Origin of the sequence: Agrobacterium sp. SUL3, assembly GCF_001263295.1 — a bacterium.
GTDB classification, from domain to species: domain Bacteria; phylum Pseudomonadota; class Alphaproteobacteria; order Rhizobiales; family Rhizobiaceae; genus Agrobacterium; species Agrobacterium tomkonis.
On sequence record NZ_KQ414502.1, the window covers coordinates 113,173 to 169,831 of the forward strand.

Consider the following 56,659-nt stretch of genomic DNA (forward strand, 5'->3'; position numbering starts at 1 on the left):
AGCCATGATTTTCCAGCGCCTTTGCGTGGCTGGTCAATGTATCGAGGCTGTTATGGTTGTCGCTGACGGCATCGCCCCTATGGCCGGGTTTGACGTCATTGGGGATGTACCAGAGAAATTCGCTCGTGCTGCTCACATTATCCGCCTGAATTTTCGTTTTCTGTCGCCGTGCGAGAATGACAAAGCAGCGGCGGATGGGCCAAGCAGCGGTGTCTCATTTGATGTGCGCCGGAGGAAAAGCTTTCCGCAGGAGGTGAATATATTGCACATATTTTCTATGTAAAAAATGTGAGTAAATGATTCCGTCTGAACAGGAATTTATCGGCGGTTGAGAACGCATTTTCTTCTGTATCGAATTTCTTCAGATCGATTTTTTCTTTGATCCAGAAAGGTGAGCAAGCGAGCATTCGACTGGAATCGTAAAAATCATCATGCTTTGCACGGACCACCCAACCACGGAGCAGGCATGTGTACCACCTTGATTGTTCCCGGACTGAACGGTTCGGATGAAGGGCATTGGCAGCGGCACTGGCTGCTGGATGATCCTGCAGCGCAGCTGGTAGATCAGGATGACTGGCAATGCCCGGTTCTCGGGGATTGGCTTGGCCGTCTTGAAACAGCACTTGCCTCGGTCGATAGCGCCTATGTCGTCGCCCACAGCCTCGGTTGCGTGCTGGTCGCGAATATGGCCTCCCGGCCTGCGGCGGCAAAAATTAGAGGTGCGCTTCTTGTCGCACCGGCCCATCTCGACAGGGTGGAAGCGATGCATCCCTGTATTGTCCGGTTCGGGGTCTTTCCTCTAGCGCCGCTTGCCTTCCCCAGTCTCGTCGTCGGCAGTGTGAACGATCCCTATATGAGCCCGGAAGAACTGGCGCACACGGCCGCCAGCTGGGGAAGCGATCTCGTCAATCTCGGCCCGGCAGGGCACATCAATATCGCGGCCGGTTTCGGAAGGTGGCCAGAGGGATATGACCTGCTGGCGCGCCTGAAAGCGGGAGCGGGCTCCCAATCGCCTACGGCCAGATCGAGGATACGGGGATTGCCGGTGGTTCGTGGTGCGCATCTTCAGGGTGATGCAAGCGCGTTATAATCCATCGGCTCATGAAGGGTTATGTTTCAGCTCAGTCCTTTTTGTCAACGATATACAACCATTAAGAGCTTTATTGCTGTTTTATCTGGCATAAATTTCGAATCTCACCTTTTGATTGTTTCGAGTGGCTGCATTTATTTTCTACAGAAAATATAAAAAACTGTTTCTTCGCTCCGGACGATTTTGTTGCGACCTTTCAATGGTCATCAAATCAGGAAGGGGTAAGGGAATGTCCAGGATCAAGTCTGTAGCGTCGGTTCTCGGCGGATTGTTGTTGTCCACGGTATCGCTGTCTGCTGCCGGAGCATCGGAGGCGCTGGTAACGGCCGATTGGCTGAAGGAAAATCTCGACAATCCGAAGGTCCGGGTGTTTGAGGTCAGCGTCGATACCGGCGTCTATGAGCGCGGACATATTCCCGGTGCGGTGAACCTCAACTGGCATACGGACCTCGTCGACAAGGAACGGCGTGACATTGCCGCGCGGGAAAATTTCCAGTCCCTGCTGCAGAAGGCCGGTGTCGGTGACGATACGACGATCGTTCTTTATGGCGACAACAATAACTGGTTCGCCGCCTGGGGTGCATGGGTTTTTGAAACCTATGGCCTTGGTGACCGGGTGAAGTTGCTGGATGGTGGTCGCAAGCTCTGGGAAGCGCAGGGCCTGCCTTTCGACACATCGGCACCCGCAACGGCTGAAACGAAGCTGAAGCTTGGCGAACCGGACACGTCGGTGCGGGCGCGGTTTGTTGATGTGGTCGCCGTGGCCGAAGGCAAACACAATATCAAGCTGGTCGATATTCGCTCGGCGGACGAATATTCCGGCAAGATTTTCGCACCCGATGGCGTCAAGGAGCTGTCCGTGCGCGCCGGCCATATTCCCGGCGCTGTCAACGTGCCGTGGGGCACCATCGTCAACAAGGATGGAACCTTCAAATCTGCAGACGAGATCAAGGCGATCTATGCGGAAAAGGGCATCGACGGCTCTGCTCCGGTCATCACCTATTGCCGTATCGGCGAGCGCTCCAGCCACACCTGGTTCGCCTTGAAGAAGATACTTGGTTACGACGTCCGCAATTATGACGGCTCCTGGACCGAATATGGCAATGCGGTCGGTGTTCCCATCAGCAATCCGACCGGCACGGTCTGGACGGGCAAATAAGCCGCAGCCTTCCTTTTTGAAGCCGGTGCGCCAGTGCGGCGCATCGGCGTTTTCTCCTGCCATATCCGGTATTTCATGCATCTTACCTTTCGCCGCTCCGCGGCCTTCGCCATTTTATGCACGCTGACTGTCGCTGCTCACCAACTGGGGACGCTTGAAAATGGCAGGCAGCTTGCATTTTCACTGTTGGCCGGTATCGCTTTCGGCATCGTGATGCAGCGCGGGCGGTTCTGCTTCCTCTGCAATTTCCGGGATTTCATCGACGACAGGCGCTCGGATGGCGTTCTTGCAATTCTCGTCGCACTTCTTGCGGGCGTGGTGTTTTATCAGATCATCACCATCGCGTGGATGCCGGTTCCGCAGCCCGGCCGCCTGCCGCCAAACGCGCATATTGGCCCGGTCGGCTGGGTTCTGGCGTTGGCGTCGACGGTTTTTGGTGTAGGCGCTGCACTTTCTGGTTCCTGCCTGTCGGGACATTTCTACCGGCTGGGGGAGGGAGCCTTTGGTTCCGTTGTTGCCATTGCCGGTGCAGCCCTCGGTTTTTTGTTGGCTTTCCTCAGCTGGAATTTTCTTTATACGCTCAGCGTTTTCAACGATCCGCCGATCTGGCTGCCGCACCATCTGGGATATGGCTTGGCGCTGCTGCTTGCCGGCTTCGTTTTGGCCGGGCTAATCTTCATTGTTCTCTTTTTCGACAAGACGGCGCCTGTTCCAATGGGCTTACCGGAAAACCGGCTGCAGCAGGCCCTGCGAAGCGTTTTTGTTGAACGCTGGCCGCCTGTCGTCACCGGGGTTCTGGTTGCAGCTGTCAGCGCCTTCTCCTATTTCCGCGTCGCGCCGCTTGGGGTCACCGCCGAACTCGGCAGCATCGTCAGAACGGCCGGCGCATCCGCGGCGTGGGTGCCGGAAACCCTTGCGGGCCTCGACACGGTGCGCGGCTGCATCAGCGCGGTGAAAACCACGATCCTGTCGCCTAACGGCGTCTTCGTGCTGGGGCTGGTCCTTGCGAGCTTCGCTGCCGCACTTTCGGCGGGAAAATTCCAGCCATCCTGGCCGTCTGCCGGCGGGTTGGTAACCCGTTTTGCCGGAGGTGTGTTGATGGGCTGGGGTGGCATGACCGCGCTTGGCTGCACCATCGGCGTGCTGCTGTCGGGCATTCATGCGGGCGCGGTGTCGGGTTGGGTATTTTTCCTTTTTTGTGGTCTTGGCGCTTTCGCAGGCCTCATTATCAAACGTCGGTTTGCGTGGCCGTGACGCTCATGTGCTGAAATCCTGCCGATTCTGGCCTGCGAAATGGAATTTTCCGCATCCGGGCAACCTTAGTCCGCCTTTGCAGGCTGCCGACCAATTATAGAATAGTAATTTTATGGAAAATATTGACGATTTTGGATCGTCGCCGGAGGATAGTGGACGTTGAGCAAAGGAGGCGCACATGCCGCAGGGATTTCATGCGTTTACTTTCGATCTGTTTGGTCTGACCCGGCGTCGGCCGCACGCAGATGAGCAAGGTACTCTTAATCCGCTGGATCATTCCGGGCGTATCAGGCAGGGAAAAAGCGATCTCGAGCTTGAACGGGAAGAAATCTGCGAAATGAACTTCGCCATGCTCAGCCTGTATCCGGTTTTCTGAGGTTGCAGGCTGGCGGTGTGACGAGGCTCGTGGGGGAGACAAACACTCCCCTCTTCGGAAAAATTGGAACGAAATTTCTTATATAGCCGGGGGAATTGGCTACTCTCTTTTTTGTCCGGTTTCTTGCCGGCCGGGTTGAGCAAGAAAGGGTCTGATAGATAGAACATTATTTCCATAGAATATAAATATTATGGAAAACGATGTCTATTTAATCCCCCGCCGCCGCTGCTAGCTATTGGACAATCAAGCTGTTTTCAGGAGCGATCGATGACACTGCAATATGCGGCCAAGGATCAACAATTCATCAATCTTCGCGATCCGGTCTCGGGTAAGGCGGCGGATGCCGACAGCCTCAAGGCGGCGCTGAGAACGCTCGGTGGCGGCGTCAGCGTCATCACCGCCGGAGAAGGCGAGGCGCGCACGGGTGCGACGGTGACTTCGGCCACCGCCCTGTCGGTCGATCCGCCGAGAATTCTGGTGGCGCTCAACCGATCATCTTCGACATGGCCGGTGGTGCAGCGTTTCGGTCACTTCGCCGTCAACATCATCGGCGCGAACCACCAGTTCATCGCCAACCAGTTTGCGGGCATCGGCGGCCTGAAGGGTGCGGATCGTTATCGCGGCGCGGAGTGGACCAGGCTTGCAAGCGGCGCGCCCATCCTTGAGGACGCCGTTGCCGCTATCGATTGCACCATCGAAGAGGCAATCGAGCGGCACAGCCACGTCATCATCATCGGCAAGGTGGAGGCGATCCGTATCGGCTCCGGACATTCGCTGGTCTATCAGAACGGGCGTTATCATTCGCTGGACTGAGTGACGGCCATTCAAGCGCTTTCAACGGGTTATTTTTTGAGGGAGTTGAGCATGGGATCTGTCACGCCGCTCGGCGAAAGAATTCGTTTCGTTCCTCCACGTCTCGGCGCGGATGGCGATGTGCTGACCGTCGCCCGGGCGATTGCCGGGAAATGTCCCTTCGAAAATAGCGGGCAGATCCAAGCGCGGATCGCCCGTTCCGGCCTTCTTGCCCTCTCCGTTCCGAATGAACTGGGTGGAGCGGATATAACCAACGATATTCTCGCGCAGGCAATTTCGATTATTGCTGCCGCGGATTCGGAGGCGGCGCGTGATCTGGTCGAACATTTCACTGCGCTTGAATTTATCCGGAATGCCGGCGGCGAAGAGCAACGCAAGGCCCTCTTTACCCGTCTCGATCTTGGCGAAACCTTCGCTCTTGCTTCCTCCGATCTCAGCGCGGAGCAGACGGTTTTAACGAACGACGACGATTTCGCCCGGCGGCTTCCCGACGATGTTGTGCGCTCTGTTGCGACCGATGCGGACTGGATTGTCGTTCCGGCAGTTAATGCGGCGGGAAAAAACCTGCTCGTGGTCTTGCGCAATCGACCGGACACATCATGGGATGGCCTGCTGCGCGCCGATCAGGTTACGTTTCTTGCGGAGGGCGCAGGAAATCTCGCCGCCTCCGTCTCCACCCTGTTGAATGCGGCGGTGGCCCTGGGTGAAAAACAGCGTGAACTTTCGACCCTGCTGATTGACCGATTGGCAGACGAAGGCGCGGCGCGTCCCGTCATCGGCGAGGTTTTTCTCGCTATTGAACTGCTGAAGGCGCAAATTTCCAGCCTGGCGGCAAATATCGACGCGGCGCAGGTGGGCTCGGAGAACGTTACCTTTCGCTCCGTCAGAAACAACGCCATCACGCTTGAAATCCTGATGGCACGTCTCGGCCTTATCGATGGCCTGAGCGAATCCGGGCTGATTGCCTCTCTGGAGGATGATCTGCGCCGGCAATAAGCGAAGCCTATTTGCCAGCAGGAATGGAAAGTGCGTCCTGCCCATCCTTTGCGACGAATTGTGCGAGCGTCATGTTATCCAGAATGGTTGCGATGGCGTCACGCACGTCCGTCATCGAAACCCTGACCTGACAGGTCTCGGGATCGTCACAGTCGTCGCAGGCTTCAAAGGCGGTGCGGCTGGCACAGCGAATGGGCGCCAAAGGCCCGTCCAGCGTGCGGATGACCTGGCCGATCATGATTTCGGATGGCATTTTCGATAGGGAATAACCGCCATTCGGTCCCTTCTTGGAGCGCAGAATACCGCTGTTGCGCAGCTCCAGAAGAATGGTGTCCAGAAATTTCTTCGGAATATTGTTGCGCGTGGCAATCTCGGTCACGAAGGCGGTTTCTCCCTGGGGCAACCGCGCCAGATCGACCAGAGCCTTTAATCCGTATTTGCCTTTTTTGGTCAACATCGCCTGATCCGCAAAGAGGGCCGGCACATTCCGCAACGCCGGCCATATTATTCCTAACTTACTAAGTAGTTTTTAGCGAATTCCGGCGCAAGCCGTTTCCTCCGGATATGGCCTTGAAAACCGCCTGTTTTCCGCCTTTTCGACGTCGCATCTCCGGCGCTGCGGATATTTTTTGCCAGAACCGGTTTCCAGAATCGTGACGGAAAACAATATTTTCTCTGATCGCGTCGCAACGTGGAACGAACGTTCTTTATTAGAATATAAAATCAGTAGACAAAGTATGCATCAAAAGACGTGCGAGGTGATGATGTATACTCTCAGTTTGCTGGATAAGAGCCCCGTTTCGGCGGGTGAGGATGCGGCAGGCGCATTCCGCGACACGATCAATCTCGCCAGGCGCGCCGAAGATCTGGGGTACCGTCGGTTCTGGGTGGCTGAGCATCACAATTCGCCGGAGCTTGCCGGTTCCTCGCCCGAGGCGCTGGTGGCGTGGATTCTGGCGAAGACATCCCGCATCCGCGTCGGTTCAGGCGGCGTGATGCTGCAGCATTACAGCCCCTATAAGGTTGCCGAAGTCTTCAACGTGCTATCGGCGCTTGCGCCCGGCCGGGTCGATCTTGGCGTTGGCAAGACGCCGGGCGGTTTGCCGCTGGCAACCTCAGCCCTGCAGCAGGCTTATGACCCTGAGCGAAAGCCGGGTTTCGAGACAGCTTTCGGGGAACTCACCACATTCTTGTCCGGTGTCGCGCCGCAGGATCACGCGCAGGCCGGATTGCAGGCAACGCCGGCGCCGCCGGTTGCAGCGGAGAGATTTCTGCTCGGCGCCAGCCCGGAAAGCGCAAGGCTCGCGGCCTCAAAAGGGTGGAACTTCGTTTTTGCCGGCCACCTCAATGGTGATCCGGAGGTTCTTCGCCGCAGCCTTTCGGCTTTCCGCGAGGAAAGCGGCGGAAACGCCCCGATCCTTGCCCTGTCGGCTTTTGCCGCGAGTGACCCTGACCATGCCGCAAGGCAGGTGGAGGGGCAGCGCATCTACCGGGTGTTTTTGAGCGATGGCAGGGCGTTCAACCTCGGCCGGCGCGAGCAGGCGGAAGAGTTCGCCCGCCAGTCCGGTGACAGCGATTATCGCATCGAGGAGCGCAAGCCCAACGTCCTGCATGGTGCGCCGGAAGATATTCACCGGGCGTTGCGTGCTCTTTCCGAAGAACACGGCATCGAGGAATTCATCATCGAACCGCCGCATGTGGGAGCCGATCAGCGGCTTGCCTCGATTGAACTCTTGGCCACGCATCGCCTTTCCCGGGCGGCGTGATCTTGTCCTCAGGAGAAATGACATGACGAGAAAGAAAATTCGTTTCGGTATCATGCTTCAGGGTCCCGGCGGGCATATGAACGCCTGGCGACACCCCAAAAGCCCGGTCGATGCCAGCGTCAATTTCGACTTCTTCAGGAAGACGGCGCTGAAGGCGGAGGCCGCCGGCATCGCTTTCGCTTTTGTGGCGGACGGGCTTTACATCAACGACAAGTCGATCCCGCATTTCCTCAACCGTTTCGAGCCGTTGACCATCCTTTCGGCGCTTGCCTCAGTTACCTCGAAGATCGGTCTCGCGGGTACTGTTTCGACCTCCTATAGCGACCCTTTCACGATCGCCCGCCAGTTCGCCTCGCTCGACCTGTTGAGCGGCGGCCGCGCCGGATGGAATGCCGTGACGACGCCGCTTGAAGGCACGGCGAAGAATTACAGCCGCAATCATCCGGAACATGCGTTGCGCTATGAGATTGCCGATGAATATCTCGAAGTCATCAAGGGGTTGTGGGATAGCTGGGACGACGACGCCTTCGTGCGCAACCGGGAAAGCGGACAGTTCTTCGAGCGCGACAAACTCCATACGCTCGGTCACAAGGGGCGGTTCTTCCAGGTGGAAGGCCCGCTGAACATCCAGCGTTCGCCACAGGGGCAGCCGGTGGTGTTTCAGGCCGGTTCTTCCGATGCGGGCATCGGCCTTGCGGGCAAACATGCCGATGCCGTCTTCACCAATTCCGCTTCGCTGGAAGAAAACCAGACCTTCCTCAAGCGTGTAAAGCAGAGCGCGGTTGCGCAGGGCAGATCCGCCAGCGACGTGAAGATTTTCCCCGGCATCGGCCCGATCGTCGGTGAGACGCAGGAAGAAGCGGAGGCGAAATATGACGTCATCCGCAACCTCATCACCATCGAGGACGCGCTTGCCTATCTCGGCCGCTTTTTCGACCACCATGATTTCACGGCCTATCCGCTGGATGAGCCTTTCCCCGAACTCGGTGATATCGGCAAGAACAGCTTCCGTTCAACGACCGACCGCATCAAGCGCCGCGCCAAGGAAAAGAACCAGACGCTGCGGGAAGCGGCGCTGGAGGCTGCGACCCCGCGCGAAGGCTTCATCGGCACGCCGGACAAGGTGGCGGATGAGATTATCCGCTGGGTGGAAAATGATGCGGCCGACGGCTTCATTCTGGGCTTCCCGGTGATTGCCGAAGGGCTGGATGATTTCATCCGCCTCGTCATTCCGGTGCTGCAGCGGCGCGGTTATTTCGACCCGCATCTGGAAGGGGCGACGTTGCGAGATCATCTCGGCCTGCCTTTCCGGGAAAGCGTCTATTCCAGCGGTGAAAGCGGCTCGAACAAGGCCATCGCATAAGGCTGCGGCCGGGCGACGAGGCCGCCGCCCGGCGGAGATTACAGGACGCCGCGCGCAAATGGCCGCGCAGGAGACAGAACCATGAATATCCGCATTGACGGCGCGCGTCCGCAGGACGACGCCGAACGGGCAATCCTTGCCTTCATAGAGGAGAGCATCGCCATCCGGCATGATCTCCACCGGCATCCGGAACTGTCGCTCAAGGAAAAACGCACGGCGGCGCTCGTTGCGCGTTATCTGCTGTCTTACGGATATGAGGTGACGGAGGGTGTCGGCGGTTACGGTGTCGTTGCCACCCTGAAACGGGGCCATGGTGAAAAACGTCTTGGCATCCGCGCCGATATTGATGCGCTGCCAATTCGTGAAGAGACAGGCCTTGCCTATGCCAGCGAAACGCCTGGCGTCATGCATGCCTGCGGTCATGATGGCCACACGACGATCCTGCTCGCGGCCGCCCGTTATCTTGCTGAAACTTCAAATTTTTCCGGCATCCTGACGCTGATCTTCCAGCCCGCCGAGGAGATCGGCGCGGGTGCGAGGGCGATGATAAAGGACCGGCTGTTCGAGCGGTTTCCCGTCGATGCGGTCTTCGGCCTGCACAATTGGCCGGGTGTGGAAACCGGACAGTTCGGTTTCGTCGAAGGCCCTGCCATGGCCTCCGTCGACAAGGCGCAGGTGCGGATCGTTGGCAAAGGCGGCCACGGTGCGGTGCCGCATGAGACGGTCGATCCGGTCCTCGCTTCGGCAAGCTTCATCACCGCCCTGCAGAGCATCGTTTCCCGCAACGTCGATCCGCGCGAAATGGCAGTGCTGACCGTCGGTTCCATTCATGGCGGAACCGCCTCCAATGTCATTCCCGAGAGCGTGGAATTGCAGATCACCGCCCGGGCTTTTTCACCCGCCGTGCGCGACAGGCTGGAAGAACGGCTTCCGGCGCTCGCCAAAGCGCAGGCGGAGAGCTTTGGCGCCAAGGCGGAAGTTGCTTATTCCCGTGGTTTTCCGCCTGTCATCAATCACGCCGCGCAGACGGTTTTCGCCCACGATGTCGCCAGACGGCATTTTCCAGCCGGGCAGGTCGCGGAAGGGTTTCAGCCGCGCACGGCGAGCGAAGATTTCGCTTTCATGCTGCAGGAGCGACCCGGCTCCTACCTCTTCGTCGGCAATGGCGACAGCGCGCCGCTGCACAGCCCTCACTATGATTTCAACGATGCGATCATTGCGCCTGCGGCACGCTTCTGGGTGCGTCTGGCTGAAGCATACCTCTCCTGACACGAAATTTAGGACAAGGACATGAGCGACAATTTTTTCTACACATCGGTCAAGGATCCGCTCGCAACTCCGCTTCTGGAGGAGTTGCTGTTCGAATATGACAGCCGCTACGGCACGTTCTTCAATGCGGAAGGGGCAAGGGCGGAGCTGAACAAATATCCCCCGGAAGCCTTTAGTCCGCCATCCGGCAATTTCCTGCTGCTGCTGCGGGACGGAAAGCCGATCGCCGGCGGCGCTTTCATGCGTTACGACGAAGAGACCGCCGAGTTCAAGCGGGTCTGGACCCATTCGGCCCATCGTCGGCAGGGGCTGGCGAAGCTCGTGCTTCGGGAGCTGGAGCAGCAGGCAATCCGGCAGGGTTATGCCCGTGTTTATCTGACCACGGGGTTCCGCCAGCCGGAAGCCGTCGGCCTTTATCTCACCAATGGTTATCGCGCCTTGTTCGATACGGCGGCCGACCCTGAGACGATCAGGTCGCTGCCGTTCGAAAAATTTCTTTCCGATGCGGTTTCCGGTCCGGTACCGGACGGCGCGCCGATAACGGCCGTGCATCCGCAGCCCTCTTCCGCCCATCCGTGAAAGGCTCTTTAGATGACAATAGCCTCTGATTTTCCGCATGTGGCGGTCAGCGAGAAGAAGGGCGAGCCGGTTAAAGGCGGTTACGGCCATTTCCGCATCGTTCCGGCCCGTTACCCCTTGCGCACCGTGGGCACGGTTTTTTCCGTCCTGATCATCGCGGCCGTGCTGCATTCCGTTTTCGGCAATCCACGCTGGGGCTGGGACGTTTTTGCCGAATGGTTCTTCGCCGAACCGGTGCTCGTTGGCCTTGGCCGGACGTTGCTATTGACGGCGCTTGGCGCCCTGTTCGGTTTTGTTCTTGGAACGCTGCTGGCACTTGCCCGTGTGTCACGCTCGCCGCTGCTGGTTGCTGTCTCCTGGACCTATATCTGGATTTTCCGGTCGATCCCGCTGATCGTGCTTCTGCTGATCCTCAACAATCTCGGTTATCTCTATGAAACTGTGACAATCGGCGTGCCCTATACCGGCATCAACTTCTTCAGCTGGAATACGACGCAGCTGATGACGCCCTTTGCCGCCGCTGTGCTGGGCCTCACTCTCAATCAGGCGGCCTTTGCATCGGAAATCGTGCGAGGCGGCATCCTCTCGGTCGATCAGGGACAGCTGGAAGCAGCCGCCGCGCTCGGTCTTCCACGCAGGCGGCAGGCGTCCCGCATCGTTCTGCCGCAGGCCATGCGGTCCATCCTGCCAACGGCCTTCAACGACATCATCGGCCTCGCAAAGGGAACGTCGCAGGTCTACATCCTTGCGCTGCCGGAATTGTTCTACACCATCCAGATCATCTATCGCCGCAATCTGGAAGTGATCCCGCTGCTGATGGTGGCAACCGTCTGGTATCTGGTGATCCTGACGGCGCTATCGATCGTTCAGCATCATATCGAACGGCATTTTTCCCGCGGTGCACTGCGCAATCCGCCGCCTTCGCTTTTCGCCACTGTCTACCGCACGTTCCTGCCACGCCGGGCAGCGGCGGAGCCGGCGGCCGTGGCGGCTGTAGCTGCAAAGCGGGAAGCTTCGGTATCTGCGCATGCGGGAGGCTTCCGCATCGGAAATCGTGGCGGTTCGGTGAATATCCACGGTGTTTCCAAATCTTTCGGCACGCTCAAGGTGCTGGATGATGTCTCCCTTTCCATTCCGGCAGGCAGCGTCACCACCATTCTTGGCCAATCCGGTTCGGGCAAGTCCACCCTGCTGCGCTCCATCAACCATCTGGAGCGCGTCGATGACGGCTTTATCGCCATAGATGGCGAGTTGGTCGGTTATCGCCAGCAGGGCGATACGCTTTATGAGCTGAAGGAGCGGGAAATCCTCAAGCGCCGCGTCGAAGTGGGCATGGTGTTCCAGAGCTTCAACCTGTTCCCGCATCTCACTGCACTTGAAAACATCATCGAAGCGCCGGTTGCGGTTCGCGGCATCTCGAAAGAACAGGCCGAGGCCGAGGCGCGCGATCTTCTGGCCCGTGTCGGCCTTGCCGAGAAGGCCAATTCCTACCCACGCCAGCTTTCCGGCGGCCAGCAGCAACGCGTGGCGATTGCCCGGGCACTTGCCCTGCGGCCAAAGGTCCTGCTGTTCGACGAGCCGACATCGGCGCTCGACCCAGAACTGGTCAATGAAGTGCTTGACGTCATCAAGGAGCTCTCCCGCTCCGGCGTCACCCTCATCATCGTCACCCATGAAATCGGTTTTGCCCGCGAAGTCTCCGACAGGGTCGTCTTCATGGAACAGGGCCGCATCGTTGAAACGGGCACACCGGAAAAGGTGTTCAACAACCCTGAACATCCGCGCACGGCCGAATTCCTCGCAAAAGTTCTCTAATCATAACAAAGGAAACACTCACATGGCCTTTTCATCGAAATTATTGTCCCTGCTCGCCGGCGGTCTTTTCACCGCCACCACCGCGCTCATTCCGGCCGCACATGCGCAGGAGGTCGATCTGTCGCCCGAACAGAAGGGCCGGGTGCGCGCCGAAAAGGTTGAGGAGGCAATCAAGCTTCTGCCGGCCGGCCATAAATTCATTGCCGATGGGAAGTTGACGCTCGCGACCGTGCCATTCCGCCTGCCACTGGTCGATTATGCGAGCGACGCTAAAACGCCTGTTGGCGTGGAGCCGGATATTGCCCAGCTGGTTGCCGACAGCCTTGGACTTGAACTTCAGCTTGTTCCGATTGCCTGGGCCGACTGGCCGCTCGGTCTTGCTTCCGGCAAATACGATGCCGTCGCATCCAACATCACGGTGACGGAAGCGCGCAAGGAGAAGTTCGATTTCTCCAGCTATCGCAACGATCTGCTCGGCTTTTATGTGGGCAACAACAGCAAGGTCACATCAATCGGCAAGCCGGAGGATGTCGCCGGGCTGAAGGTGATCGTCGGCGCGGCCACCAATCAGGAGCAGATCCTGCTGAAATGGATCAAGGACAACAAGGCAAAGGGACTGGCCGACACCGAAGTGCAATATTATGACGATCAGGCCGTGCTTGACGTCGCCCTGCAATCCGGTCGCGCAGATGCCTATCTCGGCCCCAATGCCACCTCTGCCTTCCAGGCGGCAAGCCAGAAAAAGACGAAACTCGTCGGCACCTTCTCGGGCGGCTGGCCGGAAGCGGCGGAAATCGCCGTCGCTTCGAAAAAGGATGCCGGCATCGCCGAGGCCATCACCGCTGCGCTGAATGCCCAGATCAAGAACGGCAATTACGGCAAGGTTCTCGCTCGCTGGAATCTCGGCTCGGAAGCCATCACCGAATCCCGCACCAATCCGCCCGGCCTGCCCAAGAGCTGAGCGTGAAAAACCGAGTTCCCAAAAGCTGAGTCGAAGGTGGGACATCACTCAGCCGGTGGCGCGGGCATCCTCCCGCCCGCGCTACCTCCGTCCCGCAATCCTTTATCGGGAAATCATGATGACCTTCACCTCTCGTTTCGCCACGGCCGCGCTCGCCGCCTTTCTTTCCATCTCCGGTTTCGCCCCGGCTTTCGCAACCGATGTCTTCGATCTGTCACCGGATCAGCCCGGTCGTATCAGGGCTGAAAAAGATCCCGGCGCCATTGCCGCCGTACCGAAAGATTTCAAATTCGTCACGCCGGGTAAACTCACCGTCGCCGTTTCTCCCGGCGGGCCGCCATTGGCCACTTATGCGACGGATGCGAAGACCGTTGTGGGCGCAGACCCGGACTACGCGCTTGCCGTGGCCGATAGTCTCGGCCTTGAACTGGAACTTGTGGCCGTGGCATGGGCCGACTGGCCGCTCGGCCTTGCCTCGGGCAAATATGATGCCGTCATCTCCAATGTCGGCGTTACCGAACAGCGCAAGGAAAAATTCGATTTCTCCACTTACCGCCAGGGCCTGCATGGCTTCTTCGTCAAGTCCGACAGCGGTATAACCTCCATCACCGAGCCGAAGGATGCGGCAGGTTTGAGGATCATCGTCGGTGCCGGCACCAATCAGGAGCGCATTCTGCTGAAATGGAGCGACGAGAATGTCGCTGCCGGCTTGAAGCCGATCGAGCTGCAATATTACGATGACGAAGCCACGCGGCTCGTTGCCCTTTCAGCCGGTCGGGCGGATGTGATCGTCCAGCCGCATGCGCAGCTGGTTTTCATCGCCGCACGCGACAAGACTATCAAGCGCGTCGGAACCCTGTCCGCCGGCTGGCCGGAACGCTCCGACGTCGCCATCACCACCCGCAAGGGTTCGGGACTGGCGGACGCATTGACGCTTGCCACCAATGATCTGATCAAGAGCGGCGCTTACGCAAAAATTCTTGATCGCTGGCAGCTTGCGGAAGAGGCCCTGCCGGAATCGCGCACCAACCCACCCGGCCTGCCAAAAAGCTGACTGGTAGAAAAAATGCGGCGGACGGCAATATCCGCAGGTTCGCCTGCGGATATTGTGTTACGCGTCAATCGCGCAGCGCAGAAAACTCAGAAATCCGCGACCTTGCCCCATGACGAACCCAGGAAACGGCTGGGGTGATAGGGAGCGGGATCAACGATCGGGTTTGAACCCGTCACAATATCCGCGATCAGATGGCCGGCACCCGGCCCGATGCCGAAACCATGACCGCTAAAGCCGGCAGCGAGAATGAAACCGGGCAATTCGCTGGTTTCGCCGATGGCGGGCACACCATCCGGCGTGCTGTCGATAAAACCGGCCCAAGCGGCGGAAATCCGGGTTTTGCGAAGTGCAGGCAGAAGTTCCAGCGCTCGTCTATGGGTCTCGCGGATGGCGGCGGCATTGGGTTTCGGATCGAGAATGCGAACCCGCTCCATCGGCGTCGGCGCATCCAGCCGCCAGCGTTTCAGCGTCTCATGGCCGCCGCGAATGCCTTCCAGCCCGCCCGGCCTGAGGCTGCGCCAGCGCTTGAGGAACATCGGAATGAATTCGCGGGCAAAACGCATCTGCTGCGCCGTTGGGTCAATGCGCCCCAGCCCGCTGATGGCGAGCGTGTAACCGCCATCGTACCGCTTCGTTGCCGAGACGGCGGCGGTGTGTAACGCATCCGGCAGACCTTCCGCACCGGGCGTGACCGAGAGGATGGAGGAGCGGACCGAGGCCTGCGGAAAACGAATGCCAAGCTGGCGGCAGAAGGAAGACGCCCAGGCGCCGCCGGACATGATGGCCGTTTTGGTACGGATCGTACCTTTTTCGGTGACGACGGCGCTGACCCGGCCGCCTTCGGTCTCAAGCCCGCGTGCGGCGCAATTCTGATGCACCGTGCCGCCGAGTTTGATGATGGCGCGCGCCACGGCGGGTGCCGCCATGGAAGGATCGGCCGTGCCGTCGGTGGGTGAGAAGACGCCGCCCTTCCAAAATTTGCCCGTGGCGCGCCCGCGCTCGCTTGCCTCATCGGCGCTCAGCATATGGGTCGTCACGCCGGCGGTGAGGGCGAAGTCGCGCCAGCGCGCCCAGCCGGCAAGTTCCGCCTCGTTGTCGCTCAGGTAAAACAATCCGCAGCGGCGAAAGCCGGTGTCTTCGCCGCTTTCATTGGCAAACTGCTCCCAGAGCGCAAGACTCTGGGTCGAAATCGGCAATTCGCGCGCATCGCGGTTCTGCTGCCGGCACCAGCCCCAGTTGCGGCTGGATTGCTCCGCGCCAACAAGGCCCTTTTCCACCAGCGCAACTTTCAGGCCGCGCCGGGCAAGGTAATAAGCGGCGAACACCCCAACGATCCCACCGCCGATAATGACGGCGTCTGCGGCTTTCGGCAGCTCCGGCGATGTCGTGATCTGTTGCAGCGGGGCGGGCATGGGTCGGACTCCTTATATTCGTCCTAATTTACCTTGGCTGGCGTGTAAACGCTGCCAGACTGAGCAGTTTGCCGGAATCTCCTGCTGTTCGTGGCCATGTCTGCAACTCTTTATGCTGCATCAAAAAAACATGCTTACATCGACACGGCACGTGCATGTGATAAGATTTCCACCGCAGCGTCAGAATTTTATGCCGCGCACTCGAAAAAACAAAAAAGGGGTTCCGCACGTGATGAAACTTGACCGGATCGATATCAAGATCCTCTACGAACTGCAGAAAAACGGTCGCATCACCAATGTGGAACTGGCGGAGCTTGTCAATCTTTCGCCCAGCCCCTGCCTGATGCGCGTCAAGAAGCTTCAGTCCGAAGGTTACATCGAAGGCTATTCGGCGCAGATCAACATCAACAAGCTCGGCCAGACGCTGACGGTCTTTACCGAGATCACGCTCAAGAACCACCGCCAGATCGATTTCGCCCGCTTTCTCGGCGTTGTCGAAAAGATCGACCAGGTGGTGGAATGTCATCTCGTTTCAGGCGGTTACGACTACCTGCTGAAATTCGTCACCTCGGGCATCGTTGAATATCAGTCGATCATGGAGCGGTTGACGGATATGGATGTCGGCATCGACAAATATTTCAGCTTCGTTGTGCTGAAATCGCCGATCACCAAATCGCATATGCCGCTGACCAGCCTGTTTCCGCTCTGAGGTGAGAGGGAGTGCATCAGACGTCCGCAAAACCTATGGGTTTGACAGGGTGTTGCACTTACACTCCGTCACCCCGGACTTGATCCGGGGTCCAGCGCGATCAAGCCCTTGATCGCAAAAGACTCTTCTCACGGCGCAGACGCGCCGTGGCTGGATGCCGGATCATCCTCGGACTTGTTCCGGGGACCGGCATGACGGAGGACAGCTTCTCAATCCTCTTTGGCACTCACCCAGGTTTTTGCAACGCCTTACTATTTTCCAGCGGCTCACCGCTTGGAAAACGCCCGCACCAGCTCCGCATCCTGCTGAAGATTGTCGAGCCATGTCGGATCGAGTTTCGGCACTGAGGAGAAGAGCAGTTTCGAATAGGGATGGGTGGGCGATTTGATCGCTTCCGTTTCCAGATGCTCCACCTTCTGGCCGCCATACATCACGACGATTTCGTCGCAGATTGTCTCAACCACCGAAAGATCATGGCTGATGAAGATGTAGGAGAGGTTCAGTTCCCGTTGCAATTCTCCGAGCAGATCAATGATCGCGGCTGCGACGACCGTATCGAGCGCCGAGGTGATTTCATCGCAGATGATGAGCGATGGTTCGGCCGCAAGCGCACGGGCGAAATTGACACGCTGCTTCTGCCCGCCGGAAAGGCCGGAGGGATGGCGGTGGCGCGCCGAGCGCGGCAGCTTCACCATATCGAGCAGCTCATCGATCCGCGCATCCCGGGCCTTGCCTTTCATGCCGTGATAAAAGGTCAGCGGCCGGCCGAGAATATCTTCGATGGGTTTTGCCGGATTGAGCGCGGTATCGGCATATTGAAACACGATCTGCATTCGGCGCAGCTGGTCGCTGGTGCGCCGGCGTGCATCGGCATCGAGTTCGCGGCCTTCGAAGATGACATGACCGCTTGCTGCTGGCAGGATGCCGGCAATGGCGCGCGCCAGGGTGGATTTTCCGCAACCGGATTCGCCGATGATGCCAAGATTACGGCCGGGATAGACCGCAAGGCTTACGGAATCCACCGCACGCACCAGCGGCATGCGGTCCTCGCCTTTCGTGCCATAACCGGCGATCAGCTGGTCGATATCGAGGAGCGGTGTCGCCTCATTTTTCGTGAGCGGCGTCACGACGCGCACCTTGTCGTTAAAGGCGGTCAACAATTCGCGGGTATAGGGGTGTTGGGCATTCTCAAGAATATCCTTGGTCGTGCCGGTTTCCTGAACCTCGCCGCCTTTCAGCACCACGATCCGGTCGGCGATCTGCGCGACGACGGCAAGGTCGTGCGAAACATAGACGCCGCCAATGCCGCCCTTGCGCATCGCCGATTTGAAGGCACGCAGAACCTCGATCTGGGTCGTCACGTCAAGTGCGGTCGTCGGTTCGTCGAAAATCACCAGTTGAGGATTGCCGATCAGCGCCATGGCGGCGGAGAGGCGCTGCAGCTGGCCGCCGGAAACCTGATGCGGGTAACGTTCGCCGATGGTTTCCGGATTGGGCAGTGACAATGCCTTGAAAAGCTCGACCGCTTTTTTACGCGCCTCCTGAGGCGGCATAAGGTGGTGGATGCGGGTGACTTCGATGACCTGATCGATGATTTTCTGCGCTGGGTTGAATGCGGCGGCCGCACTCTGTGGCACATAGGATATTTTCGTGCCGCGCACCTTGGCGCGCTCGGCTTCGGACAGTTGCACCATGTCCCGGCCTGCCACCGTGACGCTGCCGTCGGAAATGCGGCAGCCCGGTCGTGCATACCCCATCAGGGTCAGTGCGATGGTGGTCTTGCCGGAGCCGCTTTCGCCGATCAGCGCGACGATTTCGCCCTCGGCGATATCGATGTCTACACCCTTGATGATGTCGATGCGGCGGCCGGAATCGGTGGTGGCTTCGACCTTCAGTCCGCGGATTTCAACGAGATTGTTCATTATTCGCTCCTGTCGCGGATTTTCTGCGGCAGATTGTCGATTAGCAGGTTGACGCTGATTGTCAGGCTGGCAATGGCCAGCGACGGAAAGATGACGGCCGGCGCGGCAAAGGGCAGGCCGCCGATGTTTTCACGCACCAGCGCCCCCCAGTCGGCGTTCGGCGGTTGCAGGCCGAGACCGAGGAAGGACAGGCCAGATAGAAGCAGCACGATGAATACGAAACGCACGCCGAGATCGGCAAGTACGGGACGGACGATGTTCGGCAGGATTTCGGAGCTGATGAGATAGAGCAGGCTCTCGCCGCGCACGCGCGCGACGGTGACGAAATCCATGGTGTTGACATTGACGGCAAGCGCCCGGGCGAAACGATAGGCGCCGGGCGTATAGATGACCGACAGCGTGACGATGAGCACCGGAATGGACGAGCCAACGGCGGCGACGACCACGAGGCCGAAAAGCTTGCTCGGAATTGAGTTCACCGCATCGAGGAAACGGCTGAGTGCCGCATCGAACCAGCCGCCGACGACGGCGGCGCACATGCCGAGCACGACGCCGCAGGTGCAGGCGATGGTGACGGCGGCGAGCGAGATGCCGACCGTGAAACGCGCGCCCATGAGGATGCGGGAGAACACGTCGCGGCCGAGATAATCGGAACCGAGCCAGAGGTCCGACGTCATCGGCCCGAAGTAATCGAGATCAACGATTTCACCCACCGGATGGGGAATGAGATAGGGCGCGAAGATCGCGACCATGGCCCAGAGGAAGATGACGAGAAAGCCGAAAACGCCGACAGCGTTGATCTTGTAACCCAAACGCGAGGTCCCCGAAGTTGTTTTGATATTGTCGACCATCAGCGCAGCCTCGGATTGGACATGATGGCGATGATGTCAGCCGTCGTGATGAGGAGGAGATAACCGACGCAGAAGATCATCGCGCAGGTCTGGATCAACGGCAGATCGCGGGTAGCGACGCCATCGACCATCAGCTTGGCGATGCCAGGATAGTTGAAGATCGTCTCGACGATGATGACGCCACCGACAAGGTACGAAAGCGATAGCGCCACCGCATTGACGATGGGGCCGAGCGCATTGGGAAGCGCGTGGCGCAGCACGATACGCATGCGCGGTGCACCCTTCAGGAGCGCCATTTCGACATAGGGCGTATCCAGCGTCTCGATGACGGCGGCGCGGCTCATACGGATCATCTGCGCAGAGACGACGAAGGTAAGGGTGATGACGGGCATGGCGTAAACGCGCAGCACATCGAATAGCGTGTGAACCTCGCTGACCAGCGACAGCGCCGGCAGCCATTTCAGATAAACCGCAAAAAGCAGGACGGCGAGCGTGGCGATCATGAATTCCGGCACCGAGATGACGCCGATGGTCAGCACCGTGACGACGCGATCATAAAGTGTTCCGCGCAGCATGGCGGAACTGATGCCGAGGGTGAGCGCCAGCGGCACGGCGATGAGTGTGGTGATGCCGGCCAGCTTCATGGAGTTGATGAAGCGCGGGCCGATGAGATCGGCAATCGCCATGTTGTTGGCATAGGAGGTGCCGAGTTCGCCGTGCAGCAGGCCGAAAACCCAGCGAACGAAGCGCAGCAGGGCGGGATCGTCGAGATGCATGGCTGTGCGCAGGCCGGCCACGGCCTCCGGCGTTGCCGCCTGACCGAGAAGGATCGTCGCCGTGTCGCCGGGCAGCAGGCTGGTGGCGGAAAAGACGATAAATGACACGATCAGCAGCGTCGTCAGCATGACGACCAGCCGCCGGGCGACAAGGGACAATATCCGGCTGTTCATTCACATGCTCCTGCGACCTGCCTGATTGTGGAAGGCTCTCCGCACCGGCGGAAAACTTGGCCGGGCGCTGTTTTTGCGCCCGGCCCCATGGTCTATCAGGCTTCGAGCCAGACGTATTCCGCAAAGGCGTAACCCATCATGCCACCGAGCGGATTGGCCTCCAGGCCCTTTAGCTTGGAACTGATGGCGTCCACATTGGTAAGATAGGCGGGAATGATGGTGCCGGCTTCGTCGGCGATCATCGTCTGCATCTCGAAGTAGATCTGTTTGCGCTTCTCCATATCGAGCAGGCCACGTGCTTCCAGCATCAGTTTGTCGAACTTCTCCGACTTGTACTGGCTCTCGTTCCAGGGAGCGTCAGACGCATAAAGCAGCGAGAACAGGATGTCCGGCGTCGGGCGTGGGTTGATATTGCCGAAATGGATCGGCGCTTTCAGCCAGTAATTGCTCCAGTAGCCGTCGGCGGGAACGCGCTGCACATCCAGCTTGAGGCCGATTTCGGCAGCGGAGGCCTGAATGATCATCGCCATATCGATGGCCGAATTTGCCGCATCCGAGGTGATGACCGGGATGGACTGGCCGAGGAGGCCGGCTTTCTCGAAGTGGAACTTGGCCTTCTCGGGATCGAAGGCCTTCGGCTTCAGGTCCGGATTATGATAGGGGCTCATGGGCGGAACCGGCTGGTCGTTGCCGACTTCGCCAAGACCGCGCAAGGCCGCCTTGACGATCTGCTCACGGTTGACGATCGACTTCATGCCGGCAATGAAATCGGCCTTGTTGCCCGGGGCCTGATCGAGGCGCATGTTGAGATTGGTGTAGTTGCCGGAAGTTCCCTTCGACAGGACGACACCCTCCTGCTTGTCGAGCAGGCGAAGCGCGCGCGGATTGATGGCGGCCGCGAGCTGGATGTCACCGGAGAGAAGCGCATTGACGCGGGCATTATCGTCCGAGATTGCGAAGAACTCGAAGCTGTCGACGTGCGGGCCGCCGGATTTCCAGTAATTGCTGTTCTTGGACATGATCGAGCGCACACCCGGCTCGAATGTTTCAAGCTTGAAGGCGCCGGTGCCGTTGCCCTTGGAGAAGTCGGTCGCGCCGTCGGCGACGATCATGAAGTGGTGCATGGCAAGGATCGTCGGCAGGTCGGCATTGGCGCTGGCGAGCGTGATCTCCACCGTGCTCTTGTCGAGTGCCTTGAAGCCGGTCATCTGGGCGGCGATCTTGGCGACCTTGGAGCCGACAGCCGGATCGAGATGGCGCTTCAGCGAATAGACCACGTCATCGGCGGTCAGCGCCTTGCCGTCGTGGAAGGTGACGCCGGAACGCAGCTTGACCGTCCAGGTCTTGGCGTCCTTGGATTCGATGGATTCGGCAAGTTCCATCTGCGGCGTGCCGGAAGCATCGAGGAAGCTCAGCCGGTTATAAAGCGCGCAGCAGCGGACGTAGTCCGTGGAAAGCGAGGCTTTTGCGGGGTCGAGCGTATCGGCTGTGGAGGAGGACCAGCCGGCCGCCTTCAGCGTACCGCCGGAAACCGGGGTGGCCGCCAGCGCCTGCGAGGCGCGGCCAAGGATCGCCGAACCGGCGGAAAGGGCGACGCCGCCGGCCAGCATCATGTGAAGCAGCTCACGCCGCGTCGCGCCGCGACGGATCGCCTGTTCAACGGCGGCATCGTCGGAGCGGGTCCAGTTTGTAATCCTGTCACTCATGGTCTTCCCCTTTTGTATGATTTGTTGAAATGCGTCTGCAGAAAATTCCGGCGGGCCGCGTCCCAGTTCGCGCCACGCCCTTGGTGGAGGGCGGTTCAGCCGCCCGCCTGCCTCGCGGCTTCGGCAAGACCGGCCATCGAGGTGAAGTGATAATCCGGCTCGGTAAAGTTTTCCGGCTCAATCGTACCGCCATATCCCTTCTGGTCGTGGCGGCGCTCAATCCAGCAATTCGTCATGCCAAGCTTCCGGGAAATGCCGATATCGTGGTACTGGCTTTGCGCGACATGCAGGATGTCGTCTTTCGATGCGCCCTCGCTCTCAACAAAGGCAAACACCTTCTCGAAGAAGGCCGGATCCGGCTTTTCGGTGCCGGTATCATCCGCCGTGAAAGCGGCATGGAATGGATTGCCGAGTTCCTTAGAGAAGTAATCGAAGGCCCAGCGCTGGGCATTGGTCATGGCGATGAGGCGGTGTGTCTTTGCAAGCTGCGCCATGGCGGCACGGCTGTCTTCGAAACCCTTCCAGTTTTTGGCGGCGTCGCGAAGGCGCTCGCCAAGAGCACGCTCTGCCGGCAGACCGAGTTCCGGAGCGATGATGAGATATACGCGGACGAGATCGTCGGGAAACAGGTCGGTTGCGTCTGAGTAACGGGCCGCGCGGTAAAGGCCGAGCGCCTTTTCACCGTCGACCTCGACACCGTTTTCAGCACCGATCTGCGTCAGGGTCGATTTCAGACCCCCTTCGAAATCGATGAGAGTTCCCACCACATCGAAGCTCATATATTTGAAGTCGTTCAATTTTTTGGGCAATGTCGGTCTCCGCTCTGCCACCTCCTCCTCTTGGGGGAGGCTGCGGCATTTTATTTTGTTCCCGGACGAGATCCTTGTCCCGTTCCCATTTTTCAAAACGCTGGTTTTCATGGCGCTTTGTGCTTTTTCTAAGGATAGTTTGTCACTTCCAGCACGCCGGATTCGCCGAAATGGATCGGCTCTTCGGCAGAATATTGCGAATATGCGGTGTGTTGCGACATTTAGAGAAGGTGCCGCGATACAGCCGGGTTGCGCCTCAGGCCATTGCCGCCCGCACCGCCGGGTCCTCGAGCGTCTGGTCGAGGGTTTTCAGCGTCCGCTCGATAATGGCGTCGATTTCGCCGTCGGTGCAGCAGAGCGGCGGTGCGTAGCCGAGGATGCCGTTTGCGAAGGCTCTGACGATGAGGCCGTTTTCCCACGCGCGGTCGAAAACCTTGCGGGCCGGGGTGGCGGCTGCCGGAAGCGGTGTTTTCTTTTCCTTGTCGGTCACAAGCTCGATCGCTGCAAGCATGCCGCGGCCGCGGACATCGCCCACCAGCGGATGGCTTCTCAGGCCCTCCAGTCCGGCCATCAGTCGCGCACCGGCGCGGCGACCATTCTCCAGCAGCCCGCCTTCGTAAAGCTTCAGCACTTCCAGGCCAACGGCAGCGCTGACAGGGTGGGCGGAATAGGTATATCCGTGTCCGATGGCCGCTTCGCCTGCGAAGTCGGCAATTGTATCATAAACATGATCAGCCATGAAGACGGCACCCATCGGCACATAGCCGGAAGTGAGGCCCTTTGCGGCGGTGATGAAGTCCGGCACGATGTCCTCGTCGGCGCAGGCAAATAGCGGGCCGGTGCGGCCAAAGCCGGTAATCACTTCGTCGGCGACGAAAAGGATGCCATAGGAGCGGCAGAGGTCGCGCATCGCCTTGATCCAGCCCGGTGGTGGCACCAGAACGCCGCCCGAGCCCTGGATAGGTTCGGCATAAAACGCCGCGACCCGATCCGGGCCGATGGCCTCGATCTTGTCCTTCAGGATTTGCAGTGAGGAGGCGATGATGGCGGCCGGGTCGTTTCCAACCGGGTTGCGATAGGCATAATGCGACGGGATTTTATGCTGCCAGTCGTAAGGCACGCCGAAACCGGCATGAAAGGCGGGCAGGGCGGTGAGGCCCGACCCGGCGGTGGTGGAGCCGTGATAACCCTGTTCGATGGAAATGAACTGGTCGCGCTGAGGCTCACCCTTTGCATGCCAGTAATAACGGATGAAGCGAATGGTGCTGTCCACCGCATCGGAACCGCCAAGCGTGAAATAGACGTGATTGAGATCACCGGGCGCCCGGTCGGCAAGCTCGGAGGCCAGCCGGATGGCCGGTTCGCTGCCAATGTCGAAATAGGCGGTGGCATAGGGCAATTCCCGCATCTGCTTTGCCGCCGCCTCAACGATGCTGTCATGACCGTAACCGGCGTTGACACACCAGAGCCCGGCAAAACCGTCGATCAACTGGTGGCCGGTCATATCGGTGACGGTGGCGCCTTTCGCCGATTTCAGCACCCGCACGCCAAGCTTTTCATGGCCGCGGAAGGAAGAGACGGGGTGCACCAGATGGGCGCGGTCCAGCTCGATCAGGGAATTGCTTAACATGGGTTTCTCCAGATTCAGCCCAGCGCCTGGCTGGTCAATGCGAAGGTTTTCAGTTTTTTGTCAGTCGGAATTTCGGCCTTTGGCCGGCGCATGGCGATGCCGCCACCGACAAGGGCAAGCCCCTGTTCGGCAAGCCAGGGGCCAAGGCCCGTATCGACCGTGGTGTCTAAGCGCAGGAATGCGCCGGAGCGCTCCGACAGCATGAAAGCGATCAAATCTCGTGCGATTTCAGTGCTTTCCGCCACAACCGGGCCGATGACTTCACCGCGGCCGAAGGCGCGTAGGCCGGCAAAACCCGTGATGACGCCCTGTTCTTTTACGACCGCGAAACGCGCCCTGTCGGCAAGTTCCGTAAAGAGGGCGGTGCGGTCCGCGCCGAAAGCTTGCGCATCAAGGGCGGCAAGCTCGGTCGGCGCAATTGTTTCCGCCCATTCCACACTGGCGGGCTTGGCTGAGGCTGCCGGAATTCCCTGATGCTGGCGCACTTCACCGCAGGCAACGAACCCCAGCTTTTCGTAAAGCGGAAGGCCATCGGCGGTAGCGGTCAGGCGGCATTCGCGATTTTCGGCGGCTTCGAGGGCGGCGTTCATCAACTGGCGTCCTAGACCGCGACCACGCATGGTCTCATCCACGATCACCATATTGACGGAGGCGCAGGTTTTGCCGAGAAGCGTTGCCATTGCAGTGCCGACAACGCGGCCATTTTCCAATGCGACGAAACCCTTGCTGAGTGCCAGGACCAGTGCCCAGTCTTCCCGGCGGTGCGGCCAGCCGGCCTGGCGGGAAAGTTCGACGGCGGCATCGAGGTGTTCAGGCTCGAAATTCTGGATAGCGATCAGGCTGGCTTGCATGGCCCAACTCCGTTTATTCTGCTCATTCATTGATAGACCGGGGGTAGAAGAACATTGTCCCGACGAATGGCAAGGTTCGATATGTTTCACTGTTGCTTTCACCCACCGCCGCATCTTATGCCGCTTGTTGTTCACCTCGGGAGAAAAGACGGGGCTGGTGAAAACGGGCAGGACGTTGGAACGCAACTCTCTGCCAAACTGGCGGCTGCATACGCAACAATCTGCTTCCGCGAATGGCAATTGCGGTGCGCCGACCGGGCAAAGGCCATTATGATCTTATTATCGAGGCCACCACCGATCCCCAAGCAAGGATGACGATGACATGACCATCTTCCGCCCCAAATATATCACTTTCGATTGCCACGGTACTTTGATCAACTTCCAGATGGCAGAAGCTGCCCGCGATCTTTATGGCGATCGTCTGGGAGAGACTGAGATGCAGGAGTTCATCAAGAACTTCTCGGCCTATCGTCTTGACGAGGTCATGGATGACTGGAAGCCTTACGCCGAGGTTGTTCACAATGCCCTGTCGCGCACCTGCAAGCGCAACGGCGTTTCCTTCAAGGACGAGGATGCCGTAATGACCTACGAGCGGGTTCCCACCTGGGGTCCGCATGCCGACGTTCCAGCCGGTCTGGCAAAGGTCGCCAAGGAAATTCCGTTGGTCATTCTGTCCAACGCCATGAATTCGCAGATCATGTCGAATGTCGCAAAGCTTGGCGCACCGTTTCATGCCGTCTATACGGCCGAACAGGCGCAGTCCTACAAGCCGCATTTCAAGGCCTTCGAATATTTGTTCGACATGCTCGGCTGCGGCCCGGAAGATATTCTGCATGTTTCTTCGTCGTTCCGCTACGATCTGATGTCTGCCCACGATCTCGGCATCAAGAACAAGGTCTGGGTGAACCGCGGCCATGAACCGGCAAACCCCTATTACGGTTACGTGGAAATCGCCAATATCGGTGGTCTTGCGGGCGTCGTCGGACTTTAAGAAAAGGATCGGACCATGAAGCTCGTCTCCTACTGGCACGACACCGCCCCCCTGTTCGCGGGGGCGGCGGAAGGTCCTGTGGAAGGCCACTATGATGTGGCCGTCATCGGCGGCGGCTTCACCGGTCTCGGTGCGGCGCGCCAGCTCGCCAAGGCTGGCGCACGCGTGATTGTCCTTGAAGGGCAGCGTGTCGGCTGGGGCGCTTCCGGCCGCAATGGCGGCCACCTCAACAACGGCCTTGCCCATTCTTATCTCTCCGCCAAAGCCGAACTCGGCAAGGAGCGGGCGATCGCACTTTACAAGGCGCTGGACGCCTCAATCGACACGCTGGAAAGTCTGATTGCCGAGGAAGGCATCGACTGTAATTTCCGCCGGGCCGGCAAGCTGAAAATGGCCTCTAAGCCGCAGCATTTCGAGGGGCTGGCGAAAAACTTCGAGGCGGTCCATGCCGAGGTCGACCCCGATACGGCGCTTCTGTCTGTCGACGATCTCAAGGCGGAGATCGGCTCGCCCTTTTATGGCGCCATGCTTTCGAAGAAGAGCGCGATGATGCATATGGGCCGTTATGTGGCCGGCCTTGCCGAGGCCGCCCGTCGCCATGGTGCGGTGATCTTTGAAAATGCGGCGGTGACGAAGCACATCCAGAACGGCAAAACCCACGAGCTGGAAACCACGCGCGGCAAGGTGACGGCCGACAATGTTCTTGTGGCGACCGGCGCTTACACGCCCTCCGGCTTTAGCTATTTCCGTCGCCGCATCATCGCCGTCGGTAGCTTCATCATCGCCACGCGGCCGCTGACGGATGCGGAAGTTCGGGCCTCGGTTCCGGGCAATCGCACTTACGTCAATTCCATGAATATCGGCAATTATTTCCGGCTCGCGCCGGACAATCGGCTGATCTTTGGTGGCCGTGCCCGCTTTTCCGCAACCTCCGACCAGCGTTCGGACGCCAAGAGCGGAGCAATTCTGACGGAAGCCCTACATCGCATATTCCCGCAGCTCTCCCATGTGCCGATCGATTATTGCTGGGGCGGCCTGGTGGACATGACCAAGGATCGTTATCCGCGTGCCGGTTTTCATGATGGTGTCTGGTACGCCATGGGTTATTCCGGCCACGGCGCGCAGCTTTCCACCCATCTCGGCATGATCATGGCCGACGCCATTCTGGGACGGCCGGACAATAACCCGCTGAAAGGGCTGGACTGGCCGGCGGTGCCGGGCCATTTCGGCAAGCCGTGGTTTTTGCCGCTGGTGGGGTTTTATTACAAGATGCTGGACAAGATTCAGTAAGGGGGCTGTTTGTTCTTCCGTCATGCCGGACTTGATCCGGCATCCAGCCACCGCGCGTCTGCGCGGTGAAAGAGTCTTCTGCGATCAAGTCCTTGATCGCATTGGACCCCGGATCTAGTCCGGGGTGACGGAGTGTAAATGCTACGGCTTTTTCAGTTCCATGCTCACAAAAAGAAGGGCCGCAGAGCGGCCCTTTAGGCGGGGAGAAAGACTGAAGGCTCAGGCAAGCCCACCGATGTGGAACGTCTTCATTTCCAGATATTCCTCGATACCGACCTGCGCGCCTTCGCGGCCGAGGCCGGATTGTTTGACGCCGCCGAAGGGGGCGACTTCGGTGGAGATCGCACCGGTGTTGAGGCCGACCATGCCGAATTCCAGTGCTTCGCCCACACGCCAGGCGCGTTTGAGGCTTTCGGTGTAGAAATAGGCGGCAAGGCCGAAGGGTGTGCCATTGGCAATGGCGAGCACTTCCTCTTCGGTCTCGAAACGGAAAAGCGGCGCCACCGGGCCGAAGGTCTCTTCATTCGCCAGCCGCATGGCCGTGGTAGCGCCGGTCAGCACCACGGGTGCGGTATATTGCGGACCATCAGGCAGATCGTGCGGTTTGGTGATGATCGTCGCACCCTTGGAGACAGCGTCGTCGATATGCGCGCGGATTTTGGTGATGGCCGGCCCGTTGATCATCGGGCCGATGGCAACGCCCGGCTCCGTTCCGGGGCCGACCCGCATGGCATCGACACGGTCAGCCAGTTTTTTCGCAAAGGCGTCGTAAACGCCCGACTGCACGAGAATACGATTGGCGCAGACGCATGTCTGGCCGCCATTGCGGAATTTCGAAATCAGCGCGCCTTCGATTGCGAGATCGAGATCGGCATCGTCGAACACGATGAAGGGTGCGTTGCCGCCGAGTTCCAGCGACAGCCGCTTGATGCTGTCGGCAGCGCCGCGCATCAAAAGTGAGCCGACGCGGGTGGAGCCGGTGAAGGAAATCTTGCGCACGGTCTCATTGGCCATGATTTCGTTGCCGATGTCAGTCGGCATGCCAGTGACGATGTTGATGACGCCTGAGGGAATGCCGGCCCGTTCGGCAAGAACGCCAAGCGCCAGGGCCGAATAGGGCGTGAATTCCGAAGGCTTGATGACCACGGTGCAGCCGGCCGCAAGTGCCGGCGCGACCTTGCGGGTGATCATCGCATTCGGGAAATTCCACGGCGTGATGATGCCGCAGACGCCGACCGGCTCTTTCAGCACCACGATGCGCCGATCCGGCGTCGGCGAGGGGATGGTGCCGCCGCTGATGCGTCGGGCTTCTTCCGCAAACCATTTGACGAAGGATGCGCCGTAGCGAATTTCACCCTTCGCCTCGTCCAGCGGCTTGCCCTGTTCGGTGGTGAGGATCAGGCCAAGATCGTCGACATTTTCGATCATCAGCGCGAACCACTTTTCGAGAAGGGCAGCGCGCTCCGCATGGGTTTTCTTCTTCCATGGACCAAAGGCGGCGTTGGCGGCTTCGATCGCCGCGCGGGTCTCCGCGCCGTCCATGTCAGGCACGGTGCCGATCACCGCCTGCGTTGCCGGGTCGATCACGTCGACCACCTTGCCCGATGCCGCAACCTTCCATGCCTCGCCGATCAAACCTGTCTGGCGAAAAAGGTCCTTGTCCTTCAATCCCTGCATCATCTCTCTCCGAAATCAGTCGAGTGCCGCGAGAACCGCAGCCGTTATGGCATCCGTCTTATCCTTGCCCGGCACTGTGCCAACGCCCCGGCCAGTCGCCGTTTCCAGCGCCGTCATGATCTTTGCTGCCGCATCGCTTTCGCCGAGATGCTCCAGCATCATCGCGCCGGACCAGATGGCGGCGATGGGATTGGCGATGCCAAGATGGGCGATGTCAGGAGCCGAACCGTGCACCGGCTCGAACATGGACGGCGCGCTGCGATCAGGGTTGATATTGGCGGAGGCGGCAAAACCGAGGCCGCCCTGAATGGCGGCACCCAGATCGGTCAGAATATCGCCGAAGAGATTGGAGGCGACCACGACATCGAGGCTTTCCGGGGCCATGACCATGCGCGCCGCCATGGCGTCGATGTGATAGCTGGAAACCTCGACGTCAGGATATTCGGCGGCGAGCTTTTGCGTTACCTCGTCCCAGAACACCATCGAATATTTCTGGGCGTTCGACTTGGTGACGGAGGCAAGCTTGCCGCGACGTTTCTGTGCCTGTTCGAAACCGAAGCGCAGGATGCGCTCCACGCCCTTGCGGGTAAAGATCGAGGTCTCGACGGCCACCTCGTCATCGGTGCCCTGATGCACGCGCCCACCTGCGCCGGAATACTCACCCTCGGTATTTTCGCGGATGCAGAGAATGTCGAAGCCATCCTTTTTCAGCGGTCCCTGCACGCCGGGCAGAAGCCGGTGCGGGCGAATATTGGCATATTGCACGAACGCCTTGCGGATCGGCAGCAGCAGGCCGTGTAGCGAAACCGAGTCCGGCACCTGCGCCGGCCAGCCGACTGCGCCGAGCAGAATGGCGTCAAAGCCGCGCAGCGTTTCGATGCCGTCCTTCGGCATCATCGCCCCGGTTTCCTTGTAGAAGGCGCAGGACCAGGGGAATTCGGTGCCTTCAAGCGCAAAACCGGAGTTTTTGGCGGCGGCGTTGAGAACCTGCCATGCGGCGTCCGTCACGCTTTTGCCGATGCCGTCTCCGGGAATGAGTGCGATGCGATGCGTTTTCAAGACTTTTCCCCTGTTACAGTCCAATGAGGACGCTTTTGCTTTTGCGGTTCGCGAGATAGGCCTCCCGCCCGAGGTCCTTGCCGATGCCGGAGCGTTTGTAACCGCCGGTTGGCAATATGTGGTCACGCGAACGGCCATAGCGATTGACCCAGATCGTCCCCGCCTGGATGGCGCGCGACAGGCGCATCACACGCGAGATATCGCGGCTGAAGAGACCCGCCGCCAGACCGTAGGTCGGATGGTCGGAAAGCACCAGAGCCTCTTCTTCCGTCCGGAAGGTCTGCAGCGTCAGCACCGGGCCGAAGATTTCCTCGGTGACGGCGGGCGAGGTCTGGTCGACATTAGTGATCAGCGTCGGCTGGTAGAAATAGCCGGGGCCGTCCATATTCGCACCGCCGGTCAGGCATTCTCCGCCATGGGCGACGGCCGCCTGAACGATGCCGTCGATGCGCTTGCGCTGCACTTCGGAGATGATCGGGGAATATTGGGTGGTTTCGTCCCAGGTCGGGCCGGGCTTGACCGTCTTCATGCGGGCGATGATAGCAGTGGAAAGGGCGTCTGCCGCACTTTCTTCGACGATGATGCGTGAGCCGGCCACACAGGCCTGCCCGGCATTGGAAAGAATATTGCCGGCGATTGCGGCTGCCGCCTTTTCGATATCCGCATCGGCAAAGACCAGCTGCGGGCTTTTGCCGCCGAGTTCCAGTGTCATGGGCTTGATGCCCGTGCGGGCGATATTGGCCATGATGGCAGCGCCCGCAGCGGTGGAGCCGGTGAAACTGACCTTGGAGATTTCAGGGTGTCCAGTAATGGCATTGCCCGTCACCGGCCCATCACCCAGCACGATATTGATAAGGCCGGCGGGCAGCCCTGCCTTGATCGCCAGTTGCGCCATGAAAATGCTGGAGAAAGGCGTCATTTCCGATGGTTTCAGCACCACGGCATTACCGGCCGCCAGCGCCGGGCCGAGCTTCCAGCCGGCCATGGAGACGGGGAAATTCCACGGCGTAATCGCGCCGACAACGCCATAGGGCTCGGTCATGATCATGCCGAGGCTTGTGTCGTCGGTCGGCACCAGATCGCCGCCTTCCTTGTCCGCGAATTCGGCGAAGAAGCGGATTTGCTCGGCAGTGACGGCGATATCGCCGGCAATCAGCTGGCCCACCGGCCGCGTCGAGGACAGCGCCTCGATTTTCGCCAAGGTCTCGGCTTCCGCTTCGATCAGGTCGGCCCAGCGCTGCAAAACCTTGGTGCGCTCGCGCGGGCGCACACCGCCCCAGTTGCTGCTTTTCAGTGCGGCCTTGGCGGTTTGCACCGCCTCATCCACCAGCGTCGCATCCGCCTTCGGGCAGCCGGCATATTCCATGCCGTCCGATGGGCGGTGCATGTCGATGCCGTCTTTAGCCGGGATCAGCCGGTCGCCGATGAAATGGCCGATTGGCAAAGACAGGCTGTCTGGATCGAAGCTGAGCGTCATGGGAAATCCTCTGTGGATATGCCCTTAAAGCTAATCCCTGCCGCCAAGCGAAATCGACCGACTGTGGCGCGGGCGATGAATGAAAATCCCGTTTTGTCACCGGCAGACAGCGCAATCTTTTGCGGCGCGCTGTCTGTCGCGTGTCTCTGACCGCTACGATGCGCGATCTCGAAAAAACGGCGGATTTTACCTCATCCGTTCACGGTGACATAGATCTTGCGAACGGTTTCGATGGTCTTCCAGACGCCGACGAAACCGGGCTTCATGACGAAACTGTCGCCTGCCGTGTAACGCTGCGGTTCGCCGCCATCAGGGGTGATTTCGATGACGCCGGCCAGAATATGGCAAAACTCGAAGGTCTCACCTTTGATCGAACGGCTTTCGCCCGGGGTCGCTTCCCATATGCCGGTCTTTACGGTTCCATCGCGGGCTTCGTCCAGCGCCCAAGTCTTGAATGAAGGGTCGCCGGCGATCAGGCGTTCCGGGAGGGCCTTGGAGGCCTTCGGCTCAAAATCGGGATTGGTGTCGATAGGCTTGAGAAGCGGCATGGATTTTCCTTTCTGAAATAGGCGGATGATCAATATCCGCGGCTGCGGTCGACAAGGCCGAGCGGCTCGAGGCCGGATTCGTATCGTTTGATATTGTCGACGACGGTGCGGGCGGCGGAATGGGGCTGGGTGACGCTGGCAATATGCGGCGTCAGGAGGATTTTCGGATGGGTCCAGAAACGATGGTCCCCAGGCAGTGGCTCGGGATCGGTGACGTCTATCACCGCGCCGGAAAGCCTGCCGCTGTCGAGTGCATCGAGGAGTGCGCCATGGTGGAGCTGTCTGCCGCGCCCGGCATGGACGAAAGCCGCGCCATCCGGCAGCAGGCCAAGGCGCTCGGCATTTAGAAGCCCGGTGGTCTCGTCCGTCAGTGGCAACAGGCAGACGAGGATATCGCTGGTGGAAAGAATGGCTTTCAGCCCATCATCGCCGTTGTGGCAGGTGACGCCATCGATCTGGCGCGGCGAACGGCTCCAGCCGGCAAGCGGAAAGCCGAAAGGTTTCAGCCGTTCCAGTGCCGCAACGCCCAGCATGCCGAGGCCGAGAACGCCGACCCGGCATTCCTCCGCCTGCCGCTGGCCCGGCAGGGCTTTCCATAGGTTTTGGCGCTGCTGTTCCAGATAGGCCGGCAGGTTGCGGTGAAGGGCAAGCACGCCGAGGCAGACATATTCCTGCATCATGCGGATGATGCCTTCATCCACCATGCGCACGACCTTCACCGTTTCCGGGATTGCATCGATGTGAAACTGGTCGACACCTGCGCCGATCGAAAACAGGATTTCGAGATTGCGGTAACGCGCGATATCCTCTGGCACCGTCCATGTGATGAGGTAACGCACCGCATCGGGATCGACAGTGGCGGTATCAATTGAAAACGGCAGGCCCGGCAGTTCGGTGGCGAGAGCCTGCCGGAAGATTTCGCCGCGCTTTGCGTCGGAATTGAAGAGAAACGTCATCTGAAATCCGTCATTCGGTTAAGCGGCGCAGCGGCGGCCGAGTGTTTCCAGCATCGACTGGCAGGCGGCAAGTTCGCCCGCGGTTATGAATTCGTCCGGCTTGTGGGCGCGGCCGATATCGCCCGGGCCGCAAATAATGGCATCTATTCCCGCCGCCTGGAAAAGTCCGGCCTCCGTACCGTAGCTGACGGCTGCGAGGTTGGGGGTGCCGGTCAGTTGTTCCAGAAGCAAAGCAAGCGGCGCTTCGGCTGGAAGCGATAATGCGGGGTAAGCGCTCATCGGTGTCCATTCGATATCGACGCCCGTTGCGGCAAGCGCTTCGACGGCGCTTTGTACCGGCTCCAGCAGGGCGAGTGGTAAGACGCCCGAAATTGCCCGCGCTTCCAGTTCGATGGCGCAATGATCGGGGATGATGTTGATCGCCTGCCCGCCCTTGACTGTGCCGATCTGCAGCGAGGAGTAGGGCGGCTCGAAGGTTGCTTCGAACGGTCCCCGCGTCAGCGTATCGGCGGTTTCGACTGCTTTCGCCATGATGCCGGTCATCAGGTGAATGGCGTTTATCCCCTGATCCGGACGTGAGGAATGGCCGGACCGGCCGCGCAGGGTGATGCGCGCTGCGGCCTTGCCCTTATGGGCGCGAACGGCGCGCATATTGCTGGGTTCGCCGATGATGGCACCCGCCGGCGGGGCACAAAGCTGCGGCAAGCTGGCTATGAGATGGGGGACACCACGGCAGCCCGCCTCCTCGTCATAGGAAAAGGCAATATGTACCGGCCGTTCAAGCGCCATGCGCGAAAATGCCGGTGCTGCAGCGAGCACAGTGGCGAGAAACCCTTTCATGTCGGTGGTTCCGCGCCCGTAAAGCCGGTCGTTTTCGGTTCTCAACCGAAACGGATCGGAAGACCATTCCGGTTCTCCGGCCGGCACCACATCCATGTGGCCGGAGAGGATATAACCGGCGCGATCGGCCGGGCCGAACGTGGCGAAGAGATTGGCGCGGTCGCCCTCCGGACCCGGCAACAGCGAGACTTTCGCGCCCTGGCTTTCCAGGTAGTCGGCGATCCATCCGGCAATATCGCCATTGGCGGTGCCGACGACGGACGGGAAGGCGACGAGACGCTCAAGGATTTCGATTGCGTTCATGATCGTCCCCACTGGTCGTCCCCACTGGCCGGTCGTTTATGCTGGCCGGATTATTCCTCGCAGAAGCTTAGAGTGGCCGGCGGCGTTTATCTGCTGAAATGCCGATGATTTCGGTAGATTGTTGTGTCCTTCCAGTGCTTTCAGAAAATTCCTGCCGGCAGGGCCGGTTATCTTCGGATGTCATGGGCTGGGCTGCCGGGACCGAAGGTTCCGCGCCGGAGGGAATGAGAGCCGTTTGTTATGGAGCTGCTCAAAGTCGATAGTTTCGAGTTGCGGACCGTGGATATCGCGGATGTGGAGGCGGATCACCTGCATGCCCTCTCCATGGCCGTCGGATGGCGGTATCATGCCAATGAATGGTGTTTCCTGCGCCAATGCGGTGTCGGCCTTGCGGCGCTGGACGAGATCAACCGGGTTGTCGCGACCGCCATGCTTTTTCCCTATGATCGGGCTTTTGCGACGCTTGGCATGGTCATCGTTTCCCCACGCCTTCAGGGGCAGGGCGTAGCACCCTGGCTGGTCCGGCAGCTTGTGGCGAAATATCCTGCCGCCGCCTTGCGGTTGAATGCCACGGAGGGGTCGCGGCGGCTTTTTGCGGGGCTCGGTTTTGCCGGAGATACGGAAAGGGTGCATCTTCTGCGCGGCAAGCCCCGTTGCACCACTGAAACGCCGCAGCTTGGCAAGAAACAGAGGATCGAGCCGGTTTCGGAAGATCATCTGTCCGCCGTGGAAGATCTGGACCGGGAGGCTTTCGGCGTTTCACGCCGGGGCGTGCTGCGGCGTCTCCTGCGGGAAAACACCGGCTACGGCCTGTTCGAGGCGGATCGTCTGGCCGCCTTCGCGCTGCGGCGGGCGGCAGGGCGGGGCCACATCATCGGCCCGGTGGTTGCAGAGGGGGAAGCCGAGGCAGTCGCGTTGGTCAGGCGGCATTTTGCCGATCTCGACGACCAGCTTGTCCGGCTCGATGCCGTGCGCGATGACGGTTTTTTCACCGATTTTCTGGCGCAATCCGGGCTGGTGGTGATTGAAACACTGACGACGATGTCAAAAAATGCACCGCAGCCGGCAGGCACCGGCTCTGCTGGTATCTTTGCTCTGGCAGGCCCATCCCTTTGCTGAAGCGCGCCGCATCCCATCGAATTCATGTCATGCATTTTGGGTTCCTGTCGTGTGCATGTGTTTGTCGCAGGACAGTTTTCACACCCTTGGGAGACATTCTTTGGCGATTGACGCCTTGCCTCTTGCCCCTTATGTGAGAAGACGACGGTTCCTGCAGCCGAAAGGCGAAGGGATTAATAGGGAACATGGTGCGGGTGATGATTGTCGCCCAATGCCGTGGCTGCCCCCGCAACTGTAAGCGGATTGCCGCTCATCCCCGTGACGCCTTAAAGGCGTCATGCCACTGCATTCTCCGGAATGCGGGAAGGCAGATGAACGGCGCAAATCCGTGAGCCAGGAGACCTGCCGTCAAAATATGAACCATCGTTACGGGCGGGGAAGCCCGGAGGAGGAAATTGTAATGTTATTTCATAACATTTGGTTTGCGTCCCGTCGTTGTTCTCCGTACAAGACGTTCCGCTGTTGCTGCGCGTTCTAACGCCTGCTGCTCTGGAACAAGCGATTTAATTTCGACTGGAGAACATATGTTTAATCCTGGACGCCTGCCGGCCTATGCCGGCCTTCTGGCCGCTGTGCTTGCGGTTTTGCCTGCCGCTTCCGCTCATGCTGCCGAAACGGTCTATCCCCTGACGATCAACAGCTGCGGTCAGGACATCACCTTCAAACAGGCGCCCGCCCGCACGGTATCCGTTGGCCAGAGCACGACCGAGGTCCTTTATCTGCTGGGCGTTGCCGACAGGGTGGTGGGTACGGCGCTGTGGATCGGCCCGGTTTTGAAGGGCTATGAGGAAGCCAACGCCAAGGTGGAGCGGCTGGCCGATAATGATCCGAGTTTTGAGGCCGTTGTCGGCAAGAGGCCCGATCTCGTAACGACGCAGTTCCAGTGGCAGATCGGCCCCGAAGGTGTTGTCGGAACACCGGCGCAATTCGCCGAACTCGGTATTCCCGTTTACACCTCGCCTGCCGATTGCGTCGGCAAGGATAATTCCGGCGGCGGTGACGGCGTGCGCAAGACTGGCTTCACCATGGAGCTGATCTATCAGGAAATCCGCGATCTCGCGAAAATCTTCAACGTGCAGGATCGCGGCGAAGAGGTTGTCGCCGATCTGAAGAAACGTGAGGAGGCAGCCCGCGCCAAGATCGCTTCGGCGAATGGCAAGATTTCCGCCGTCTTCTGGTTCTCCAGCGCCGAACTGGATATCGACCCTTACGTGGCGGGCCGCCATGGCGCGCCCGGTTACATCATGTCGGCGCTCGGGCTGAAGAATGTCATCGAAAGCGATGAGGAATGGCCGACCGTTGGCTGGGAAACCATCGCCAAGGCCAATCCGTCCGTCATCGTCGCTGGCAAGATGGATCGCCGCCGTTTCCCGGCCGATGACGTTGCCGTCAAGCACAAGTTCCTCGCGGACGACCCCGTGGCCAGCATCATGCCCGCCGTCAAGCAAGGCCATGTCTTCGACATGGATGCGCAGGCGATGAACCCGACCATCCGCACGATCGAAGGCATTGAAACGCTGGCCGAGGCGATTTCGGCCGCCGGTCTCGCCAAGTGAACGGTTTTTCCGTCAATCTCGGCAGGGCGGGGCTGGCTTTTGCCGCGCTTGCCCTGCTGCTCGTCGCGCTGATGGCCGGAGCGGCCATCGGTGAGACCGCCATTCCCTTCGACGTGGTGGCGAAAACCATCGCCAACCGTGTCTTTCATGCCGGTTACCCGCTGGAGCCGCTGGATGAGGGCATCGTCTGGAGTTACCGTCTGAGCCGCGCCGTTGTCGCCGCCTGTTGCGGCGCTTCGCTGGCGCTTGCCGGTGCGGTGCTGCAATCGCTTTTGCGCAACCCGCTGGCCGACCCCTATATTCTCGGTATTTCCGCAGGCGCCTCCACCGGAGCGGTGGCGGTCGCGCTTCTGGGTATCGGGGCAGGGTTTCTGACCATGCCGGTGGGGGCGCTGATCGGGGCTTTTGTTGCGTTCTCGCTGGTCAGCCTTCTGGCGGTGCGCGCCGGCCATGGCAACAGCGCCATCATTCTGGCCGGCGTGGCCGGTTCGCAGCTGTTCAACGCCATGACCTCGTTCATCGTCACCAAATCCGCCAATGCCGAACAGGCGCGCGGCATCATGTTCTGGCTTCTCGGCAATCTTTCCGGCGTGCGCTGGCCCGATGTCTGGATGGCTTTGCCGGTCAGCATCGCTGGTCTTGCGGTGTGCCTCTGGTATTCCCGGGCGCTGGATGCCTTCGCTTTCGGCGGTCAGGCCGCCGCCTCGCTCGGAATTCCGGTGCGCCGGACCTATGCGGTGTTGATCTCGGTTTCGGCGATCATGACGGCGGTGATGGTGTCGTTGGTTGGCTCCATCGGCTTTGTCGGTCTCGTCATTCCGCATGCGGCGCGCATCTTCGTCGGCGTTCGCCATGGCATGTTGCTGCCGGTGACGGCGTTGACCGGCGCTGTTTTCATGATCGTCGCCGATATTCTCTCGCGCATCGTCATTCCCGGTCAGGTGCTGCCGATCGGGGTCATCACCGCGCTCGTCGGCGCGCCTGCCTTCGCCTTCATTCTCGGGCAGAAAAGGGGGCGGTCATGAGATTGTCCGCTCACGACCTGCATTTCCATGCCGGCAATGTCGATATCGTGCGGGGTGTTTCCATCGATGTCGGTTCCGGGGAGTTTCTGGGCATTATCGGCCCGAATGGTTCCGGCAAAAGCACGCTGCTTTCCATGCTGGCCGGTATCCGCAAGCCGCGCCGTGGCCACGTCACGCTTGGTGACGACGCGCTTGCCTCCTTCGGACGGCGTGATCTCGCCCGCCGATTGGCCTTTGTGGAGCAGCAGGCCGAAACCACCGAGCGTATTACGGCTCGACAGGCCGTCGAACTTGGACGCACCCCCTATCTCGGTCCGCTCTCCGCCTGGTCGGCCAATGACGACGCCATCGTTAATGCCGCGCTCGACAATGTCGACATGGCGGACAAGGCGGAACGATACTGGCATCACCTTTCCGGCGGTGAACGCCAGCGCCTGCATATCGCCCGCGCCCTGGCGCAGGAACCGCATATTCTGTTGCTCGACGAACCGACCAATCATCTTGATATCGGCCATCAGATCGGTCTGCTCGATCTGGTCCGCAGGCAGGGGCTGACGGTCGTGGCGGCGCTGCATGATCTCAATCACGCCGCCATGTTCTGCGACCGCGTCGCCATCATGCATCGGGGGCAGGTGATTGCGGCAGGTGCACCGCGCGAGGTGCTGACATCGGCGACGATCGCTGATGTTTTCGGGGTGCAGTCCGTCGTCACCACGGATGAAGGCGGCTTTTCCCATATTCGTTTTCTGCCGGCCCATGGGATGGCCGATCAGGCAAAGAAAGTATTAGCTCGATGATGAGATTAAAAAAGCTTCGGCTTGGCGTGCAGCGGCGTAATGCTCTGGCCGGAATTGTATTGGCGCTGGCCACGGGCCTTCCCTTCCACGCCATGGCCGAAACCTTTGAGGTAAAAATGCTGAACCGGGGCGAAAAAGGTCCGATGGTGTTTGAGCCCGATTTTCCGGAGATCGCACCCGGTGACCGTGTGCGCTTCGTGCCGACCCACAAGAGTCACAATGCCGCGACCATCGACGGTATGGTTCCTGAAGGCGCCGAAGGCTTCAAGAGCCGCATCAACGACGAGTTCGAGACTGGTTTTGACAGGCCGGGCTTTTATGGCATCAAATGCTCGCCGCATTACGGCATGGGCATGGTCATGCTGATCAAGGTGGGTGAGGCGACCTTGCCGCAGAGCTACAGGGAAATCGGTGTGCCCGGCCGAGCGAAACCCCGGCTGGACGATCTCTTAGAGCAGGCCGAAAAATGAGACGGCTCTGGCCGTCCTCAGCCTTTCGCGGACATATCCGGCTTCACCGCGCAGACCGCATAACGGTGCTGAAGGCCGCGCAGGATGCCCTTCAGCAGGCTGAAATTTTTCGACTGGGCGCGATGGATGGCCTTTAGCTCCTGATCGACCGCGACGGGCTCGAAGCCCGTGGCGCGCAACAGCGCCGCGACATCGTCGGCCCGCGCTCCGTCGGAAAAATAGACCCGTGAAAGAATGCTGTTGAACGTATTGCCCGGATCCGCCGGCTTGTGCGGCTGGTCCGGCTTCACGAGGCCGGCGCGTTCGAGGCCCGCAGCCAGTTTCTTGACGAGTTTTTCGCGCCAGCCGACATTGACGAAATCGCCGTCGACGATCAGCAGCCGTCCACCCGGTTTCAGTACGCGGAACCATTCGGCGAAGCTCGCCTGTGGGTCCACCAGTGTCCAGACGAGATGACGCGTGATGATGACATCGGCGCTTTCATCCGGCTCCATGGTATTTTCGGCATCGCCGACAAAAAAGCGGATGTTGCGCGTGCGGCTTTTTGCTTTTTCCCGGGCGAGCGCCAGCATGGTTTCCGACCAGTCCATGCCCGTGACCTGAAAACCGAGATCGTCCATCAGGTGCGAAATGACGCCGGTTCCGCTGGCGAGATCAAGCGCCTTGCGGCCTTCTCCCGGTCCCAGATGCTTCAAAAGCAGGGCATGCCAGGCTTCGCGCTCATCTTCGGAAAAAATCTCATGTCCGGGGGAAAGGTCGAAGGTCGCGGCGCGGCCGGACCAGTAGGCTTTGATTTCATCTCTCAGGCTGTCGTTTTTGCCATATTGAATAGTGTCGATCATTTGGTCTTCAACCCGTGCGCCGGTCAGTTGAGAATGGCTCTAAAACATAAATGTTGACTAGTACAGTCAGAAAATAATACAGCCCCGCCAGTCAACACTGGAGAGCAATATCCGATGCGCATCTCAGCCAAATCTGCGGCACTTGCCCTTGGCCTTCTCGTATCCGCCGCCTGGCCGGCATTGGCCGAAAAGGTCACCGTCAAGGATGTGACCGGCCGGGATGTCGAAGTTAATGTTCCCGTTTCGCACGTCATCCTCGGCGAAGGACGGCAGATCTATTTCCTCGCGGCGCTCGACAAGGAAAACCCTTTCCAGCACGTGGTCGGCTGGCGCGACGATCTGGCCAAGGCCGATCCGGAAACCTATGACGCCTATCTTGCCAAATATCCTGAGATCGCCAAGCTGCCGACCTTTGGCGGCATGAAGGACGGCACTTTCGACGTCGAGCAGGCGGTTGCGCTGAAGCCGGACGTGATCCTGATGAATATCGACGCCAAGACGGCGACCGAAGAGGCAGGCTACATCGAGAAGCTCGCCAAGGTCGGTATTCCGCTTGTTTATGTCGACTTCCGCGAGAAGCCGATGGAAAATACCGAGCCGAGCATGCGCCTGATGGGCAAGCTGACGGGCAAGGAAAAGATCGCCGAGGACTTCATCAAGTTCCGTGCTGACTCCATCGCCAAGGTCACCGACACGCTTGAAAAGGCCAATCCGAAGAAGCCCGTCGTTTTCATCGAGCGCGCCGGCGGTTATTCCGACGATTGCTGCATGTCCTTCGGTAACGAGAATTTCGGCAAGATGGTCGAGCTTGCCGGCGGCATCAACATGGCCAAGGACATCATTCCCGGCACCTTCGGCACCGTCAATCCGGAGCAGATCATCGCCTCCAATCCGGAGCAGATCATCATCACCGGCGGCAACTGGAACGGTTACGTTCCCGGCGGCAACTGGGTCGGCGTCGGTTATGGCGCGGATGTGAAGGAAGCCCATCGCAAGCTGGAAAACCTCACCAAGCGCCCGGCCTTTACCGGTGTGCAGGCTGTGAAGGACGGCAATGTCCACGCCATCTGGCACCAGTTCTACAACAATCCCTACCAGTTCGTCGCCATTCAGGAAATTGCCAAGTGGCTGCATCCTGATCTCTTCAAGGATCTGGATCCGGAGGCGACCTTCAAGGAATTGCATGCCCGCTTCCTGCCGCTTGACTACAAGCCCGGCTACTTCGTGTCTCTGAAGGACGCGAAATAAGACAGGGACGGTGAAGAGGAGCGCCGTCCGTTCGATGGATGAGACCGCAGTGATGCGGTTTCATCATTTTCTTTTGGAACACAATGAGGACTTCTCATGCGGCTCAATGCTCTGAGGCATCTTGCGGTGCTGGCCTTCTCTCTTCTTGCCATGACAGCCTATGCAGGCGAGATCACCGATGTCACCGGCCGCAAGGTCGAGTTGGACCTGCCGGCCAAGCGTGTCATCGTTGGCGAAGCCCGCCAGATCCATGTCATCGCGACGCTGAAGGGCGACAAGACCTTCGAAAACATCGTCGGCTGGCGTGACGATCTGCTCAAGAAAGACCCTGACAGCTACACGGCCTATGTCGAGCGTTTTCCGCAGATCGAAAAACTGCCGCGCTTCGGTTATCTGCCGCAGGGCGACTTCAGCCTGGAAACGGCGATCACCCTTTCCCCTGATGTCATCACCCTCAATCTGGAAACAGAAAAAACCGCCAAGGAAAGTGGTTTCGAAGAGAAGGCTGCTGCTGCCGGCATCAAGATCGTCTATCTCGATTTCCGCATCGATCCCGACAGGAACAGCGAAGCCTCGATCGAAATCCTTGGAAAATTGTTCGGTGCCGATGAGCGCGCCAAGGAATTCACCGCCTATCGCCGTGCTGAAATTGCCCGCGTGACCGACCGGCTCGCCAGCGCCAAGGACCTGAAGCGTCCGAATATCTTCATCGAGCGTTCGCCGGGTATTTCCGGCGAAAACAATTGCTGCCGCACCTTTGGGCCTGCCAATTTCGGCGCGATGGTTGATCTGGCCGGTGGTCACAATATTGCCGACGGCATCATCAAGACGACCTTTGGCGATCTCAATCCCGAGCAGCTGGTCGTCGCTGATCCGGATCATGTCATCGTCACCGGCTCGAACTGGGCGGCGGAATCCGACATCAACCAGTTCGTTCCCCTCGGGCTGGGCGCAGACGTGGCGCTTTCGCGCGAGCGGCTGGCCAATCTGATGACGCGTACGCCGTTTCCGGAACTGAAGGCGGTCAAGCAAGGCAATGTCCATGCCGTCTGGCACCAGTTTTATGGCGCGCCTTACGAGTTTTTGCCGATCCAGCAATTTGCCAAGTGGTTCCATCCGGACCTCTTCGCCGATCTCGATCCGGAAAAAAACGCTGAGGAATTTTACCGAAAGTTCCTCCCCGTTACCTATAAGCCGGGCTATTTCGCCTCGCTCGAAAAAGGTTTGAACCAATGAGTTCGCTGAATGAAAGCGCCGTTGGCGTCAGCGGGCGCGATCAATATCGCGCCCTTGCCGCGCGCAGGATCGTTATTCTTCTCGGGCTTTTCATCGCCCTTTGTTTCAGCATGGCTGCGGATATGGCGCTCGGCCCGGCGCGCTATACAATCTCCCAAGTGCTGGCGACCATTGCCGATCCGGCGGCTGCTGCAAACCAGCTGCGGGTCGTGATCTGGGACATCCGTATGCCGATAGCGCTGATGGCTGTCACTGTCGGTGCATCGCTGTCGGTTGCGGGCGCGCAGATGCAGACCATCCTGTCCAACCCGCTTGCCAGCCCCTTCACGCTCGGCATTTCGGCCGCTGCAAGTTTTGGTGCGGCGCTGGCGCTTGTCGGCGGCGTGGCGATCTTTCCGGGTGCTGTGCATTATATGGTGCCGATCAATGCCTTCATCATGGCCATGGTTGCGGCGCTCTTCATTCATTTCGCCTCGACGCTGCGCGGTGTGACGGTCGAAACCATCGTGCTCCTCGGCATCGCTCTGGTCTTCACCTTCAACGCGGCGCTGTCGCTGCTGGAATATCTGGCGTCCGAACAGGCGCTCGCCGCCGTCGTTTTCTGGACCATGGGAAGCCTGACGAAGGCAACCTGGGAAAAAGTCTATGTGACCGCGGCCATTCTCGTCATCACCGTGCCGATGTTCATGCGCAACGCCTGGGCGCTGACGGCGCTCAGGCTGGGCGATGACAAGGCAGCCAGCATGGGCATCAATGTGCGCCGGCTGCGGCTGCAGACGATGCTGACGGTCAGCCTGCTGGCGGCCATCCCGGTTTCTTTCGTCGGCACCATCGGTTTTGTCGGGCTTGTCGGTCCGCATATCGCCCGCATGCTGGTAGGTGAAGATCAGCGCTTCTTCCTGCCCGGCTCGATCATCTGCGGCGCGCTGCTTCTGTCGACAACCTCGGTCATCAGCAAGGTCCTCATCCCCGGCGCCATTTTGCCGATCGGGGTCATCACGGCGCTCGTCGGCGTACCGTTCTTTTTCGTGCTCATTTTCGGCAACAGGAGACGCGCATGGTAGCGCTCGCACTGAAGGATGTCGGTGCCGCCTATGGCCGCACTACGGTTCTGTCCAAGGTCGGCATCGATACGCTGGAAAGCGGCAGCGTGACGGCGGTGATTGGACCCAACGCCGCTGGCAAATCCACGCTTTTCAAGCGTATCGCCAGCCTGATTTCCGGTCCCGGTCTGGTCGAGCTCTCCGATACGGCGCGCGGTAACCGCGCCATTTGTTACATGCCGCAGGATACCGGCGCCAACGCCGTGCTGACGGTCTACGAATCCGTGCTTCTATCCGCCAAGCAGGGCGGTCATAGCTGGCGCGTTCAGGATGATGAGCTGTTTGAGATCGATGCCATTCTCAAGGCGCTGAAAATCCACGATCTTGCCTTCCGCGGCCTCGGCGAGTTGTCCGGCGGCCAGCGGCAGCTGGTGTCGCTGGCACAGGCGCTGGCGCGCAAGCCGGAAGTCTTGCTGATGGACGAGCCGACATCGGCGCTCGATCTTCACCGGCAGATCGAGGTTCTAGGTTTCGTGACCGAGCTTGCCCAGAAAACCGGCATGATCGTGTTGATCGCCCTGCACGACCTCAACCATGCACTGCGTTATTGCGAGAATACGATGGTAATCGCGCGCGGTGAAATGGTGGTGAGCGGCAGTACCGAGGCGGTGATAACCTCGGACATGCTCCGCGATATCTATCGCATTGATGCCCGTATCGAGCCCTGTTCGCAGGGGCGGCCGATGGTTATCGTCGACGGAGCTATCTAACGCCAGCAGAAGCAGGCCGCATCTGCTGGCGGCCGCACAAATTCTTGATGATAATTGTCATGAAATATCTGTTCGACTGACGGTTTGAGTGCTAGAGATTTTTACCGGAAATCTGCGCTGCCAAACAGCGGCGTGCAGTTTCGTTGATCCTTGAAATTTCTCTCGGTTGAGACATGGGCATACGGGAAGATGACAAGCGTTATAACGCTTACGTCGCGCATAGGGTCGACCTGATCAAATACGCCACCCTCATTTTGGGGTCGCGGGCGGATGCGGAAGACGTTGTTCAGGAGGCATTCCTGAAATTCGTTCCGGAGGCCTCCGGCAACCCCTCCAACCTCAAATCCTATCTCTTCCGCATCGTTCGCAACCTTGCTCTCGATAACCGTCGGCGCAGTCGCCAGGACCTGCGGGAGCGGCCGGATGACACCCCGTTCTGGGGTGTGCCGCAGGATCACGGCACGCCGGAGGAACATGCGCTGTTCTGCGATGAAGTCCGGCAGATGCAGACTATTTTGGCCTCCCTGCCGGTTCAGGCACGTGTGGCGTTGGAAATGCATAGATTCGGTGGTTACAATATGGAAGAGATCGCGCGTCACCTCGGGGTGTCCGTGGCCAGCGCTCACCGTCTGATCAAGGGCAGCATTGCCGCGATTACCAAAGAAATGAAGTAAAATTGCCCTGCTTGCCGCATCCCGTGAAAAAAATCTCTCTCTCAAACGTCTTTATAACAACGCGGAAGACGAGGCGGCTCCTCCGCCTGCCCAAAGGAACTGGCCGGGTTCAATGACCATTGATCCAGACAATAAAATAGAATTGCCGAACGGGAAGGCGGAAGAAGCGGCCGAATGGCTGCTTCGCCTTCAGGCAGGCACAGTGGAACCGCGGTTGAAGGCTGAATTCGACCGATGGCTGGCATCGTCTCCGGCAAACCGTCTTGCCTGGGAGCGGACCTGCAAGACGTGGCGCAACCTCGGTCTGCTAGAGCCGGAATTCAAGAGCCTCTGGGAAGATGCGCCGCATCTGCCGGAAAAGGCCGCGAAACCGGTATCGCGGCGGCGTTGGTCCGGGCGGCATTATGCCGGTGCGGCGATGGCGACGGCGGCTCTCTGTCTTGCGGTGCTGTTCGTCCCGGCGTCTCTCGTCCGTATCAAGGCCGATTATCAGACCAGTACCGCTGAAAGCCGCACGATAACTCTCGATGATGGCAGCAGGGTACAGCTTGCGGCGGCGAGTGCGCTTTCCACGGATTTCACCAATGGTCGCCGCACTGTGAAAGTGCTGAAGGGCGAAGCTTTCTTCGATGTCGTGCCGGACACCACGCGCCCCTTCATCGTGGAGGCGAAAAACGTCACCGTTCAGGTGCTGGGCACGGCTTTCGACGTCGACCTGACGGATGGTGTAACGCAAGTCGCACTTGCCCACGGTTCCGTGGAAGCCTCCTTCCGCAACGCACCGCCCACGCGGCTCGTGCCGGGCGAGATGCTGATTGTCGACGCTTCGGGCACGATCCGCAAAGAAAATGTGTCCGTCGAGGATATTGGCGGCTGGCGCAATGGCGAGCTTTACGTGGTGGATGCGACGATCGGTTCTGTGGTGGAACAGATCCAGCGTTACCATCCGGCATGGCTGACGATGGCCGACAAGACGCTGGCCGAGCAGCGGGTGACGGGCTTTTACGATTTACGCGAACCGGACCGCGCGCTGGAAGCATTGGTGGAGCCTTATAAGGGCAAAGTTCACGCGATTGGCGATAGTGCCCGCATCATCACCCGCTTCTGAAACGCTCTGAAGCAAAAAATCATGTTTATTTTCAGTAATTTATAAAATTTATTCCGAAAGCCTGAAAAAAATTGCCGAGGCAATCGTCTTTTTGTTGAGTAATCCGGTCAAGATATATCCGGAGTGAAAGACAGGAAGACAAAGCTAGTATGCGCCTCCAGATACGTACGACCGGTTCAGAGAAAAAAACGGGACAGCGGGCGCGCAGGGCCGCCCTGCTGGCGACGACAGTGGTCGCCGTGTCAATTTCGGTGCCGGCTTTTGCACAGACCGCGGCGAATACCGCAAATGGTCAGCGCGCCGGTGGTGAACAGGGCGCAACGCGGCCATTCAATATTCCCGCCCAGTCGCTATCGTCCGTCGTCGGCGCTTTCGGGCGGCAATCCGGTCTTCAGGTCACGCTTGCCACGCCATCCGCCGGCAATGTGCGCACCAATGCCGTCACGGGCAGTTTCACGGTAAGGGAGGCCCTGTCACGGCTGCTGGCCGGCACGGGCGTCAATTTCCGCATCGCTGGAAATGGCCGAACGGTCGTCATCGGCACGGGGCAGACGGCCGCCGATCTTTCCGGGGTCGAAGGCACGACTGTTCTGGAAGCAATCACCGTCACCGGTAAAACCGGGCGTAATTCCATTGCCGGCACCGGTTATCAGGGAACGCCGGACTGGGTTTATGAAACCCCTGCCAGCGTCAGCGTTGTCAGCCGCGAGGCGATCCAATCCGCCGGCGTGCGGAATACGCGCGATGTCTTCAACCGGGTATCCGGTGTTTATGCCGGGGAAGGCAATGGCAGTTTCCCGACAGTTTCGCCCAATGTGCGCGGTTTGCAGGAGAGCGGCCGCGTGGTCGTCTCCATCGATGGTGCGCGGCAGAATGCGCAGCGTGGTTTCAGCACCGGCGGCGCCTCGATTTATTCCGCCAATAACGGCCAAGCCTATGTGGATACGGCCTTTATCCGTGCGGTCGAGGTCGAAAAAATGACGAATGCCACCTCCGGCAATGCCGGTTCTCTGGGCGGCAAGGTTGAGTTCCGCACCATCCGCGCCGCCGATATTATCCCCGAAGGTGCGAACAAAGGCGGGGAGGTCAACATTTCCCGCGGCACAAATGGTTACGATTTTCAGGGTTCGGTTCTGGCTGCTGTTCGAGAGCCGGATGGTCCTCTTTCTTTCGTTGCAGGTTACAGCCGCACGATCATGGACGAATACAAGATCGGAACGAAAGGCGAGGCCCAAAGCACCGCGCTGACGATGAAAGACCTGCTCGGCCGGGATGGCTGGTCGACCTTCTTCAAGGGCGAAGGCGATTTCGGGGATGTGCAGACTTCATTGTCATGGATGCATCAGCAGAATGATTTTGTGCAGGGTGCATCCAACTTTATCGACCGGGAAAGCGTACGCAACGACAGCATCGTGGCCAAGCTGGACTGGGATCCCGAAAGCGAACTCATCGACTTCAAGTCGTCACTGTGGCTGAACGATAACATGACGCATGAACTGCGTGCGGCGCGTCCCGGATATGCGGTTGAAACGAATCTCGATATGGGCCTGCGCAGTTTCGGCGGCAGCGTGGAGAATACCAGTCGTTTCGATACCAAAGCGGGTGCCCTTAGCTTTACTTATGGAGCTGAAGCTTTCCGGGATGTCGCTACATCAGTTGCCACCAGTTCCAACATCTCGCTCAATCCGACATGGGAGAGCAGCTATACGGCCTTCAGCCCGGCTGGGCGACGCGACGTGGCCAGTCTGTTCTTTAACGGAGAGCTTGAGCCTGCCGATTGGGTCACGATTCGCGGCGGCGTTCGGTATGACTGGTCGCGTCTGAAAGGGACGACCACCTATTATAACCAAATCGTGGTTGCAAAGGGGGTAAACCGTGTAGTGGGGACCGGAGACAATTATCTCGCCTACGCTTCACAATACGTACCGGTGACCTACGATCGAATTTATACGAGCTGCACCACAGGTGCCTATGCCGGTCGCGTCTTCACGCCGGCCCAGCGGGCAAATTTCTGTAACACTTTGAACAATGTCTGGCCCAATACCAGAGGCGAAATCATCAATGGTCGGTGGCACGATGCCGGCACCACCTATTTTGGTACGACCTATGATACCGAATATCCCTCTTACGATGTCGAAATAGACCGCACCGATAGCGCTTGGCTGCCTTCCGCGACGATAGAATTCAAGCCGACCGACTGGTTCCGGCCTTATCTCAGCTATTCCCAGAGTTTCCGTCCGCCCACTATTCTCGAAGCCTTCTTCGCCGGTGCGCGACCGGGGGATTCGGTGGGTTATGAATACGCCCCCAATCAATCCCTGCGGGCGGAAAAGGCAACGACCTATGAAATTGGCGCGAATATTAGTTTGGATGGCGTGTTGCTGGACCATGATTCAGTGCGCATCAAAATGGCCGCCTTTCGCCGCGAGGTGAAAGATTACATCGCGCTCGGTTATCTCGCCACAGATCAGGTTGCGGACCGCACCTATACCAGCTTCGTCAATCTCGACGGCACGACCTATATGCGCGGGCTTGAACTTGAAGGCAATTATGACGCGCGAAGTTTCTGGCTTGGTGGTTCGGCAACGTTGCTGAAGACAGACTGGCCGGACAAAACGCAGGTTTTTTCCAACGGCACCACAACAACGAGCGGCGAGATCGTCGCCTGGCCCGGCGATGTGGCCCCAAAGGTGAAACTCACGCTCGATGGCGGTATGCGTTTCTTTGAGGAAAAATTCTCTCTGGGCGCGCGGTTGAACCACGTCACGCCGACACAATCGCGCACGCTCGATACGGAGGGCAATCTGCGTGAGGTGACCGATCCCTACACGACGGTAGATCTCTATGGATCCTACGCTTTCAATGACAAGGCGACGCTTCGTTTCGCCGTCAACAACCTGATGGACCGTAAATATATTCCGGCAACAAGCGCTTACACCGCGCCTGGCCGTACCTTTATCGCGACGATGAACGTGAAATTCTGAGGCGCGGAAGAGATTCTCCGGGCCGGGTTGCAGCCCGTCCCGGAGATGAAACGCCTTCGTCACAGGACGAAGGTATCGATATTGGCCAGCAAAGGAGTACACCTATGGCTACCACAATTCAACTGACGCAGTCTTCCTCCGACCTGATCGGCTATCTCAACGGTTGGACGAGCGGTTTCGGTTCGACCTATGGTGCGTTCTACGACGCTCAGACCAGCTCTCTCGCCACGACCACCATCGATCCCAACACGACCTATGAGGCGTGGGGCGACGGCAGCAACGGCGGCAAGGGCATCGTCATGAGCGGCGCTCTGCAGTACTCCCAGGGCAACCTGACGGGTTCGGTTGACAGCATCGTTCTGGGCACCGGCTACAGCCAGTCCACCAGCGGCATCGCCGTCAGCCAGCAGGAACTGCTGATCGATCCCGACAGCGCCTATTCGCTCGCCGGCGCGCGCGATCTGCTCGATCTCGCGGTGTACCAGCTTGCCCGTTTCGGCTCGCTGGCCGGCTTTTATGACTACTTCGCGGCTACCGGCACGGTGATCGAGGACACGGCGTCCTCCAACACCCTGACCGGTTTTGCGGGTGCGGATACATTCGTATTCTCTGGCGGCAGTGATGTAGTTCAGGCCGGCCCCACCGGCACATACGGTTATCAGGATGGTGCGGACAAATTGGACGTCTCCGCTTGGGGTGCCGGCAGCATTGACGACGTCATCATCAGCAACAATGCAAATGGACACGCTGTCATTGAAAATATCTTTGGTGGCGACACCATCACACTCGTTGGTGTAGATTCCAGCGTACTCGACGCATCGGACTTCATTTTCGCCAGCGCATCGGCGCTTGCCGCGTAAAGGAAAAACAGGCTGTGGGCTTTCAAAACCACCAGCAGACACCGCCGCAGTCCCTCACTGCGGCGGTTGTTTCGCCCCTTAAAAGCACGTTTCTCGGCGTCGCGCTCGTCAGCGGTGTCGTCAACATACTGGCGCTCACCTCGCCGCTCTTCATGCTGCAGGTCTATGACCGCGTACTGGCCAGCGGCAGCCTGCCGACACTGGTCGGGCTCGCCCTTCTCGCGCTCGGTCTCTATGGTTTCCAGTGCCTGCTTGATATCATCCGCGCCCGCGTTCTGATCCGCATCGGCGAAGATTTCGACATGCGACACTCCGGCAGGGTGCATGATGCGGTGGTGCGCCTGCCGCTCGTCAACCGCATGCCGGGCGATGGGCTACAGCCGCTGCGCGATCTCGACAATGTCCGCGGCTTCCTCTCCGGCACGGGGCCGACGGCCTTTTTCGATCTGCCGTGGATGCCGCTTTATCTCGGCATATGTTTTCTGTTTCATTTCTGGATCGGCGTGACGGCCCTTGCCGGCGCCATTTTGCTCATATCGCTGACGATCCTGACCAACATCTTTTCGCAGAAGCCGATCCGCGACACGATGGTCGAAAACATGGCCCGCAATCGGCAGTTGGAGGCCTCGCGCCGCAATGCCGAGGTCGTGCAGGCCATGGGGCTTGGCGGCAGGCTCGGCAAACGCTGGCAAAACTCCAACGAGGCCTATCTCGCCGCCAATCGCAAGGCGGGCGATGTGGCCGGCGGTCTTGGCAATATCGCGAAATCCCTGCGGGTCGTGCTGCAATCGGCCATTCTTGCGGTCGGCGCATGGCTTGTCATCAACCAGGAGGCTTCGGGCGGCGTGATGATTGCCAGCTCGATCATGATGGGCCGGGCATTGGCGCCCGTCGATCTTGCCATTTCCAACTGGAAGTCCTTCGTGGCCGCTCGGCAGAGTTGGGCGCGACTGAGGGAGCTATTCGCGCAGATGCCGGCCAATGCCACGGCCATGGCATTGCCGAAACCTGAAAAGGAATTGCGGGTAGAGAACGCCACCATTGTCCCGCCGGGCGAGAGAAAGCCGACTGTCACCGGCCTTGGCTTTGTCATCACTGCCGGAAATGCGCTCGGGGTGATTGGCCCCTCCGGCTCCGGCAAATCTACCCTGTCGCGTATTCTCACCGGCGCCTGGATGCCGGCGGCTGGCAAGGTACGGCTGGATGGCGCGAGCTTCGATCAATGGGATCGCGAGGCCCTTGGCCGTCATATCGGCTATCTGCCGCAGGGCGTGGAGCTGTTCGACGGCACGATCGGTGAGAATATTTCCCGTTTCGAGGACAATCCCGATCCCGAGGCCATCATCGCCGCGGCAAAAGCTGCCGGAGCGCACGAACTGATCCTGCGTTTCGAAAAGGGCTATGACAGCGATATCGGCGAGGCGGGCTCTGCCCTTTCGGCCGGGCAGCGCCAGCGCATCGGGCTTGCCCGCGCGCTTTACGGCGATCCCTTCATCGTGGTGCTGGACGAACCGAACGCCAATCTTGATGCGGAAGGTGAAGCCGCCGTGATCAAGGCGATTGCGTCGGTCAAGGCGCGCAAGGGCATCGCCGTCGTCGTCGCCCACCGGCCGAGCGCCATCGGCGTTGTCGATCTCATTCTGATGATGGAAGAGGGGCGTATGAAGGCCTTCGGCCCGCGCGACGAGGTACTCTCAAAAGTGCTGCGCGTTCCCCAGGGGCAGGCTCAAAAAGGGCAGGCTCCCAAGGGATACACCGCATCCGCCCAGACGGTCTCGCCGTTGCGTGTCGTGGCCAATACCCAAGCCCAGCCAGTTGCGCTGGAAGATGCCCGGGAAGAGAACAGCCAGGAAGGAGATGCGGATGTCAAACACTGAGCAGCGCGCCCATGTATCCCGCTCCATCCGCACACATTTGCTTGCCGGCCTTGCCGCAGGCGTTGCGTTGCTGGCCGGTGTCGGTGGCTGGGCTGCGACGACCAATCTTGCCGGTGCTGTGGTCGCCTCCGGTCATCTCGTGGTGGATTCCTACAGCAAGAAAGTGCAGCACCCGAGCGGCGGCGTCGTCGGCGAAATTCTGGTGAATGAGGGCGACAGGGTGAAGGCCGGAGATGTCATCATGCGCCTCGACGCGACCCAGACCCGCGCCAATCTCGCCATAGTGACAAAGCGTCTGGATGAGCTGAATGCGCGCATGGCGAGGCTGGAAGCCGAGCGGGACGATATGCCGGAACTCGTCTTCCCGCAGGCTCTGCTGTCACGCAAGGATGATCCCGATGTCGCTTCCTCCATGCGCAGCGAAACCAGGCTGTTCGAGTTCCGCAAGTCCTATCGCGAGGGTCGAAAAGCGCAGCTGTCCGAACGAATTACCCAGTTCGAGCATGAAATCGAAGGCTTGAAGGCGCAGGAAGTCGCCTATGATAACGGTCTTGCGGTTTTACAGGCTGAAATCACCTCGCAGAAATCCCTGCGGGAACAGGGCGTCGTGTCCGTGCAGCGGCTGAACAGCCTGCAGACGCAGGCCGCGACATTTGGCGGCGAGCGCGGCGAAAAAATTGCTTATCAGGCGCAGACTGCCGGCCGGATCACCGAAACGAAGCTGCAAATCCTGCAGATCGATCAGGAATTGCGTACCGAAGTCGGGCGGGAGCTGCGCGAGATACAGGCCCAGATGGGTGAATTTGTCGAGCGCAAGGTCGCCGCCGAAGATGAGTTGAAACGCATCGATATCATCGCGCCGCAATCCGGCATGGTGCATGAAATGGCGGTTCATACCGTCGGCGGCGTGGTGACGCCGGCCGACCCGATCATGCTCATCGTGCCCGATGGGGACGAGCTGGCGCTGGAGGTGCAGATCGTACCGAAGGATATCGACCAGTTGCAGGTGGGGCAAAAGGCCATGCTGCGCATGACCGCCTTCAACCAGCGCGTCACGCCGGAACTGGAGGGCCATATCAGTCGCATCGCGGCGGATATCACCACCGATCAGCGCACCGGTCTCTCCTATTATCTGGCGCGGATTTCCGTGCCGGTCACAGAGCGGGAAAAGCTGAACAATGCGCCACTGGTGCCGGGCATGCCGGCAGAGGCTTTTATCCAGACCAGCGAGCGCACGGCGCTGTCCTATATCGCTAAGCCGTTGACGGACCAGATCAGCCGCGCCTTCCGGGAAGAGTAGGAATCTGCGCTCGGTTTCCGGGCTCTATCCACCTTCGCCAAAACGGAAGGCTGCAAATCCCTTCGTCGTTGTCGGGATCGCCCAGACGCCGCCCGAAAACGGTGCTTTCGCGAGCCGGTCTTCGGACATGTTGTGGCGGTGTGATGTCAGGAAAAGGATGCTGAAATCAGGTCCTCCGAAGCACGGCATGGTGGGGTGCGGGACGGGCGCTGCGAGCACCTCCGCATGCCCGCCGTCGGGTGTGAAAACGTTCAACAGGCCCGCGGAAACGCCCGCGCTGTAATAGGCGCCGCTGCTGTCGAGGCAGCCGCCATCGGGTCTTCCTGTCTCTTCCGTCATATGGGCCACCGGCACGCCCTCATCGAACGTGCCGTTCCTGCTGTCGAATTTTCGCCGGCGTATCCACTTCTGGACGGAATCGCTCTGCCACACGATGGAACCGTCCTGGGAAAAGGCGAGGCCGTTGGGGCATGTCAGGCCGGTCTGCATGCGCTCGGCGCTTTTTTCGGTGATCCGCCAAAGTTCACCATGGGGCTCCATGTCCGCGAGTGGCACATTGTGCATGGTTCCCACCCAGAAAGCGCCGTCGGGGCCAACCCGTCCGTCATTCAGCCGGCAAGGAATGCCGCCCGGCGCCGGAATGGAGTGGAGGAGACGCGTTTTGCCGCTGTCCGGATCGAGGATGACAATATCCATGCCGCAGGCGACGATGAGGTCGCCGTTCTGACACAGCCCGAGACTCGATACCGTGTGGGGGAACGACCATTCGCGATAAAGGCCGGGCTCAAGCGCTGCGGATCGCACCGTTCTACCGAGTATATCGCACCAGAAAAGCACCTGTCGCCGCTCGTCCCAGACAGGGGATTCCGCAAGTGTGCTCATCGTGTCGCACAGAAGTCTCGCCTGCGACATGGCAAGCGCTTTTTCGGGATTTGCCGTGTTCATGATGCTCGAACCGTTGAAAATGATGGCGCGGAATTATTCGAAATAGTCCTGGTGGTTCTCGAAAACCTGCGAAAGAATGCCTAGGACGCGTCGCAGGTGCTTGCGCAAACCATCGGTCGCGCGGGCTTCGTCCCCGACCTTGATCGCATCGTACACCGCCTCATGTTCGGAGAGCAGCCGCGCCATATGCGCCTCGTCGGTGATGGCGAGTGCGCGCAGGCGGTCCAGCCCCGCCTTTTCGCGGATCAACAGCGTTTCCAGCCTCTCCAGACCCGTTGCGGCGGCAAGCGCACTGTGAAACTGGTCGTCATGCACACGGAAAGCCTTTCTGTCCCCGCGGTGCATGGCTGCGCGCTGGCCGGTAAGGGCGTGTTCGATCTCCAGCTCGGATTCCGCTGTTAGGCCGATCTGGCACAGCCTGCAAACGGCAGCGACTTCCAGTGCCTCGCGGATGAATTGCGCGCTGCGAATGTGTTTTTCCGACAATCTGGAGACATAGGTGCCACGGCTTGGCAGGGTGACGATCAGGCCGTCATCCCGCAGGCGGCTCAGCGCTTCGCGCACCGGCGTGCGGCTGGAATTGAAGGACTGCCCGATTTCGTTTTCCGAAACCGCCTGGCCGGGAAAAAGCTCCCGGGAAAGGATGGCCGATTTCAGCGCGGAATAGATCTGGTCCACAACCGGACGGTTAAGGTCCAGTCGCTCCATCGTCGGCACGGTGCCGCCTGTTACGGGAATTTTCGGCATATACCCTCCAGCGTTTTCATAACCGGTATACCGGAACACAAGTCTGTTGACAACCGGCATACCGGTATGCAAATGATTGTGCATGGGAAGGAGGCTCCCGAAATGCAAAATATCAAGACCTGCGTCATCGTTGGCGCCGGAATGGTGGCGAAGACGCATGTGCTCGCCTGTGCGGCAAGTCCGGAAAAAATTCGCCTGAAGGGTTTAGTTGATGGCGGTTCGGGCCGCGCCACGGCGCTCGCGGCCGAAGCGTCGAAACACGCTGGATATGAGGTTGCCGTTTATTCCTCGGTCGAGGAGGCAGTGCGCGATGCGGATGTCGATTTCGCCATCATCGCGACACCGCCGAATGCCCGCATCGATATCGTCGGACAGCTCGCGAAAGCGGGCAAACACATCCTGATGGAAAAACCCATCGCCCGCAACACGCAGGAAGCCGAAGGCCTTGTCGCCCTCTGTCGTGACGCCGGCGTCACGCTTGGCATCATCTTCCAACATCGCATGCGGGCGGCATCGCAAAAAGCCCGTGAGCTTGTGGACGACGGGACGCTCGGAGCGCTGGGTCTCTGCGAAATTTCCGTGCCGTGGTGGCGCGCGCAATCCTATTATGATGAGCCCGGCCGCGGCACCCTGGCGCGCGACGGCGGCGGTGTTCTGATCTCCCAGGCAATCCACACCATCGATCTGGCGCTCAGCCTTGCCGGGCCGGTTTCGCGTGTTCAGGCCATGGCGGCGACGACACGGTTTCATCGCATGGAAACGGAAGATTATGTCGCGGCCGGTCTGCGGTTCACGAACGGCGCCGTCGGCTCGCTCGTGGCAAGCACTGCAAGTTTTCCCGGAACTCCTGAATCGATTGTCCTGCATTTCGACAATGCCAGCCTGCGGCTCGTCTCGGGCCTCCTGCATGTCGACTGGCGCGATGGCCGGCAGGAGACCTTCGGCGGCACGGCCTCCGGCACGGGTGGCGGCGCCGACCCCATGGCTTTCACGCATGAATGGCATCAGGGCGTCTTCGAAGATTTCGCAGATGCCATCTCCTCAGGGCGCGCGCCGGTCGTCACCGGTGAAGCGGCTCTTTTGTCTCACAGATTGATCGACGCGATCATCAACTCAGCCGATACCGGCAAGGAAGTGGAACTGCAGGATGAGTAAAGCAATCAAGTTCGTCGCTCTTGGTATTGAGCACCGGCATATTTTCGGCATGGCCCAGAACCTGCTGGATGCCGGCGCCGAATTTGCCGGCTGGTGGACAGAGGGCGAACCCGACGTCGTGGAAGGCTTCGTGAAGCGCTTCCCGAATGTGCCGCGCGCCGCTTCGAAGGAAGCCCTGCTTGCGGACGGCACCATTGATCTCGTCGTCATCGCCGATATTCCGTCCAAGCGCGCCGATCTTGCCATCGCCGCCATGGAGGCCGGCAAGGACGTGATGTCCGACAAGCCTGGCTGCACTACCTTCGAACAGCTCGATCGCCTTCGACAGACCGTGGCAAAGACCAAGCGCATCTGGACCGTCGACTTCTCCGAGCGTTTTGAAGTTCCGAGCGTGACCAAGGCCGCTGAACTGGTCGCGCAGGGCGCC

52 protein-coding genes and 1 riboswitch (2 of these 53 running past the window's edge) are annotated in these 56,659 nt (G+C 59.6%); of the genes, 33 read left to right on the forward strand and 19 right to left on the reverse strand.

Annotated features, from left to right (window positions below; genetic code table 11):
• Positions 1 to 136, reverse strand: partial view of an LLM class flavin-dependent oxidoreductase gene (locus AKG12_RS11695; RefSeq protein ID WP_052818921.1) — the start only. It extends 935 nt beyond the left edge of the window; 136 of the gene's 1,071 nt are visible here — the first part of the coding sequence; it begins with the start codon at positions 134 to 136; the stop codon falls past the left edge of the window.
• Positions 137 to 466: 330 nt separating this feature from the next.
• Here AKG12_RS11695 and AKG12_RS11700 point away from each other — a divergent pair, with 330 nt between their 5' ends.
• From AKG12_RS11700 to AKG12_RS11725, 6 genes are all read left to right on the forward strand, one after another.
• A complete protein-coding gene (locus AKG12_RS11700) occupies positions 467 to 1,090 on the forward strand; it encodes an alpha/beta hydrolase (protein ID WP_052818922.1) in 624 nt (207 codons plus the stop codon).
• Positions 1,091 to 1,319: 229 nt separating this feature from the next.
• The gene (locus AKG12_RS11705; RefSeq protein ID WP_052818923.1) at positions 1,320 to 2,249 is read left to right on the forward strand and encodes a sulfurtransferase; all 930 of its coding nucleotides are present in this window, start codon (positions 1,320 to 1,322) and stop codon (positions 2,247 to 2,249) included.
• A 75-nt stretch (positions 2,250 to 2,324) separates the two neighbouring features.
• The gene (locus tag AKG12_RS11710) at positions 2,325 to 3,503 is read left to right on the forward strand and encodes a YeeE/YedE family protein (protein WP_052819077.1); all 1,179 of its coding nucleotides are present in this window, start codon (positions 2,325 to 2,327) and stop codon (positions 3,501 to 3,503) included.
• A gap of 178 nt (positions 3,504 to 3,681) precedes the next feature.
• Positions 3,682 to 3,879 (forward strand): hypothetical protein, encoded by a 198-nt coding sequence (locus AKG12_RS11715; RefSeq protein ID WP_052818924.1) that lies wholly within the window; start codon positions 3,682 to 3,684, stop codon positions 3,877 to 3,879.
• Between the two features lie 267 nt (positions 3,880 to 4,146).
• Entirely contained in the window at positions 4,147 to 4,692 is a 546-nt protein-coding gene (locus AKG12_RS11720; protein WP_052818925.1) for a flavin reductase family protein, read from the forward strand.
• Positions 4,693 to 4,743: 51 nt separating this feature from the next.
• The gene (locus tag AKG12_RS11725; protein WP_052818926.1) at positions 4,744 to 5,688 is read left to right on the forward strand and encodes an acyl-CoA dehydrogenase family protein; all 945 of its coding nucleotides are present in this window, start codon (positions 4,744 to 4,746) and stop codon (positions 5,686 to 5,688) included.
• A gap of 7 nt (positions 5,689 to 5,695) precedes the next feature.
• Here AKG12_RS11725 and AKG12_RS11730 read toward each other — a convergent pair whose 3' ends face one another.
• The gene (locus AKG12_RS11730; RefSeq protein ID WP_046801485.1) at positions 5,696 to 6,145 is read right to left on the reverse strand and encodes an RrF2 family transcriptional regulator; all 450 of its coding nucleotides are present in this window, start codon (positions 6,143 to 6,145) and stop codon (positions 5,696 to 5,698) included.
• Positions 6,146 to 6,449: 304 nt separating this feature from the next.
• Here AKG12_RS11730 and AKG12_RS11735 point away from each other — a divergent pair, with 304 nt between their 5' ends.
• From AKG12_RS11735 to AKG12_RS11770, 7 genes are all read left to right on the forward strand, one after another.
• A complete protein-coding gene (locus AKG12_RS11735; RefSeq protein ID WP_046801444.1) occupies positions 6,450 to 7,454 on the forward strand; it encodes an LLM class flavin-dependent oxidoreductase in 1,005 nt (334 codons plus the stop codon).
• 22 nt (positions 7,455 to 7,476) lie between these two features.
• A complete protein-coding gene (locus tag AKG12_RS11740; protein ID WP_052818927.1) occupies positions 7,477 to 8,817 on the forward strand; it encodes an LLM class flavin-dependent oxidoreductase in 1,341 nt (446 codons plus the stop codon).
• An 81-nt stretch (positions 8,818 to 8,898) separates the two neighbouring features.
• On the forward strand, positions 8,899 to 10,086 hold the full coding sequence (locus AKG12_RS11745; RefSeq protein WP_052818928.1) for a M20 aminoacylase family protein: 1,188 nt from the start codon (positions 8,899 to 8,901) through the stop codon (positions 10,084 to 10,086).
• A gap of 21 nt (positions 10,087 to 10,107) precedes the next feature.
• Positions 10,108 to 10,665 (forward strand): GNAT family N-acetyltransferase, encoded by a 558-nt coding sequence (locus AKG12_RS11750; protein WP_052818929.1) that lies wholly within the window; start codon positions 10,108 to 10,110, stop codon positions 10,663 to 10,665.
• A gap of 12 nt (positions 10,666 to 10,677) precedes the next feature.
• On the forward strand, positions 10,678 to 12,480 hold the full coding sequence (locus AKG12_RS29360; protein WP_082178816.1) for an amino acid ABC transporter permease/ATP-binding protein: 1,803 nt from the start codon (positions 10,678 to 10,680) through the stop codon (positions 12,478 to 12,480).
• 22 nt (positions 12,481 to 12,502) lie between these two features.
• Positions 12,503 to 13,441 (forward strand): ABC transporter substrate-binding protein, encoded by a 939-nt coding sequence (locus tag AKG12_RS11765; RefSeq protein WP_052818930.1) that lies wholly within the window; start codon positions 12,503 to 12,505, stop codon positions 13,439 to 13,441.
• Between the two features lie 118 nt (positions 13,442 to 13,559).
• Complete coding sequence (locus AKG12_RS11770) at positions 13,560 to 14,495, forward strand: ABC transporter substrate-binding protein (protein WP_052818931.1); 936 nt, start codon at positions 13,560 to 13,562, stop codon at positions 14,493 to 14,495.
• Positions 14,496 to 14,581: 86 nt separating this feature from the next.
• Here the strand turns inward: AKG12_RS11770 and AKG12_RS11775 are convergent, their stop codons facing one another.
• A complete protein-coding gene (locus AKG12_RS11775) occupies positions 14,582 to 15,907 on the reverse strand; it encodes an NAD(P)/FAD-dependent oxidoreductase (protein ID WP_052818932.1) in 1,326 nt (441 codons plus the stop codon).
• 232 nt (positions 15,908 to 16,139) lie between these two features.
• Here AKG12_RS11775 and AKG12_RS11780 point away from each other — a divergent pair, with 232 nt between their 5' ends.
• Positions 16,140 to 16,616 (forward strand): Lrp/AsnC family transcriptional regulator, encoded by a 477-nt coding sequence (locus tag AKG12_RS11780; protein ID WP_046801438.1) that lies wholly within the window; start codon positions 16,140 to 16,142, stop codon positions 16,614 to 16,616.
• A 266-nt stretch (positions 16,617 to 16,882) separates the two neighbouring features.
• Here the strand turns inward: AKG12_RS11780 and AKG12_RS11785 are convergent, their stop codons facing one another.
• The 7 genes from AKG12_RS11785 to AKG12_RS11815 all read right to left on the reverse strand — a co-directional run bounded on the left by AKG12_RS11785 (position 16,883) and on the right by AKG12_RS11815 (position 25,335).
• A complete protein-coding gene (locus AKG12_RS11785; protein ID WP_052818933.1) occupies positions 16,883 to 18,538 on the reverse strand; it encodes an ABC transporter ATP-binding protein in 1,656 nt (551 codons plus the stop codon).
• A complete protein-coding gene (locus AKG12_RS11790) occupies positions 18,538 to 19,389 on the reverse strand; it encodes an ABC transporter permease (protein ID WP_052818934.1) in 852 nt (283 codons plus the stop codon). Before AKG12_RS11790 ends, AKG12_RS11785 begins: the two co-directional genes overlap by 1 nt.
• Positions 19,389 to 20,339 carry an ABC transporter permease gene (locus AKG12_RS11795; protein WP_046801435.1) on the reverse strand — a complete coding sequence of 317 codons (951 nt, stop codon included), beginning with the start codon at positions 20,337 to 20,339 and terminating at the stop codon, positions 19,389 to 19,391. The genes AKG12_RS11790 and AKG12_RS11795 overlap by 1 nt, the downstream gene beginning before the upstream one ends.
• A gap of 95 nt (positions 20,340 to 20,434) precedes the next feature.
• Positions 20,435 to 22,045 (reverse strand): ABC transporter substrate-binding protein, encoded by a 1,611-nt coding sequence (locus AKG12_RS11800; RefSeq protein ID WP_052818935.1) that lies wholly within the window; start codon positions 22,043 to 22,045, stop codon positions 20,435 to 20,437.
• A 95-nt stretch (positions 22,046 to 22,140) separates the two neighbouring features.
• Complete coding sequence (locus AKG12_RS11805) at positions 22,141 to 22,824, reverse strand: HAD-IA family hydrolase (RefSeq protein ID WP_498755990.1); 684 nt, start codon at positions 22,822 to 22,824, stop codon at positions 22,141 to 22,143.
• A gap of 286 nt (positions 22,825 to 23,110) precedes the next feature.
• Complete coding sequence (locus AKG12_RS11810) at positions 23,111 to 24,484, reverse strand: aspartate aminotransferase family protein (RefSeq protein ID WP_052818937.1); 1,374 nt, start codon at positions 24,482 to 24,484, stop codon at positions 23,111 to 23,113.
• 14 nt (positions 24,485 to 24,498) lie between these two features.
• A complete protein-coding gene (locus tag AKG12_RS11815) occupies positions 24,499 to 25,335 on the reverse strand; it encodes a GNAT family N-acetyltransferase (RefSeq protein ID WP_052818938.1) in 837 nt (278 codons plus the stop codon).
• Positions 25,336 to 25,657: 322 nt separating this feature from the next.
• Here AKG12_RS11815 and AKG12_RS11820 point away from each other — a divergent pair, with 322 nt between their 5' ends.
• On the forward strand, positions 25,658 to 26,326 hold the full coding sequence (locus AKG12_RS11820) for a haloacid dehalogenase type II (RefSeq protein WP_052818939.1): 669 nt from the start codon (positions 25,658 to 25,660) through the stop codon (positions 26,324 to 26,326).
• A gap of 15 nt (positions 26,327 to 26,341) precedes the next feature.
• Positions 26,342 to 27,616, forward strand: coding sequence for an NAD(P)/FAD-dependent oxidoreductase (locus AKG12_RS11825; RefSeq protein ID WP_052818940.1), 1,275 nt, complete (start codon positions 26,342 to 26,344; stop codon positions 27,614 to 27,616).
• Positions 27,617 to 27,835: 219 nt separating this feature from the next.
• On the opposite strand, the gene AKG12_RS11830 is transcribed toward AKG12_RS11825, so the two are convergent.
• The 6 genes from AKG12_RS11830 to argE all read right to left on the reverse strand — a co-directional run bounded on the left by AKG12_RS11830 (position 27,836) and on the right by argE (position 34,476).
• Complete coding sequence (locus AKG12_RS11830; RefSeq protein ID WP_052818941.1) at positions 27,836 to 29,293, reverse strand: NAD-dependent succinate-semialdehyde dehydrogenase; 1,458 nt, start codon at positions 29,291 to 29,293, stop codon at positions 27,836 to 27,838.
• Between the two features lie 15 nt (positions 29,294 to 29,308).
• The gene (locus tag AKG12_RS11835; RefSeq protein ID WP_052818942.1) at positions 29,309 to 30,352 is read right to left on the reverse strand and encodes a tartrate dehydrogenase; all 1,044 of its coding nucleotides are present in this window, start codon (positions 30,350 to 30,352) and stop codon (positions 29,309 to 29,311) included.
• A gap of 13 nt (positions 30,353 to 30,365) precedes the next feature.
• Entirely contained in the window at positions 30,366 to 31,829 is a 1,464-nt protein-coding gene (locus AKG12_RS11840; protein ID WP_052818943.1) for an aldehyde dehydrogenase family protein, read from the reverse strand.
• 191 nt (positions 31,830 to 32,020) lie between these two features.
• Complete coding sequence (locus tag AKG12_RS11845) at positions 32,021 to 32,377, reverse strand: cupin domain-containing protein (RefSeq protein ID WP_004438300.1); 357 nt, start codon at positions 32,375 to 32,377, stop codon at positions 32,021 to 32,023.
• A 29-nt stretch (positions 32,378 to 32,406) separates the two neighbouring features.
• Positions 32,407 to 33,333: a 2-hydroxyacid dehydrogenase gene (locus AKG12_RS11850; RefSeq protein ID WP_052818944.1), complete on the reverse strand. Its 927-nt coding sequence runs from the start codon at positions 33,331 to 33,333 to the stop codon at positions 32,407 to 32,409.
• 18 nt (positions 33,334 to 33,351) lie between these two features.
• Complete coding sequence (argE, locus tag AKG12_RS11855; protein WP_052818945.1) at positions 33,352 to 34,476, reverse strand: acetylornithine deacetylase; 1,125 nt, start codon at positions 34,474 to 34,476, stop codon at positions 33,352 to 33,354.
• Positions 34,477 to 34,716: 240 nt separating this feature from the next.
• Between argE and AKG12_RS11860 the strand changes: the two genes are divergently transcribed.
• The 5 genes from AKG12_RS11860 to AKG12_RS11880 all read left to right on the forward strand — a co-directional run bounded on the left by AKG12_RS11860 (position 34,717) and on the right by AKG12_RS11880 (position 39,443).
• A complete protein-coding gene (locus AKG12_RS11860) occupies positions 34,717 to 35,595 on the forward strand; it encodes a GNAT family N-acetyltransferase (RefSeq protein WP_052818946.1) in 879 nt (292 codons plus the stop codon).
• 128 nt (positions 35,596 to 35,723) lie between these two features.
• A riboswitch (cobalamin riboswitch) is annotated at positions 35,724 to 35,959 on the forward strand.
• Between the two features lie 160 nt (positions 35,960 to 36,119).
• A complete protein-coding gene (locus AKG12_RS11865) occupies positions 36,120 to 37,151 on the forward strand; it encodes an ABC transporter substrate-binding protein (protein ID WP_052818947.1) in 1,032 nt (343 codons plus the stop codon).
• Positions 37,148 to 38,176, forward strand: a complete 1,029-nt coding sequence (locus tag AKG12_RS11870; RefSeq protein ID WP_046801421.1) for a FecCD family ABC transporter permease — start codon at positions 37,148 to 37,150, stop codon at positions 38,174 to 38,176. The genes AKG12_RS11865 and AKG12_RS11870 overlap by 4 nt, the downstream gene beginning before the upstream one ends.
• Entirely contained in the window at positions 38,173 to 38,973 is an 801-nt protein-coding gene (locus AKG12_RS11875) for an ABC transporter ATP-binding protein (protein WP_046801420.1), read from the forward strand. The genes AKG12_RS11870 and AKG12_RS11875 overlap by 4 nt, the downstream gene beginning before the upstream one ends.
• The gene (locus tag AKG12_RS11880) at positions 38,970 to 39,443 is read left to right on the forward strand and encodes a pseudoazurin (RefSeq protein WP_052818948.1); all 474 of its coding nucleotides are present in this window, start codon (positions 38,970 to 38,972) and stop codon (positions 39,441 to 39,443) included. The genes AKG12_RS11875 and AKG12_RS11880 overlap by 4 nt, the downstream gene beginning before the upstream one ends.
• Positions 39,444 to 39,460: 17 nt before the next feature.
• On the opposite strand, the gene AKG12_RS11885 is transcribed toward AKG12_RS11880, so the two are convergent.
• Positions 39,461 to 40,285, reverse strand: coding sequence for a class I SAM-dependent methyltransferase (locus AKG12_RS11885; protein WP_052818949.1), 825 nt, complete (start codon positions 40,283 to 40,285; stop codon positions 39,461 to 39,463).
• A gap of 114 nt (positions 40,286 to 40,399) precedes the next feature.
• Between AKG12_RS11885 and AKG12_RS11890 the strand changes: the two genes are divergently transcribed.
• The 10 genes from AKG12_RS11890 (at position 40,400) to AKG12_RS11935 (ending at position 53,385) form a co-directional block, all read left to right on the forward strand.
• Positions 40,400 to 41,533 carry an ABC transporter substrate-binding protein gene (locus tag AKG12_RS11890; RefSeq protein WP_052818950.1) on the forward strand — a complete coding sequence of 378 codons (1,134 nt, stop codon included), beginning with the start codon at positions 40,400 to 40,402 and terminating at the stop codon, positions 41,531 to 41,533.
• Positions 41,534 to 41,629: 96 nt separating this feature from the next.
• Positions 41,630 to 42,769, forward strand: a complete 1,140-nt coding sequence (locus AKG12_RS11895) for an ABC transporter substrate-binding protein (protein ID WP_052818951.1) — start codon at positions 41,630 to 41,632, stop codon at positions 42,767 to 42,769.
• Positions 42,766 to 43,833 (forward strand): FecCD family ABC transporter permease, encoded by a 1,068-nt coding sequence (locus AKG12_RS11900; RefSeq protein ID WP_046801415.1) that lies wholly within the window; start codon positions 42,766 to 42,768, stop codon positions 43,831 to 43,833. Before AKG12_RS11895 ends, AKG12_RS11900 begins: the two co-directional genes overlap by 4 nt.
• Positions 43,827 to 44,582, forward strand: coding sequence for an ABC transporter ATP-binding protein (locus AKG12_RS11905; protein WP_052818952.1), 756 nt, complete (start codon positions 43,827 to 43,829; stop codon positions 44,580 to 44,582). Before AKG12_RS11900 ends, AKG12_RS11905 begins: the two co-directional genes overlap by 7 nt.
• Positions 44,583 to 44,755: 173 nt before the next feature.
• On the forward strand, positions 44,756 to 45,256 hold the full coding sequence (locus AKG12_RS11910) for an RNA polymerase sigma factor (protein WP_046801413.1): 501 nt from the start codon (positions 44,756 to 44,758) through the stop codon (positions 45,254 to 45,256).
• A 112-nt stretch (positions 45,257 to 45,368) separates the two neighbouring features.
• On the forward strand, positions 45,369 to 46,364 hold the full coding sequence (locus tag AKG12_RS11915; RefSeq protein WP_046801412.1) for a FecR family protein: 996 nt from the start codon (positions 45,369 to 45,371) through the stop codon (positions 46,362 to 46,364).
• 149 nt (positions 46,365 to 46,513) lie between these two features.
• Complete coding sequence (locus AKG12_RS11920; RefSeq protein WP_052818953.1) at positions 46,514 to 49,348, forward strand: TonB-dependent receptor; 2,835 nt, start codon at positions 46,514 to 46,516, stop codon at positions 49,346 to 49,348.
• Positions 49,349 to 49,452: 104 nt separating this feature from the next.
• Complete coding sequence (locus AKG12_RS11925; protein ID WP_052818954.1) at positions 49,453 to 50,208, forward strand: calcium-binding protein; 756 nt, start codon at positions 49,453 to 49,455, stop codon at positions 50,206 to 50,208.
• Between the two features lie 14 nt (positions 50,209 to 50,222).
• A complete protein-coding gene (locus AKG12_RS11930; protein WP_052818955.1) occupies positions 50,223 to 52,085 on the forward strand; it encodes a type I secretion system permease/ATPase in 1,863 nt (620 codons plus the stop codon).
• The gene (locus AKG12_RS11935) at positions 52,072 to 53,385 is read left to right on the forward strand and encodes an HlyD family type I secretion periplasmic adaptor subunit (RefSeq protein ID WP_052818956.1); all 1,314 of its coding nucleotides are present in this window, start codon (positions 52,072 to 52,074) and stop codon (positions 53,383 to 53,385) included. The genes AKG12_RS11930 and AKG12_RS11935 overlap by 14 nt, the downstream gene beginning before the upstream one ends.
• Positions 53,386 to 53,409: 24 nt before the next feature.
• On the opposite strand, the gene AKG12_RS11940 is transcribed toward AKG12_RS11935, so the two are convergent.
• Both AKG12_RS11940 and AKG12_RS11945 read right to left on the reverse strand, forming a co-directional pair.
• Positions 53,410 to 54,330 carry an SMP-30/gluconolactonase/LRE family protein gene (locus AKG12_RS11940; RefSeq protein WP_052818957.1) on the reverse strand — a complete coding sequence of 307 codons (921 nt, stop codon included), beginning with the start codon at positions 54,328 to 54,330 and terminating at the stop codon, positions 53,410 to 53,412.
• 33 nt (positions 54,331 to 54,363) lie between these two features.
• A complete protein-coding gene (locus AKG12_RS11945; RefSeq protein WP_052818958.1) occupies positions 54,364 to 55,077 on the reverse strand; it encodes a GntR family transcriptional regulator in 714 nt (237 codons plus the stop codon).
• A 102-nt stretch (positions 55,078 to 55,179) separates the two neighbouring features.
• On the opposite strand from AKG12_RS11945, the gene AKG12_RS11950 reads away from it, so the two are divergent.
• Positions 55,180 to 56,232 (forward strand): Gfo/Idh/MocA family protein, encoded by a 1,053-nt coding sequence (locus AKG12_RS11950; protein WP_052819078.1) that lies wholly within the window; start codon positions 55,180 to 55,182, stop codon positions 56,230 to 56,232.
• Positions 56,225 to 56,659, forward strand: partial view of a Gfo/Idh/MocA family protein gene (locus AKG12_RS11955; protein ID WP_046801405.1) — the 5' portion only. 582 nt of this gene lie beyond the right edge of the window; the window shows 435 of its 1,017 coding nt (coding positions 1-435); it begins with the start codon at positions 56,225 to 56,227; its stop codon lies beyond the right edge, outside the window. The genes AKG12_RS11950 and AKG12_RS11955 overlap by 8 nt, the downstream gene beginning before the upstream one ends.

Bases quoted from the DNA above. Each gene is read 5' to 3' on its own strand.
- AKG12_RS11700 (WP_052818922.1), top strand. From the start codon at position 467: ATGTGTACCACCTTGATTGTTCCCGGACTGAACGGTTCGGATGAAGGG.
- AKG12_RS11705 (WP_052818923.1), top strand. From the start codon at position 1,320: ATGTCCAGGATCAAGTCTGTAGCGTCGGTTCTCGGCGGATTGTTGTTG.
- AKG12_RS11710 (WP_052819077.1), top strand. From the start codon at position 2,325: ATGCATCTTACCTTTCGCCGCTCCGCGGCCTTCGCCATTTTATGCACG.
- AKG12_RS11715 (WP_052818924.1), top strand. From the start codon at position 3,682: ATGCCGCAGGGATTTCATGCGTTTACTTTCGATCTGTTTGGTCTGACC.
- AKG12_RS11720 (WP_052818925.1), top strand. From the start codon at position 4,147: ATGACACTGCAATATGCGGCCAAGGATCAACAATTCATCAATCTTCGC.
- AKG12_RS11725 (WP_052818926.1), top strand. From the start codon at position 4,744: ATGGGATCTGTCACGCCGCTCGGCGAAAGAATTCGTTTCGTTCCTCCA.
- AKG12_RS11730 (WP_046801485.1), bottom strand. From the start codon at position 6,145: ATGTTGACCAAAAAAGGCAAATACGGATTAAAGGCTCTGGTCGATCTG.
- AKG12_RS11735 (WP_046801444.1), top strand. From the start codon at position 6,450: ATGATGTATACTCTCAGTTTGCTGGATAAGAGCCCCGTTTCGGCGGGT.
- AKG12_RS11740 (WP_052818927.1), top strand. From the start codon at position 7,477: ATGACGAGAAAGAAAATTCGTTTCGGTATCATGCTTCAGGGTCCCGGC.
- AKG12_RS11745 (WP_052818928.1), top strand. From the start codon at position 8,899: ATGAATATCCGCATTGACGGCGCGCGTCCGCAGGACGACGCCGAACGG.
- AKG12_RS11750 (WP_052818929.1), top strand. From the start codon at position 10,108: ATGAGCGACAATTTTTTCTACACATCGGTCAAGGATCCGCTCGCAACT.
- AKG12_RS29360 (WP_082178816.1), top strand. From the start codon at position 10,678: ATGACAATAGCCTCTGATTTTCCGCATGTGGCGGTCAGCGAGAAGAAG.
- AKG12_RS11765 (WP_052818930.1), top strand. From the start codon at position 12,503: ATGGCCTTTTCATCGAAATTATTGTCCCTGCTCGCCGGCGGTCTTTTC.
- AKG12_RS11770 (WP_052818931.1), top strand. From the start codon at position 13,560: ATGACCTTCACCTCTCGTTTCGCCACGGCCGCGCTCGCCGCCTTTCTT.
- AKG12_RS11775 (WP_052818932.1), bottom strand. From the start codon at position 15,907: ATGCCCGCCCCGCTGCAACAGATCACGACATCGCCGGAGCTGCCGAAA.
- AKG12_RS11780 (WP_046801438.1), top strand. From the start codon at position 16,140: ATGAAACTTGACCGGATCGATATCAAGATCCTCTACGAACTGCAGAAA.
- AKG12_RS11785 (WP_052818933.1), bottom strand. From the start codon at position 18,538: ATGAACAATCTCGTTGAAATCCGCGGACTGAAGGTCGAAGCCACCACC.
- AKG12_RS11790 (WP_052818934.1), bottom strand. From the start codon at position 19,389: ATGGTCGACAATATCAAAACAACTTCGGGGACCTCGCGTTTGGGTTAC.
- AKG12_RS11795 (WP_046801435.1), bottom strand. From the start codon at position 20,339: ATGAACAGCCGGATATTGTCCCTTGTCGCCCGGCGGCTGGTCGTCATG.
- AKG12_RS11800 (WP_052818935.1), bottom strand. From the start codon at position 22,045: ATGAGTGACAGGATTACAAACTGGACCCGCTCCGACGATGCCGCCGTT.
- AKG12_RS11805 (WP_498755990.1), bottom strand. From the start codon at position 22,824: ATGAGCTTCGATGTGGTGGGAACTCTCATCGATTTCGAAGGGGGTCTG.
- AKG12_RS11810 (WP_052818937.1), bottom strand. From the start codon at position 24,484: ATGTTAAGCAATTCCCTGATCGAGCTGGACCGCGCCCATCTGGTGCAC.
- AKG12_RS11815 (WP_052818938.1), bottom strand. From the start codon at position 25,335: ATGCAAGCCAGCCTGATCGCTATCCAGAATTTCGAGCCTGAACACCTC.
- AKG12_RS11820 (WP_052818939.1), top strand. From the start codon at position 25,658: ATGACCATCTTCCGCCCCAAATATATCACTTTCGATTGCCACGGTACT.
- AKG12_RS11825 (WP_052818940.1), top strand. From the start codon at position 26,342: ATGAAGCTCGTCTCCTACTGGCACGACACCGCCCCCCTGTTCGCGGGG.
- AKG12_RS11830 (WP_052818941.1), bottom strand. From the start codon at position 29,293: ATGCAGGGATTGAAGGACAAGGACCTTTTTCGCCAGACAGGTTTGATC.
- AKG12_RS11840 (WP_052818943.1), bottom strand. From the start codon at position 31,829: ATGACGCTCAGCTTCGATCCAGACAGCCTGTCTTTGCCAATCGGCCAT.
- AKG12_RS11845 (WP_004438300.1), bottom strand. From the start codon at position 32,377: ATGCCGCTTCTCAAGCCTATCGACACCAATCCCGATTTTGAGCCGAAG.
- AKG12_RS11850 (WP_052818944.1), bottom strand. From the start codon at position 33,333: ATGACGTTTCTCTTCAATTCCGACGCAAAGCGCGGCGAAATCTTCCGG.
- argE (WP_052818945.1), bottom strand. From the start codon at position 34,476: ATGAACGCAATCGAAATCCTTGAGCGTCTCGTCGCCTTCCCGTCCGTC.
- AKG12_RS11860 (WP_052818946.1), top strand. From the start codon at position 34,717: ATGGAGCTGCTCAAAGTCGATAGTTTCGAGTTGCGGACCGTGGATATC.
- AKG12_RS11865 (WP_052818947.1), top strand. From the start codon at position 36,120: ATGTTTAATCCTGGACGCCTGCCGGCCTATGCCGGCCTTCTGGCCGCT.
- AKG12_RS11875 (WP_046801420.1), top strand. From the start codon at position 38,173: ATGAGATTGTCCGCTCACGACCTGCATTTCCATGCCGGCAATGTCGAT.
- AKG12_RS11880 (WP_052818948.1), top strand. From the start codon at position 38,970: ATGATGAGATTAAAAAAGCTTCGGCTTGGCGTGCAGCGGCGTAATGCT.
- AKG12_RS11885 (WP_052818949.1), bottom strand. From the start codon at position 40,285: ATGATCGACACTATTCAATATGGCAAAAACGACAGCCTGAGAGATGAA.
- AKG12_RS11890 (WP_052818950.1), top strand. From the start codon at position 40,400: ATGCGCATCTCAGCCAAATCTGCGGCACTTGCCCTTGGCCTTCTCGTA.
- AKG12_RS11895 (WP_052818951.1), top strand. From the start codon at position 41,630: ATGCGGCTCAATGCTCTGAGGCATCTTGCGGTGCTGGCCTTCTCTCTT.
- AKG12_RS11900 (WP_046801415.1), top strand. From the start codon at position 42,766: ATGAGTTCGCTGAATGAAAGCGCCGTTGGCGTCAGCGGGCGCGATCAA.
- AKG12_RS11905 (WP_052818952.1), top strand. From the start codon at position 43,827: ATGGTAGCGCTCGCACTGAAGGATGTCGGTGCCGCCTATGGCCGCACT.
- AKG12_RS11910 (WP_046801413.1), top strand. From the start codon at position 44,756: ATGGGCATACGGGAAGATGACAAGCGTTATAACGCTTACGTCGCGCAT.
- AKG12_RS11915 (WP_046801412.1), top strand. From the start codon at position 45,369: ATGACCATTGATCCAGACAATAAAATAGAATTGCCGAACGGGAAGGCG.
- AKG12_RS11920 (WP_052818953.1), top strand. From the start codon at position 46,514: ATGCGCCTCCAGATACGTACGACCGGTTCAGAGAAAAAAACGGGACAG.
- AKG12_RS11925 (WP_052818954.1), top strand. From the start codon at position 49,453: ATGGCTACCACAATTCAACTGACGCAGTCTTCCTCCGACCTGATCGGC.
- AKG12_RS11935 (WP_052818956.1), top strand. From the start codon at position 52,072: ATGTCAAACACTGAGCAGCGCGCCCATGTATCCCGCTCCATCCGCACA.
- AKG12_RS11940 (WP_052818957.1), bottom strand. From the start codon at position 54,330: ATGAACACGGCAAATCCCGAAAAAGCGCTTGCCATGTCGCAGGCGAGA.
- AKG12_RS11945 (WP_052818958.1), bottom strand. From the start codon at position 55,077: ATGCCGAAAATTCCCGTAACAGGCGGCACCGTGCCGACGATGGAGCGA.
- AKG12_RS11950 (WP_052819078.1), top strand. From the start codon at position 55,180: ATGCAAAATATCAAGACCTGCGTCATCGTTGGCGCCGGAATGGTGGCG.